Raw genomic sequence first — 57671 nt, 5'->3', positions numbered from 1 at the left:
AATGCTGCCTCGCGCGCGTTTTTTCCGCAATACAATACTTGATAAATTTCCTCGGTTATTGGCATTTCAACACCAAAACGGTGCGCCAATTCACGAACTTCTTTCGTATTGCGATAGCCTTCGACCACCTGGCCAATCTTATCCTGCGCGCCTTTAACGTCCATGCCCTGGCCAAGCATCATGCCAAAACGACGGTTGCGCGACTGGTTGTCGGTACAGGTCAGCACCAGATCGCCTAAGCCCGCCATCCCCATAAAGGTGGCGGGATCGGCGCCAAGCGCTGCGCCAAGCCGCGACATTTCGGTCAGTCCACGCGTGATTAGCGCCGTGCGGGCGTTCGCGCCGAAGCCGATGCCGTCAGACATCCCCGCGCCAATCGCAATCACGTTTTTCACCGCGCCGCCAAGCTGCACGCCGATAAAATCCGCATTGATATAGACGCGAAAACTTTTTCCGCAGTGCAACAGTTGCTGGAGATCGTCGGCAAAGGTCTCATCGGTTGAGGCCAGCGAGATTGCCGTCGGCAAACCCGCCGCCAGCTCTTTAGCGAACGTCGGACCGGAAATCACCGCCAGCGGGATTTGATCGCCTAACGCCTCGCGAGCGACATCCTGCAACAGGCGCCCCGTTTCCGCTTCCAGGCCTTTGGTCGCCCATACCAGACGCGCATCCGGACGCATCAGCGGTTTAATCTGCCGCAGCACGTCGCTGAAAACATGGCTTGGCACCACCACCAGAATGTTACGACTGGCCGCCAGCGCAGTTGCTAAGTCGCTTTCCAGGTGTAACGTATCGGGAAAAGGCACATCGGGAAGGAACGCGACGTTGCAGCGATCGTGCTCCAGGGTCGCGATATGTTTTGGGTCGTGGCCCCACAGGACAACCTGGTGGCCGTTTCTCGCCAGAGTGATAGCAAGAGCGGTGCCGTACGAGCCGGCACCGATGACTGTCATTGACGCATTACTTTGGTTCATCAGGCATCCTGATGTTCTTCAGTACCTTCGCCAGCCTGCTGCTGCAAATAGTTCATGAACAGCGCATCAAAATTGACCGGCGCAAGGTTCAGTTGCGGGAACGTACCGCGTGAAACCAGGCTGGTGATGCACTCGCGAGCATACGGGAACAGAATGTTCGGGCAGTATGCGCCCAGGCAATGCGCCATCTGAGTACCTTCAATACCGCTGATGGAGAAAATACCGGCCTGCTGAACTTCGCACAGGAACGCGGTTTCTTCCCCCAGGGAAGCCGTTACGGTAACACGCAGCACAACTTCATAAACGTCATCCGCCAGTTGGGAAGATGCCGTATCAAGATCCAGTTTAACCTCTGGCTGCCAATCTTTCTGGAAAACATGCGGTGCGTTTGGCGCTTCGAAAGAAACATCCTTGGTATAGATACGTTGGATCTGGAAAGCCATTTCAGTGTTATTTTGTTCTGACATGTGTAAAACCCTTTAGTGTTGTCCTTAAATACTTGAGTACGCCTTAACGCAACAGCGGATCCAGTCCACCACGCGCATCCAGCGCATACAAGTCGTCACAACCGCCAATGTGCTGTGCATCAATAAAAATTTGCGGAACCGTCGTTCGGCCACTACGTTTGATCATCTCTTCACGCTTCACGGCGTCGCCGTCAATCGCAATTTCCTGGAAACTCACGCCCTTGCTGTTTAACAGCGCCTTTGCACGATGGCAAAACGGGCAGGTTGCTTTGGTGTAGATTTCAATATTGGCCATGACTTCGCTCCTGTTTTTTACCCGATGGATTTCATGTCGACGCAAGGGCAAGTCATTCCCCTTACGTCATGAAAACGACGGGTAATCACTTACCGCGCACCAGAGGCAGATTCTCGCCGCTCCAGCCTGCTACGCCTTCTTTCAACACAAAGACCTTTTCAAAGCCGGCTTTTGTCAGCGCGTTAGCGGATTCCTGGCACTGCATACCAGAACCGTCGACCACGATAATCGGCTTGTCTTTGTGCTTTTCCAGTTCGCCAACATTGTTGGCTTTGATTTCGCTCGGCAGCAAATTGGTCGCGCCAGCGATATGGCCTTTACGGAAATCGTCACGTTGACGTAAATCCACAACAACGGCGTCCTCTTTGTTGATAAGGCGCGTGGCTTCGCCGCGTGTAATCACCTTAACTTTTGAAGTCAGACCTTTGAACGTGGTAAATAAAACCGCCACCAGTAACGCAATCCAGGCGATACTCAGTATGGGATGACGGCCAACAAATTGCATAATTTCTTGCATGGGGGGTAACAACTCCCGACGTAGTGATTAAAAAACCAGGAAAGGAGTATACCTGCGCAGTGGCGCAAATACAGCCAGAGCGTGCACTGGAATGCATTTTTGCGGGGCACTACGAAAAAAAATCACGCTATTGCTTGCCTTCTCACACCAGCGCGATCCCTTTCTTTGATCTTCTGAGGCTATTTTATCGATTCAGCTGTAGTAAAATTACGCAATTATTTTGTCTATTGAGTATGAGGTTGTCGCAATGTCGGTTTCTAAAAAACCTATGGTACTGGTGATTCTGGATGGCTACGGCTACCGTGAAGAACAGCAGGATAACGCTATCTTAAACGCCAAAACCCCGGTGATGGATGCTCTGTGGGCAAAACGTCCGCATACCCTGATCGACGCATCCGGTCTGGAAGTGGGTCTGCCTGACCGCCAGATGGGCAACTCCGAAGTGGGCCACGTTAACCTGGGCGCAGGTCGCATCGTTTATCAGGACCTGACGCGTCTGGACGTTGAAATTAAAGAACGTACTTTCTTTGCTAACCCAGTCCTGACCAATGCGGTAGACCAGGCGAAAAACGCCGGTAAAGCGGTTCATATTATGGGTCTGCTGTCCGCGGGCGGCGTCCACAGCCACGAAGATCACATTATGGCGATGGTAGAACTGGCCGCAGAGCGCGGCGCAGAAAAAATCTATCTGCACGCCTTCCTCGACGGTCGCGATACGCCGCCGCGCAGCGCTGAAGCCTCGCTGAAAAAATTCGAAGACAAATTCGCCGCGCTGGGCAAAGGCCGCGTGGCGTCTATCGTCGGTCGTTACTACGCTATGGACCGCGACAACCGTTGGGATCGCGTGGAAAAAGCGTATGATCTGATGACCCTGGCGCAGGGCGAATTCCAGGCGGATACCGCTGTGTCTGGCCTGCAGGCCGCTTACGCTCGTGATGAAAACGATGAGTTTGTCAAAGCGACCGTTATCCGCGCCGAGGGCCAGGCTGATGCGGCGATGGAAGACGGCGACACGCTGATTTTCATGAACTTCCGCGCTGACCGCGCGCGCGAAATCACCCGCGCTTTCGTTAACGCTGATTTCGACGGCTTTGCGCGTAAGAAAGTGGTTAATCTGAACTTTGTGATGCTGACCGAATACGCCGCCGACATCAAAACTGCCGTTGCCTACCCACCAGCGTCGCTGGCGAATACCTTTGGCGAATGGATGGCGAAAAACGATAAAACCCAACTGCGTATTTCCGAAACGGAAAAATATGCGCACGTAACCTTTTTCTTTAACGGCGGCGTAGAAGAACCGTTTGCTGGCGAAGAGCGCATTCTGATCAACTCCCCGAAAGTGGCCACTTATGACCTGCAACCGGAAATGAGCTCTGCAGAATTGACTGAAAAATTGGTCGCGGCGATCGAAAGCGGTAAGTACGACACCATCATTTGTAACTATCCAAACGGCGATATGGTCGGTCATACCGGCGTGATGGAAGCCGCCATCAAAGCGGTGGAAGCGTTGGATAACTGCATTGAACAGGTAACAAAAGCGGTTGAGTCCGTTGGTGGACAACTGTTGATTACCGCGGACCACGGCAACGCGGAGCAGATGCGCGATCCGGCGACCGGTCAGGCGCATACCGCCCACACCAACCTGCCGGTGCCGCTGATTTATGTCGGCGAGAAAAACGTGAAGGCGGTCGAAGGCGGCAAACTTTCAGACATTGCGCCTACCATGCTGTCGCTGATGGGGATGGAAATCCCGCAAGAGATGACTGGTAAGCCGCTGTTCATCGTGGAATAATCCCTCCCCATGAGGGGAAAGGCGATTAACACCATTCAACAGGCCGTGAAACCAAGAACGTTTTCAGTCAGGCCTTTGTTCTACGCCAGCGTACTTAGCGCTGGCGTATTGTTGTGCGCCTTTTCCGCCCACGCGGATGACCGTGATCAACTCAAATCTATTCAGGCCGATATCGCCGCGAAAGAACGCGACGTACGCCAGCAGCAGCAACAGCGCGCCAGCCTCCTGGCACAACTTAAAGCCCAGGAAGAGGCCATCTCGGCCGCAGCGCGTAAGCTGCGCGAAACGCAAAGCACTCTGGATCAGTTAAACGCGCAAATTGATGAGATGAACGCCTCAATTGCCAGACTGGAGCAGCAAAAAGCCAGCCAGGAGCGTAATCTCGCCGCGCAGTTGGACGCCGCTTTCCGCCAGGGCGAACACACCGGCATTCAGCTTATTCTTAGCGGAGAAGAAAGTCAGCGTGGGCAACGCCTGCAGGCCTACTTCGGCTATCTGAACCAGGCGCGCCAGGAGACTATCGCCGAACTGAAACAGACTCGCGAACAGGTCGCCACGCAAAAAGCCGAGCTGGAAGAAAAGCAAAGCCAACAACAAACGTTGCTGTATGAGCAGCGCGCCCAGCAGGCGAAGCTGGAGCAGGCGCGTAATGAACGTAAGAAAACGCTTGCCGGACTGGAGTCGTCTATTCAGCAAGGCCAGCAACAGTTAAGCGAACTACGCGCCAACGAATCACGCCTGCGCAACAGTATCGCGCGGGCGGAAGCGGCGGCCAAAGCGCGAGCGGAGCGTGAAGCCCGCGAAGCGCAGGCGGTACGCGACAAGCAGCAGGAAGCCTCGCGTAAAGGCAGCACCTATAAGCCGACGGAAAGCGAGCGCTCGCTAATGTCCCGCACCGGCGGTCTGGGCGCGCCTCGCGGTCAGGCATACTGGCCGGTACGCGGCCCGATATTGCATCGCTATGGCGAACGGCTGCAGGGTGAGCTACGTTGGAAGGGGATGGTGATCGGCGCGTCGGAAGGCACCGAGGTCAAAGCCATCGCCGACGGCAGGGTGATTCTGGCGGACTGGTTGCAAGGCTATGGCCTGGTGGTGGTCGTGGAGCATGGTAAAGGCGATATGAGCCTTTACGGCTATAACCAGAGCGCGCTGGTCAGCGTAGGCGCGCAGGTGCGCGCCGGACAACCTATCGCCCTTGTGGGCAGTAGCGGCGGTCAGGGCAGACCCTCGCTTTATTTCGAAATTCGTCGCCAGGGTCAGGCCGTCAATCCACAGCCGTGGTTGGGAAGATAAGTTTTGCCTCAGTATCGTCGCTCCATTCTCACGCTGGCCACTTTGCTGGCGTTTGCACATCCCGTTTTCGCTGGCAAGCTCGCCATCGTGATTGATGATTTTGGCTATCGCCCGCACACGGAAAACCAGGTTCTGGCGCTGCCGCCAAACATCTCCGTCGCCGTACTGCCCAACGCGCCGCACGCGCGCGAAATGGCAACTAAAGCGCACAATAGCGGGCATGAGGTGTTAATCCATCTGCCGATGGCGCCGCTAAGCAAACAGCCGCTGGAGAAGGATACGCTGCGACCAGATATGAGCAGCGATGAGATCGAGCGCATTATCCGCGAGGCGGTAAACAACGTGCCGTATGCCGTCGGGCTTAATAACCACATGGGCAGCGCAATGACTTCCAGCCTGTTCGGTATGCAAAAAGTTATGCAGGCGCTGGAACATTACAATCTCTATTTTCTCGACAGCATGACGATTGGCAATAGCCAGGCGATGCGCGCGGCATCCGGTACGGGTGTGAAAGTGATCAAGCGCAAAGTGTTCCTCGACGATACGCAAAACGAGGCGGATATCCGCCGTCAGTTTAATCGCGCTATCGAACTGGCCCGTCGCAACGGTTCCGCTATCGCGATTGGTCATCCGCATCCCGCAACGGTTCGCGTGCTGCAACAGATGGTTTATCGCCTGCCGGCGGATATCACCCTGGTACGCCCAGGCAGCCTGCTCAACGAACCGCAGGTAGATACGTCCCGACCGGGTGTGACGCCGCAGAAAATTGACGCACCGCGCAACCCCTTTCGCGGCGTGAAGATGTGCAAGCCGAAAAAACCGCTGCAACCGGTCTACGCTACGCGCTTTTTCAGCGTCATCGGCGAGAGCATTACGCAAAGTTCCGTGGTTGTCTGGTTTCAGCACCAGTGGCAAGGCTGGGGGAAAATCGCCGCGCCTAAAAACGTGAGCGCTAAGACAGATTGAGCGCCTTACGGGCCATACGACGGTGCGACAAGGTTTTGTCGCGCCATTGCCACAGCCGGAAAGACCAGAGTAGCGTCTGATAAGCCGCTTTCGCGCTGCGGACGTTAGCCATCATCCGTCTATACATGCCAGAAGTAAAAATTTCGGCAATCATACGCTGGCGGGTCAAAATATCAGGTTCTTTACGCACCGCATGACAAACGCGTAACGCTTCCCAGGTAATTTGCTGGCGAAATTCCGGGTAAATCGGAATACGATGGGCATAATCACGATTGAGCTTTTCTAATAATCGCGTAATTTTAATATAATGCCGCTGATAATTAAGATTTTTATTGCCTTGTCTTTGCAAACGGCTTACCGAATTATCATGCAGGAAATATTTATATAATGATTGTTCGGTATAACGTACGCGCGTGGCATTAAACATAACTTCCGTCGACCATAATATGTCCTGATGATGTAGTCCGGGAACGAAAGTAATATTGTTATCGATAATTATCGCACGTCGATAAACGCCCATCCAGACAACATGCGTCCAGCGCCGCGAGGCCAGCGCCATACGCAACCAATCCGGTCCGCTTAATACCCCGGTGGAGCGCAGACGATCGGTCGGAATAGATTGCCAGGCGTGCCCGGTTTTTCGGGCGCACCAGTCCGCATTACACTGCGCAATGTCCAGATCATCGTTAAGCGCCATGGTCATCAGCGTTTCATACATCTTCGGGTAGACCAGGTCATCCGCATCGACAAAGGCGACGTAATCGCCGGTCGCCGCTTGCAGGCCAAGATTACGGGCGACAGATGCGCCAGCATTGGCCTGATGAAGCAGTCGAACATGCGGGTAATGTTCCGCGTAATGTTTTGCTATCTCAACGGAATGATCTGTCGATCCATCATTCACAATAATAATTTCCAGCGCCGACCACGTTTGCGCGATTAACGACGCCATGCAAGCATTAAAATCCGCTCCCGCATTATATAACGGGACAATGATACTCACTTTGGTTTTACTATTTTTCATAACGATTACCAGAAAAACCTTAATTTACCCTGCCTTTATACTGTGGCTCTATTAAGAAACTATTAAGCCGCCATAATTAATTTTTACAGTAAAAAGCAAGCACAAAACTCAGAGTAGAGCGTGACATTAGCGAGTAAAATAAGAGTAAAGCGCAATTACGAATGCTTGATGTCTATGACAATTCTTTACGGCTTTCCAGATTTTCCCTAACAAAAAAGGTTGGCGAATGACACCAACCTTTTACGATGAAACGTATATCAGACCCGATAAATATCATCGGGTCTCTATACCCTTCATACTTCAAGTTGCTTATGTGTTGGCTACGCTCGTTCACCCCAGTCACATAGTTATCTATGCTCCTGGGGACTCACTCCCTTGCCGCCTTTAAGCAACTCGAATTATTTTGGGTATATACATATTAATCCCAGCTCAGAATGACTTTTCCTGACTGGCCTGAACGCATGGCGTCAAAACCTTTCTGGAAATCATCAATAGAGAAACGATGGGTGATAATCGGTGACAGATCCAGACCGGACTGGATCAGCGCCGCCATTTTGTACCACGTTTCGAACATCTCACGACCATAAATACCTTTAATGAACAGGCCCTTAAAGATGACTTTTGTCCAGTCGATAGACATATCTGATGGCGGAATCCCCAGCATCGCAATACGACCGCCGTGATTCATGGTGTCCAGCATGGTACGAAACGCCGGCGGCGCGCCGGACATCTCCAGACCCACATCGAACCCTTCGGTCATTCCCAGCTCCGCCATGACGTCGTTCAGGCTCTCTTTCGCGACGTTGACCGCGCGGGTGACGCCCATTTTACGCGCCAGCTCCAGACGGTATTCATTGACGTCAGTAATCACCACATGACGCGCGCCGACATGTTTCGCCACCGCGGCGGCCATTACGCCGATTGGCCCCGCCCCCGATACCAGTACATCTTCGCCGACCAGATCGAAAGACAGCGCCGTATGCACCGCATTACCAAACGGGTCGAAAATAGAGGCTAAATCATCAGAAATGTTATCCGGGATTTTAAACGCATTGAACGCCGGGATGACCAGGTATTCCGCAAAGCAGCCGGGACGGTTGACGCCCACGCCGGTGGTGTTGCGACACAGGTGAGTACGACCGCCGCGGCAGTTGCGGCAATGACCGCAGGTGATATGACCTTCGCCGGAGACGCGATCGCCGATTTTAAAGCCTTTCACTTCCTGACCGATGCCGACCACTTCGCCGACATATTCATGCCCCACGACCATCGGAACCGGGATGGTTTTTTGCGACCAGTCATCCCAGTTATAGATGTGAACGTCAGTGCCGCAGATGGCTGTTTTACGGATTTTAATCAGCAAATCGTTATGGCCGACTTCCGGTTCCGGAACATCGGTCATCCAGATGCCCTCTTCCGCTTTCAGTTTGGATAACGCTTTCATCTTACATCCTCAGGCAATCACGCCCAGTTGTTTACCAATACGCGTGAACGCGTCTACCGCACGCGTAATTTGCTCAGGCGTATGCGCCGCAGACATCTGGGTACGAATACGCGCCTGACCTTTTGGTACGACCGGATAGAAGAAACCGGTAACGTAAATGCCCTCTTTTTGCAGTTCGCGGGCAAATTTCTGCGCGACAACCGCATCTCCCAGCATTACCGGGATGATGGCGTGATCCGCGCCTGCCAGCGTAAATCCCGCGGCAGACATCTGCTCACGGAACTGCCGGGCGTTCGCCCACAAGCGATCGCGCAGTTCTGCGCCCGCTTCCACCATCTCTAACACTTTAATAGAAGCCGCCACGATCGCCGGCGCCAGGGAGTTGGAGAACAGATATGGGCGGGAACGCTGACGCAACCACTCAACGACCTCTTTGCGCGCCGCGGTATAGCCGCCGGATGCGCCGCCTAACGCTTTGCCCAGCGTACCGGTAATAATATCTACGCGGCCCATTACGTCGCAGTATTCATGGGAACCACGACCGTTTTCGCCGACAAAGCCTACCGCGTGAGAATCATCAACCATCACCAGCGCATCGTATTTATCGGCCAGATCACAGACGCCTTTCAGATTGGCGATGACGCCATCCATTGAGAACACGCCGTCGGTGGCGATCAGGACATGACGCGCGCCGGCTTCACGCGCCTCTTTCAGCCGCGCTTCCAGCTCAGCCATATCGTTGTTGGCATAGCGATAGCGCTTCGCTTTACACAAACGCACGCCGTCAATGATAGACGCGTGGTTCAGCGCGTCGGAAATAATGGCGTCTTCCGCGCCCAGCAACGTCTCAAACAAGCCGCCGTTAGCATCGAAACAGGAGGAATACAGAATCGCATCTTCCATGCCGAGGAAGCTTGCCAGCTTTTGCTCCAGCGCTTTGTGGCTGTCCTGGGTGCCGCAGATAAAACGCACGGACGCCATACCGAAACCGTGGCTGTCCATTCCCGCTTTTGCGGCATTAATCAGCTCAGGGTGATTCGCCAGCCCGAGATAGTTATTGGCGCAAAAGTTAATAACGTGGCTTCCATCCGCCACGGTGATATCCGCCTGCTGCGCAGATGTAATAATGCGCTCTTCTTTAAACAATCCTTCCGCCCGGGCGGTTTCCAGATCGTTGGTTAACTGTTTGTAAAAATCCCCACGCATTGCGATTCTCCAGACTGGGCAAATTTCAGCACATATTACCCAAAGCGATACGTTGATACGAGATGACGCGTCATCACTTCTTTAAAATGCAGCATAAATCACGCGTATCCTCACGGGTTATCAGTGAATGGATGAATAGTGTTATGATAAGAGCATTCATGTCTGAGACAGTCTCTGACACCATAATTCAAAGGTTACAGTTATGATCATCGTTACCGGCGGCGCGGGCTTTATCGGCAGCAATATCGTTAAGGCCCTGAATGATAAAGGTATCACCGATATTCTGGTGGTGGATAACCTGAAAGACGGCACCAAGTTTGTAAACCTGGTGGATCTGAACATTGCTGACTATATGGATAAGGAAGATTTCCTGATCCAGATTATGTCCGGAGAAGAGCTCGGCGATATCGAAGCTATTTTCCATGAAGGCGCCTGCTCTTCCACCACCGAGTGGGACGGCAAGTATATGATGGATAATAACTATCAATACTCCAAAGAGCTGCTGCACTATTGTCTTGAGCGCGAAATCCCGTTCCTCTACGCCTCTTCTGCCGCCACCTATGGCGGTCGCACGTCTGATTTCATCGAATCGCGCGAATACGAAAAACCGCTTAACGTTTACGGCTATTCTAAATTCCTGTTTGATGAATATGTGCGCCAGATCCTGCCAGAAGCGAACTCGCAGATTGTCGGTTTCCGCTATTTCAACGTCTATGGACCACGTGAAGGCCATAAAGGCAGCATGGCAAGCGTGGCATTTCATTTGAATACACAGTTAAACAACGGCGAAAGCCCGAAACTGTTTGAAGGCAGCGAAAACTTCAAGCGCGACTTCGTTTACGTGGGCGATGTGGCCGCCGTTAACCTGTGGTTCCTGGAAAGCGGCAAGTCCGGCATCTTTAACCTGGGCACAGGCCGTGCGGAATCTTTCCAGGCTGTCGCCGACGCGACGCTGGCATACCATAAAAAAGGCAGCATTGAATACATTCCGTTCCCGGATAAACTGAAAGGTCGCTATCAGGCGTTTACGCAGGCGGATTTAACCAATCTGCGCAACGCGGGCTACGACAAACCCTTTAAGACCGTCGCCGAAGGCGTCACGGAGTATATGGCCTGGCTGAACCGCGACGCGTAAGTATGAAAATTTTGGTCATTGGCCCGTCCTGGGTGGGCGACATGATGATGTCGCAAAGTCTCTATCGCACGCTTAAAGCGCGCTATCCCCAGGCGATAATCGACGTGATGGCGCCAGCCTGGTGCCGTCCGTTGTTATCGCGTATGCCGGAAGTTAACGAGGCGATACCCATGCCGCTGGGCCACGGCGCGCTGGAAATCGGCGAGCGCCGCAGATTGGGCCATAGCCTGCGAGAGAAGCGCTACGATCGCGCCTGGGTGCTGCCAAATTCGTTTAAATCGGCGCTGATTCCTTTCTTTGCCAATATCCCGCACCGTACCGGCTGGCGCGGCGAAATGCGCTATGGCCTGCTGAACGATGCGCGCGTCCTTGATAAAGACGCCTGGCCGCTGATGGTGGAGCGCTACGTGGCGCTGGCCTATGACAAGGGCGTGATGCGCACGGCGAAAGATCTGCCGCAGCCGCTGCTCTGGCCGCAGCTCCAGGTTAGCGAGGGTGAAAAGTCGTTGATGTGCAGCGACTTTTCACTATCTTCTGAACGTCCTCTGATCGGCTTTTGCCCCGGCGCGGAATTTGGCCCGGCAAAACGTTGGCCGCACTATCACTACGCCGAACTGGCAAAGCAACTCATTAACGAAGGGTATCAGGTCGTGCTGTTTGGCTCGGCAAAAGACCATGAAGCCGGAAATGAGATCCTGGCGGCGCTGAATAGCGAGCAGCAGGCATGGTGTCGCAACCTGGCGGGGGAAACCCAGCTGGAACAGGCCGTCATTCTGATAGCCGCCTGTAAAGCCATCGTCACTAACGATTCCGGGCTGATGCACGTCGCGGCGGCGCTCGACCGTCCGCTGGTCGCCTTGTATGGCCCAAGTAGCCCGGATTTCACGCCGCCGCTGTCTCATAAGGCCCGGGTGATTCGTCTCATTACGGGTTATCACAAAGTGCGTAAAGGCGATACGGCGCAAGGCTATCACCAGAGCCTGATCGATATCACGCCGCAGCGGGTTAAGGAAGAGCTTCATTCGCTGTTGTCGGAAGAGGGCGTTTAATGCGGGTTTTGATCGTTAAAACATCATCAATGGGCGACGTATTACATACCCTGCCTGCGCTTACCGACGCGCAACAGGCGATTCCGGGGATTCAATTTGATTGGGTTGTCGAAGAAGGGTTTGCGCAAATTCCGTCCTGGCACAGTGCTGTCGATCGCGTGATTCCCGTCGCTATTCGCCGTTGGCGCAAGGCCTGGTTTTCCGCGCCCATCAAAGCGGAACGCACAGCCTTTCGTCGGGCGGTATGCGCAAACCAATACGACGCTGTGATTGATGCGCAGGGGCTGGTAAAAAGCGCGGCGCTGGTGACGCGTCTGGCGCATGGGATAAAGCACGGTATGGACTGGAGTACCGCCCGCGAACCGCTGGCCAGCCTGTTTTATAACCGTAAACACCATATCGCAAAGCAACAACATGCGGTTGAACGGACGCGCGAGCTGTTCGCCAAAAGCCTGGGATACGATAAACCGCAGTCGCAGGGCGATTATGCCATCGCAAAACATTTTCTGTATTGCCAGCAGGCGGTCAGCGATCCGTATGCGGTGTTTTTACATGCCACGACCCGCGATGATAAACACTGGCCGGAAGCAAACTGGCGCGAGCTTATCGGCCTGGTGGGCAACACAGGATTACGGATAAAACTTCCCTGGGGCGCGCCTCATGAGGAGGCCCGGGCTAAACGACTGGCCGAAGGCTTTGACTATGTGGATGTATTACCGCGCATGAGCCTGGAGGAGGTCGCCAGAGTGCTGGCTGGCGCAAAATTTGTCGTATCGGTTGATACCGGCCTGAGCCATCTCACCGCCGCGCTCGACAGACCGAATATTACGCTATATGGCCCAACGGACCCTGGGTTAATTGGAGGTTATGGGAAGAACCAAATGGCATGCTGCTCACCAGAACAAAACCTGGCGAATTTAGATGCCACAAGCGTATTTGGAAAGATTCATTAAAGAGACTCTGTCTCATCCCAAACCTATTGTGGAGAAAAGATGCTAACCACATCATTAACGTTAAATAAAGAGAAATGGAAGCCAATCTGGAATAAAGCGCTGGTTTTTCTTTTTGTTGCTACGTATTTTCTGGATGGTATTACGCGTTATAAACATTTGATAATCATACTTATGATTATCACCGCGATTTATCAGGTCTCACGCTCACCGAAAAGTTTCCCTCCTCTTTTCAAAAATAGCGTATTTTATAGCGTAGCAGTATTATCATTAATCCTTGTTTATTCCATACTCATATCGCCAGATATGAAAGAAAGTTTCAAGGAATTTGAAAATACGGTACTAGAGGGTTTCTTATTATATACTTTATTAATTCCCGTACTATTAAAAGATGAAACAAAAGGAACGGTTGCGAAAATAGTACTTTTCTCCTTTTTAACAAGTTTAGGATTACGTTCGCTGGTTGAAATTGTCTTTTATATTCAGGACTATTCCAGGGGGGTAATGCCATTTACAAACTATGACCATCGACATATATCTGATTCAATGGTTTTTCTGTTCCCGGCATTGTTGAATATCTGGCTATTCAGAAAAACATCGCTCAAACTCGCTTTCTTTGCGCTGAGCGCCGTCTACTTGTTCTTAATGTTAGGCACCTTGTCGCGGGGAGCATGGCTGGCAGTTTTAGTGGTGGGCGTTTTATGGGCGGTTTTGAACCGTCAGTGGAAACTAATGGGAATTGGCGCTGCTATCCTGGTTATTGCTGGCGTTTTAGTTATCACTCAGCAAAGCCATAAACCGGATCAGGAGCGACTACTGTATAAATTACAGCAGACAGATAGCTCATATCGTTATACTAACGGAACCCAGGGCACCGCGTGGATACTGATTCAGGAAAACCCGCTCAAGGGCTACGGCTATGGTAATGATGTTTATGATAGTGTTTATAATAAACGCGTTGTCGATTATCCAACGTGGACCTTTAAAGAATCTATCGGTCCGCATAATACCATTCTGTACATCTGGTTTAGTGCTGGCATATTGGGTCTGGCGAGCCTGGCCTATTTATATGGCGCTATCATCAGGGAAACAGCCAGCTCTACCTTCAGGAAAGTAGAGATAAGCCCCTACAATGCTCATCTCATACTATTTTTATCTTTCGTCGGTTTTTATATCGTTCGTGGTAATTTTGAACAGGTCGATATTGCTCAAATTGGTATCATTACCGGTTTTCTGCTGGCGCTAAGAAATAGATAAAGAAACGCGCTGATACTTATTACGGTATCAGCACGTTTTCCATCGTCAGGACTCAATCACTTGTCAAACCAGCTTTTCATTTGTTCCTCGAAACGCTGCGCTACATTTTCCCAACTGTATTTTGAAAACACCAGGGATTTTGCTTTTTCGGCAATCTGGTGGCGTTCCTTATCAGCAAGCGCACGGTTAATATCATTAATTATACTGTCGCTCGACATAGGTTCTGCGAGGTGATAGCCTGTTATGCCATCTAACACAAATTCGCTAATCCCCCCTTTTTTGCTGGCAAGAACCGCTTTTCCTGCTGCCATCGCTTCTACAGCCACCATGCAAAATGCTTCTTCAACCTGAGACGGCACAATAACCAGATCGGCTATATGATAGAAGTTATGCATCTGGTCAGGAGATTGCCCCCCAGCCATAATACAATCAGTTCCAATCTCTTTTGCGGCGTCCAGTACTTTCTTTTGATACTCTGCTTTTTCACCCTTGCGGCTTGCATAAGGATCGCCAACAACGACAAGTTTAATATTACTTCTTAACGTACGTAATTGTTTGAACGCCTGCAAAAGCAACAGGATGCCTTTATCAGGCGAAATTCTCCCGGCATATAAGAGAACGGTGGCATCTTCCGCAATATTTAATTGCTGACGAAGATTATCTTGTGGGTTTCTTTTATAAGTCTCAGCACAAAAACCATTAGGCACAATACTAACAGCAGCAGCGGGCAATCTTTCTTCATAAAACGCTTTAAGAAACTGACTGGGCACGATAATTTTTGCATCATTATCAGGAAGTTCTGGTTCAAATGCGTTATGCATGTGCATAACCAGTTTTGCATTCGGATTACGCTCTCTGATCTGCCGATACAGTTTCATACTATTATGAATAACAATGACGCTATCTTCCTGGGTAGTCACTTTATCTCTAATATTAAGGATGCGCTGGGAATAGGGTAGTGGGTCGAGACGAGTCCATTTCTGAAAAAGACGCTTATAAACTTTACTAAACCCAATGTAATGAATATCACAGTTATCGTTTATTTTATTATATTCAGGATAGCCAGCATTCTTTATACAAGCAATAGCATTCGGTATTGATAGTCGTTTTGCAACCTGGTAAATCCAGGTTTCTACCGCAGCCGCGCCACGTGGAGGAATTGAAAATATAGGAGTAACAGTAAATATGATTTTTTTAATCATAATAGCTATAATCCAGAATAGTTAACTTTATAGAAAAAATGCGTGTCGAAGCAGCGCAAAATAATGATTTTTTTAGTATCTAGACAATTTTATCGTAATATATTTCACCCTCAAGTTCCGAGGCTGTAATATATGGAATAATATCGTAATGAATTGCAGTATCATCTGATAAATTAAAGATATTTAAATCACTCACATTTTTTCTCATAAAAGTAAAAAATGGCAGTATTTTAAACAGGTCTTTACTAAGCTCAGATGGCATAGGGCTGGTAGATTCGTCATAAAAACGTGGGCAACTCCCTGTTAAGTCAAGCCCAGAACATATAATACGGCCATACTTGAGGGAATAGGCAACCTGAATAGCGGTATAAGCAATAGTATGGCAAGAGCAATAACCGATGCTGATATCCTTGCAAAATCCAGCCAGTCGCCCTCTTTTCGAAAGGGGAACTGAAATAAGTAATGCTTTATGAACCCGCTTGAGGATATTAAATTTAATTTTCTTTAAAAAGCCCCCTTTTTCTCGGCGATAAAAGGAGCGAATAATTAAACAGTTTTCTTCAATATATTTTTGATCATCCACTGAAGCCTGTTCATACACATCAAGATTGACGATAGTAAACTGACTGTTACGGCTAAAGTTATAAAAATCTTCGCGCCGGCGATGGAGGAAGCGAACATCCGTCAGAAGGTACAAAAATGGCTTGACGTTATTGTTTAGCAAATATTGAACAGAACCATTGACTGCAATGACATCTTTCATTCGTAACAAGGACAGCGGCGTCTTTCTGGACGTAGGACCAGAAAGAAAAATAATACAATCTTCAGCCGTTCTTTTCGCAATAAGTTGCAGAACATCGGCGTGAGTTATGAAGTTAACGCTGCCCATAAAAAACTCGTATGTTTATCATGCAACCTATAAATAAATGTTATATTCAATAACTAATATTACATCTCAAATTCTCTCAAGTATGTCATAACGCTACAGCAAATAAAAGTCAGTCAGCCCCTTAAATTAAACCAAACGTGCTACATTGATCAGCGCTTTTCCTTACCCTTAATACGACGAAGGAAATTTCGAAGTTTTTTCTTATAAATCAATAAGTAAAATCCGATATCTCTCACATTATTTTTGATACCATAATGTCTTTCTAAATCAATACGATCCTTTGCTTTTCGTTGTCTGGAAGGTCTTTTTCCGGACAAATCGATAATTCTGATCTCATTGCCTTGCAGGATAAAGTTACCTTTATGGGGATCGCCCGAAACCATACCATACTGATGCAGAGAATATATCGACTGTTTGATTTTTTCTCTCACCTCGCCAGAAATTTCTGGCATATCAACAAGTTCAATACCTTCAATATACTCAATTAGCATCACGTATGTTCTTACATAGCGTAATGTTTTAATTTCCGCCAGCAGGTAAAAATCATTAAGCGCCGCAAACCCTTCACGCCGCACACGATCTGTCTGACGAAAAAGCTTTTCGTAGTAATCTCCTTTTACTAACGATTTGAAAAAGCGTTCAGTATTTTTTACTTTTGGACTAAATACTTTGAGAATATATTTTCCGTAGTCTGTATTAATCAATACAACTTTTGTATCTTCTATATTACGGAAGACTTTAATAACCTGATGATTATAAGATAGAAAATCTTTGAATATCTCAATGTATTTTTCACCGTCTTTTTTGACAAAGACGGTATAGTTTTTAACCTTTTTTTCAATAATCATAATGAAGATTTAGGGAAGGAAATTATTTGTGGAAAAGTTTACGATAAAGATATGCGCTTCCAGCCAGAAGGCCTTTAAAGTAATGACCTTGCACGAGAAGATGTTTATATCGCTTCTTAAATTCAACTATGGTACGCGCATCTTTTGCGGGAAAATCTTTCCAGGGCGAATTCAACCGTGCATTTTTATAATAGATAACTGAAGGATAATTTGCCCAGGCATGCCATGGTTTTGTAGCACCCGTATAATGAATTAAAATAGTATTATCATTAATTATATTGCTATATTTTTTATGTGACCTATCTTTTAACTCACTTTTGATAGTATAAATAGTATTATACGGTCGCGGTAGAAAAATAACTTTGTCCTGTAGAAGAATATTCAAAACATCCTGATCGGGATATTTAAAAGAGTCAGCCTCTTTACCTGCCAGAAGTAAAAATGCCTTTTCAGTTAAGGCATTCTCTTTCCATAATTTCAGGTTAACAAAAACCACGCCGGAGTTAAAATAACCACCTTGTAAATTAAATGCTCTTAATCTCTCATTTACCTTATTCTGGATGGAATCAACATCTTTTACGACCGCAGCGATCTTCTCTGTCAAATCAAGCTGTAGAAGACCTTGCAAAGATCCTTTGCATACAACATCGGCATCCAAATAAAGTAAGGTGTTTACCTTCTTACTGAGATAATCGAAAGCAAATAAACGAAAATACATTGCTCTCGACCATACTTTAGTTTGAGGCAATACCTCAAGGCTTTCTACTTTAATAAGATAAAGAGAAATTTTAATGTGATGCTGTACGGCTAAACGCTCTATATATTTTACAAAACACGGGGAGTATGAATCACAAATAATGTGAAAAGCGAGCGGGATATTATTGTTTAATACAACTGAAGCGATTGATACCCCCACACCATCAAGATAGTTTTCATCAACGCCATAAGAAATGTTTAATACGTTATCATCATTATTATTACTTTCATCAAAAACTTTATATTCGGCTATTTCTATCTCAGGAAATGAATCCATTACATCACCTATGGGTTTTATTCAAGAAGTTTACGTTTAAAGTAGGCTATATAATAATTTATACCCGAAGTATAATGCTTCTGATTAAACATATGCTTTGCCGCATAACGTAACTGATGGCTAGTGACTGGATTTAAAAGTGTACAATGAGACCATGGTGAGTTGCTCTTAGCCTGTAAAAAATATTGTGACACAGGGTACCCCCCCCAACTATGCCAGGGCTTCGTTGGTCCGATATAATGAACAAATACAGTCTCAGCATCAACTGGATTAATAACTGAATCTTTTAATTCATAGTTAAGACTAAATTGTGTATTAAATTTTTTATCAACAAAACGCGCTTTATTCACTAACAATATATTTAATACATCCTGATCAAGGTGCGTTATGCGCTGTACTACCTCCGGATCTTTTAGCATTTCAATCGCTTTCTTAGAGATATTTTCTGCGGTCCAAAGAGGTATGTTAATTAAAATAAAACCGGCATTAAAATAGCCAGAAACCAGCCCTGGCGTTGCCAGGCTAACCGAGCGCTTAGTCCACCATTCCAACTCGCCTTCAGCAACGACAGCCGCAATCTCATTTTCAGCGAAATTAAGATCAATAAGTTCCTGAATACTCCCCTTACATGCAATATCTGCATCCAGATAAAGTACTCTATCTGTTTTATCTGAAAAATAATCGGCGATAATGAATCTAAAGTATGTTGCATAGGTCCAGTTTTTGGTACTGGGTAGCGATTTTAAGCGCTCACAGTCGATTAGGTAAACAACAATCTGCGTAGCGTACTGTTTTGCTAATGCCTCAAATCGCTGCTGGTCTTCAGACCCAAAGAAATCGGTAAAAACATGGAAAGCTAACGCCTTCTCTGGGTTAGCGAGGAGAACCGATGCAATAGAGACACCACAGCCAAAAAGAAAATTTTTATCAATCCCATAAGCTATATTAAATTTATCAGCATCACTATGTTGTGCATAGTTATAATCTAAAGTCTGTTGAATGACTTCTTCTTCAAAATATTTTCTGCTCATAGTGATCACTTTTGTAATTTCGAGAATATCGCATTATTAAAATTTTTAAAATATAGCACATCATAAAATCTCTCAATCGTGCCGGGAATAATATCATGCTGATATTTTACTTCACCAGAAATAACTCGATTAAGGTGCCCTACAAAATCATCTATAGCCCTCGGAGTGTAAAGCTCACCATTCAAACCGGGTTTAATCATATCACGCGGACCAGACATACAATCAGAACTAATACATGGAATTCCATATGACATTGCTTCCAGCAGGGTCATAGGAAATCCCTCAAACGCAGAGGTAAGTAGTAGCGCAGTGACATTTTTTATTTTTTGCTGTACGACTTGCCACGGCGCGCTTTGCCAACCATACCAGATCACACGCCGCTCAATACCAAGCTCCCGACTATAGGCCTGGCACTTTTCAAAATCTGAGCCATCACCAATAATATGTAGCTGCCATTCCCCTGTCGTACGAGCTAAGCCATCAAATAAATCTTTAACTCTTTTCTGCCCTTCAAATTTAAGACGCCCTACATAAAGAAATACAGCGGGTTTATCGCGCTCAGGCGGCGGCACAATGATTGTTTTAATAGAGACAGGATTATAAACGACGCTAATATCTTGCGCTGAGATACCCCGTGCCATCATCTGTTCTTTAATACCACTGCTGATGGCCAGATGATAATCCGCGTATGTTATACACTCTGCATGTTTTTTATGGTCGAGCGAAAAATGCGGCCATGAGAAAATAGTAAACTGTTTACCGCTTTTCTTTCGTGCTTTATTGGCATAAAGACATGAGATGACATCAATACATATCACAATATCCGGTGACGTTTCTCTCAGCCACTGACTAAAATTATAAACATGCTTAGCTCGACGAAGAAAGCTTAATTTTATATTTGAGAATGATTGCGCATATTTAATCTCTTTTAGCCATGCTTTATCCATTTTGTCATTACGACAAAAGAAAAACATTTCACAGTTAATTTTCGGAGAGCTATTTTCAAACGTATGGATAACGTTGCTAATAACGGTTTCCATCCCTCCGAAGCCAGATACCGCTTCACCAATAAACGCTATTTTCAATGAACCCACCATTTTTTTGTCACTGATGTCATCTGGTCATCGTTGTTTTTATATTTTGTAAGAATAAAACCAATCAACACTATATTTATACTAAGATATGATTAAAATCAAGCTCCAGCCCATAATTAAAAGCATCGGTTAATAAGGGGCTCATTATTTTATAACTTTCAATCGCTGAAATATTATTTAAATTATACTGCGCTGTACTATTAAAGCCATATAACTTTAATGCCAGCCCTTGCTCAAGATATTCTAAAATAATATCCTCAGCTATCATTTCAGATTTAATATTTAATACACCATCGAATTCATGAGAATCATATCGAGGGTGAGGTATATATATATCGATGTCTTCTTTCTTAATAAAAATCTGAAGTTGTTGAAGAAAAAGATTCTCATCTTCTTTATTTTTTAATGCATCAACATATACAGTCCCTAATAATATTTTTTTTAGCCCCCTATTTTCATCGGGAGTAGTTGTATAATGCACTAATATAATTTCTTCTGTGTTTTTAATGATGTTAGCTCTATCAGGGAATAATGTATAATGTTTTTTGTCTAACTGTAATACCTCCTCTTTATGGTATTTTCGCCCCATCGTTTTTCTTATAAATTTCGATGCAGCGCTTATATACTTATCTTTGTACATTATACTTTTTCGATTAATATTATTTGTACCGTCATCAAAGGTTTTTATTTCAGAAAAAGAGATACACGATAAAATATGGTGTACAAGCGGGACGTGAAAATTCGCGAAGAAAACGGTATGATATTCTCTGGCATACTTTCCCATGATTTTTTTAGCATACCGTGTTCTTTGAATCGTTTTAAATGTCGAAAATTTTGCTACCTGCGGAACAATGTCTGAGTGCCGACATAACGGCTGAATTTTTTTTAAATAGTACTGATTTTTTACGTTATCTACATCGCCAATAAATAAAACATCAACTTTTCTCAACTGCTCTTTTTCTATAATTGACCGTGCAATCAATAATTGCAAATTAGTCATGCATATGAATAGAAACATATAGCCTCTAAGCTATTTTAAAATATAACTTTTATATTAAAGATTTTTTCTTATTGTTCTTTCTTTAATTCGAGCAGCTTTAACATCCGCCTGATGAATCAACCCCGACTCTTTTTGTAAAATCTCTCGCAGGGGGAGAGAGAAATACTCACGCATAAACCGGAATATATCTCGCTGAGTCAGACCAATATTCATTGAAGAAAAATAAAGCCCAATTAAATCTTTGTCACGCCAGCGAAGGGGAACGTGCTGACGTATCTGCGCGCGATGCAGGTCGATTACGGAGATTTTGAAATCCTCTTCGCGACCAGTGAAAGGTAAATGCAGAAGAAAGTGGCAAATATAACAGTCGCGATGGTTAATTCCCCCGGCGTGCATTTTACGTACCATAGTCGCAACACGCTTAATGATCATCCACTTCACCTGCGCGTCCGGTGGATTAACAGCCCAGTCAGCACAGTAGTCTTCAAGGCTAATGGTAGGCGTTAAATCTTCGGTGATAATAAATGATGTTCTGGTTAGCGGGTTTACGCCTTTTTCACCAAAACCAACGCCGTGCATCGTATCAACGCCCAGCTCATATAGACGATGAATGGCGTGCCATTCTCTGTCAGCGCCCAGAACAGGCATACGTAACGAAATCAGGTTCTTCACAATTTCTTTCAGCGAAGTGCCTTTATGCCACTTCAGGAAGTAGCTTTTGCCGTCCAGCTCAAACCGCAATGTTCGACGCGTCTCCAGCTCTCTGAACACTTCGCCCTGTAACGTTTTCACTTCCTCAAAAGCATCTTTACCGCGCCATAGTGTAGTTAACGGCGCTTTCAGCTCAACCATCTAAATCACCTGTAATAATATCTGCGGCCTTCTCCGGTAAACTGTATAAATCCTGAGTATCAGCATAATACCGCGCATTTTCAGCCCAGGCGCTGCGTAAGGAAGGCTGTGTCAGCGCTTTGAGTAAAACCTCATTTAGCGCATCCTGACGGAATGGTTCAGTCATCGCTTCGCCACAGTTTGCATCCACAATATAATGAGCATAACCGCACACCGCAGTTGTCAACACCGGCAAACCAGCAGTAATGGCTTCCAGCAAAACAATACCAGCAGCTTCCTGATAGGCTGGATGCAGTAAAAGGTCGGCTGCCGCCATTAACTCCGCGATATCATTACGTCCGGAGAAAAAATGCACATTCGTGCCAACGCCGCTTCTTTCAGCCAGCGCTGCAAACTTCTTCGGCTTATCCTGCCCGACAACATAGAGCACCGTATTTTGCCGTAAAGATTCGGGTAACGATGCCAGCGCTTCAATAGAGCGATCCACACCTTTACGGGTAAAGTCAGACCCTACTTGCAACAGTAATTTTTGCTGTTCTGAGATACCATTTTTCTGACGATAAATTTGACGACTGTTTGGGATCTGTTGGCTATATTTTCTGTCCGGGTAAATCCCCGGAGGAAGAATATGGAAACGCTCCGCTTCAGTCTGATAATGTTTTTGGAAGTCAGCAATCTGCTTATTCGTCAGCATTAATAGTTGCGTCGACTTGCCGTGTTCAAACGTGGCGCGTTCAAAAGCAGCATAATGCCGATAGCGTGATGTCAGGCGATAGAAAAAACCTTTTTCCTGTGCGACTTTTTCGGCATAACACACGTCTGCGGCATAATACACATCAAGGCCAGGCATCTTATTGAATCCAACCACCCGATCGACAGGGTGGTCGCGTAAATGGTGTTGCACCCAGGCATAATATTCTGCGTTACGACCGTGGTTCGTCCGGGATTTAACCGGCACGCAGATTAATTCAAAGTTATCCGGGCATTCCCCTTCCCATGACTGAGTATAAACACGAACCTGATGCCCTCGCGCCGCCACGGTTTGGGCAATGCGCATAAAATCACGCTGTAGGCCGCCAAAAGGAAAATATTTATATAAGCAAAAGGCAACTCTCATAGCAGGCTGTCCAAATCTATGGGGCGTGCCTCATGCGGCAGCATTTTTTCCGTCGCGGCGATAACATCTTCAGCCGGAATCACAGAAAGGTATTTTTTATTACGATCAAGCTCATGCCGTTCAGGCATCGGCTGATAATTGCCTGCCCAAAACTGAATGATGTCGTCGGTCCAGGGACGCCAGAACACATGATCCGTCGCGCCGAAAAGGCAAATGACCGGCGTTTTGACTGCTGCGGCAATATGACCAGGGGCCGAATCAACGCCGATAAAGAGAGCCGCATGGTCAATCAACGCGCCCAATTCAGGAAAGCGAGTTTTACCCGCCAGACCAGTAACCGGTTTTGTCTCACAGCCGCGTGCAATAGCATCCACACAGGCCATCTCGTCTGCGGCCGGGCCTGACGTCAGTACAACCTGATAACCGCGGTGCTGCACGGCATCAATAACCTGAGAGAATTTATCATTATCCCAGCACTTAAATAGCTGCCGTGCCGTAGGCTGAATAACAACATATTGTCGGATCACACCAAGTTGTTTGAGCTGTTGTCGCATGTTTTCCCAATGTTCCGGGCGATAGCTCATGGTGGTTTCCGTGACATACTGTTTTAGCGCTAACGGCTTTAGCGCGGATAATGTGCGCTCAACAGCATGTTCTCCCGCATAAGGTACTAAATGCGTAAAGCTCTTTTTCCATAAAGCAGACTGGCGATTACCGAAATCCTGCGAGATTTTTATTTTTGCGTTTAAAAAACGCACAATAAGCGCCACGCTCCACTGATCGGTGAGATTGACGACCAGATCATACGAGTTAGCACGCAATTTTTTGATTAGCGATAGCGCGTTTTTGATCTTCTCTTTTGTTCCTGCGCCTTTGTTACTGATGCCGTAGAGTGCATTAATCTCCGGATTTTCCGACAATATCGGTATGGTGTTCTGGTAAAGAAGCACATCGATTTTTGCATCGGGATAATTCTGCTTCAGCGTGCTGATGACAGGAGTGGTAAGTAACATGTCTCCATGAAAACGCATTTTTATAATCAGAATTCTTCGAAATGGCTTTTCCACAAGCGACTCTTTGGTTGAAATTGTCCGGATAAATAAGCAGAAAAAAGCACGCTACCGCCCCAGGCTTCACAGCAACCCGATGGCTAATACCGCACTCATTTTAGATGCGCTAGTGTAACACTTCTTTCGCAGCAATCCGATACGAATAATTTTTATACACAATCATTTTTTTAATCATAAATTCAAAGAGATATTAATTTATCCCTCTCTTGTGAATGGTCATTCCCATTGTCCGGGGCGACAAGGGCGGCAAATTTCAATGGATTGCGTAAAAATGCAAAAATAATGGGGTTCAGCGCCTGGAATCCTCGCTTCTGAGCCAATTTGGCGCAAAAATGGGAAAAGTAATGGTAAAGCCCAGGCTAAATACATAGAATCCCCAGCACATCCATAAGTCAGCTATTTACTATGCTCGAATTGCTTTACACCGCTCTTCTCTACCTTATTCAGCCTCTGATCTGGATACGGCTTTGGGTGCGTGGACGTAAAGCGCCGGCCTATCGTAAACGTTGGGGTGAACGCTACGGATTCTACCGCCGTCCGTTGAAACCGGGCGGAATCATGCTGCATTCCGTCTCGGTGGGCGAAACTCTGGCGGCCATCCCATTGGTCCGCGCTCTACGTCATCGCTATCCCGATCTGCCTATTACCGTAACGACCATGACGCCGACCGGCTCGGAGCGCGTCCAGTCCGCCTTTGGCAACGATGTTCAGCACGTTTACTTGCCTTATGATTTGCCCGATGCGCTCAATCGTTTCCTCAATGAGATTGATCCTAAGCTGGTATTGATCATGGAGACTGAGCTCTGGCCAAATCTGATTGCTGCGCTGCACAAACGTCATATTCCGCTGGTTATCGCTAATGCACGGCTTTCCGCCCGCTCCGCCGCGGGTTATGCGAAGCTTGGCAAGTTTGTCCGTACGCTCCTGCGCCGTATCACCCTGATTGCCGCGCAAAACGAAGAAGATGGCGAACGCTTTGTGGCATTGGGCGCGAAGAACAATCAGGTCACGGTCACCGGCAGTCTGAAATTTGATATTTCAGTTACGCCGCAGTTGGCGGCTAAAGCCGTTACGCTACGCCGCCAGTGGGCGCCGCACCGTCCGGTCTGGATTGCCACCAGCACCCACGATGGCGAAGAGAGTATCGTTATCGCCGCTCACCAGGCGTTATTACATCAATTCCCGAATTTATTACTGATTCTGGTGCCCCGCCATCCGGAGCGTTTCCCGGATGCTATCAATCTTGTGCGTCAGGCAGGGTTAAGCTACATCACTCGCTCTTCGGGCGAAGTGCCGTCCGCCAGCACCCAGGTCGTGGTAGGCGATACCATGGGCGAATTAATGTTGCTCTATGGCATTGCCGATCTCGCCTTTGTTGGTGGTTCGCTGGTTGAACGCGGCGGTCACAACCCGCTGGAGGCCGCCGCTCATGCGATTCCGGTACTGATGGGTCCGCATACCTTTAACTTTAAAGATATTTGCGCCCGTCTGGATCAGGCGAGCGGACTTATCACGATTACCGATGCGGCTACGCTGGCAAAAGAAGTTTCCTCTTTACTGACCGACGCTGATTATCGTAATTTCTACGGACGTCACGCAGTTGAAGTGCTGTATCAAAATCAGGGCGCGCTCCAGCGTCTGCTGCAACTGCTGGAACCTTATCTGCCACCGAAAACGCATTGAGGACTGTCATGCAAAAACGGGCGATTTATCCAGGCACGTTTGATCCGATTACTAACGGTCATCTCGATATTGTGACGCGCGCAACGCAGATGTTCGACCATGTCATTCTGGCCATCGCCGCCAGCCCCGGCAAGAAACCCATGTTCACCCTGGAGGAGCGTGTGGCGCTGGCGCAAAAAGCGACCGCACACCTGGGTAACGTAGAGGTGGTGGGCTTTAGCGACCTGATGGCCAATTTCGCCCGCGACAGACAGGCGAATATCCTGATTCGTGGTCTGCGCGCGGTGGCGGATTTTGAATATGAAATGCAGTTGGCGCATATGAATCGCCATCTGATGCCGCAACTGGAAAGCGTTTTCCTGATGCCGTCCAAAGAGTGGTCGTTTATTTCATCGTCGCTGGTCAAAGAAGTGGCACGCCATCAGGGCGATGTGACCCACTTTCTGCCGGACAATGTGCATCAGGCGCTAATGGATAAGTTGAAATAAGTTTCCTTGCCGGGCCTGGCGTTTTACTTCTGACAGTGACGGCAATAGAACGTCGCACGCTGTGCGTGTTTCGTTGCGACTATCGGCGTACCGCATACCCGACACGGCTCACCTTTGCGCCCGTACACCTGCAACTCCTGCGCAAAATAGCCCGGTTTCCCATCGCTTTGCAGAAAATCCTTCAGCGTTGTCCCGCCTTGTTCAATAGAGCGCAGCAAAACGGCTTTAATCACCCGCGCCAGCAGGTCGCACTCCTCTGTCGAGAGTGACGACGCCAGGCGGTCAGGGTGAATACCAGCGGCAAACAGCGACTCGCTGGCGTAGATATTCCCCACACCGACCACCAGCTTGTTATCCATCAGCCATGGTTTAATCGCCGTCTTCTTCTTCGCGCATTTCTGCTGCAAATATTCGCCATTAAACTCATCGCTTAGCGGCTCCGGTCCCAGATGCGCCAGTACGTTATGCCCTTCCAGCTCTTTGGTCCATAACCAGGCGCCAAAGCGGCGAGGATCGGTATAACGTAGAATTTTGCCATTGCTCATCACCAAATCGACATGGTCGTGCTTTTCCGCCGGCAGCGCTTCCGACAATATCCGCAGGCTTCCCGACATCCCCAGGTGAATAATTATCCAGCCGTCAGGCAGCTCCAGCAGTAAATATTTAGCACGACGCTGAACGCTAAGGACGGGAGTATCACTCAGACGATAAATTTCATCTGAAACCGGCCAGCGCAGACGGCCGTTACGGATATGGGCGTGCAGGATAGTAGCGCCAACTAAATGGGGTTCAATACCCCGGCGGCTGGTTTCAACTTCGGGTAATTCAGGCATAACGTCTCCGGCTGTGTGGCTGGTCTCATTAATATGGGGACGGCCAGAAAACAAAAAACCCCGCCGAAGCGAGGTTTTTGTTACATCAAAGCGAGAATTATTTGATTTTCGCTTCTTTGTAGATCACGTGCTGACGGACAACTGGATCGAATTTTTTCAGTTCCAGTTTTTCCGGTTTAGTACGTTTGTTCTTCGTAGTGGTATAAAAGTGACCAGTACCAGCAGAAGAAACCAGCTTGATTTTCTCACGAATACCTTTAGCCATGATTTATTTCCTCTTAGTACTTAGTACTTTTCGCCACGGGCACGCAGTTCAGACAGAACTGTTTCGATGCCTTTTTTATCGATGATACGCATACCTTTAGCAGATACACGCAGGGTGACAAAACGCTTCTCGCTCTCAACCCAGAAACGGTGAGAGTGCAGGTTAGGCAGGAAACGGCGTTTAGTCGCGTTCAGTGCGTGGGAACGGTTGTTACCGGTCACCGGACGCTTGCCAGTAACTTGGCAGACTCGGGACATGTCTATTCTCCAAAAATCAAATTAGCTCGAGCTTCGTATGGGGTATCGGCGCCTCGTCAGGCTTTACAGCCTGGTCATCGCGCAGTTCTATTGAACTCTCGATTGCCAGGCCCAAATGCCAAACCCGAGATTCTCAAAGGTGGCGTAGTATACGCTGACCCGGCGATATGCTCAAGTCCCGAACAGACAAAGATCCCGATGGATCGCGCAAAGAATCTTAAATCCAGCCGCGTTCGGCAAAAGAAACGTACTCTCCGCGCCCAATTATCAGGTGATCGAGCACCCGGATATCCATAAACTGGCAACACTTTATCACGCGCTCAGTGATAAGTTTATCTGCTTTACTTGGCTCTGCGCAGCCTGAAGGGTGGTTATGCGCCAGAATGACCGCTGAAGCATTGAGTTTAATCGCTTCCCGAACAATCTCACGCGGATGCACCTCTACGTGGTTAAGCGTGCCGGAAAACAGGCGGCTGTGCTGAAGCACCCGGTGCTGGGCATCGAGGAAGATCACCAGAAAGATCTCACGCTCTTCGCCCGTCAGTTGGCTTTGCAGAAATTCCCGCGTCATTTCCGGACTCAGCAACGCACTTTCCTCATTCATGCGCACGCTGTAATAGCGCCTTGCCAGCTCAGCAATGCCTTTCAACTGCGCGAATTTCGCCAGGCCGATGCCGTTTACGCCACGAAACTGCGCAAAGTCCGCCGACAGCAGGCCATACAGCGACCCAAAGTGCTGCAATATCTCTTTTGCCAACGTCATAACATCTTTTCCCGGCGTGCCGGTACGTAAAAAAAGCGCCAGCAACTCCACGTCGCTGAGGGAAGCAATGCCGGATCTGAGCATTTTTTCACGCGGCAATAATTCGTCCAACGTATCCATACGCGCACCTCCTTTTTTAAGGAAGCGGCATAGTGGCACAGCCTTTGGGAGAGATCGACGCCCCGATTTTGTTCTTGCGTAGCGCCTCGCAAAGTGGAGCGCAGGCAAAGACACGACGCCGTAGAGATTGTGATAAAATAGCCGCCTTTCAAAGTCACCCAACAGGAAAGACATGATGAGCCTGGCCGGTAAAAAAATTGTTCTCGGCGTTAGCGGCGGTATCGCTGCGTATAAAACGCCGGAGCTGGTGCGCCGTTTACGTGAGCGCGGCGCTGACGTGCGCGTGGCAATGACCGAGGCGGCAAAAGCCTTTATTACCCCCCTGAGCTTACAGGCAGTGTCGGGTTATCCCGTATCCGACAGTCTGCTTGACCCTGCCGCCGAAGCCGCGATGGGGCATATCGAGTTGGGGAAATGGGCCGACCTGGTGATTCTTGCCCCCGCGACCGCCGATCTGATCGCCCGTGTAGCATCGGGTATGGCTAATGATTTAGTCTCCACCATCTGCCTGGCGACGCCAGCCCCGGTGGCCGTTCTTCCGGCCATGAACCAACAGATGTACCGCGCTGCCGCCACGCAACATAATCTGGAGGTGCTCGCCTCTCGCGGCCTGTTCATTTGGGGGCCGGATAGCGGCAGTCAGGCGTGCGGCGATGTAGGCCCAGGCCGAATGCTGGACCCATTGGTTATCGTTGATAAGGCCGCCGCGCATTTCGCTGCCGTCAACGATCTGCAACATCTTAATATCATGATTACGGCAGGCCCGACGCGCGAACCGCTCGACCCGGTGCGTTATATTTCCAACCACAGTTCCGGTAAAATGGGCTTCGCTATTGCGGCAGCCGCAACGCATCGCGGCGCAAATGTTACGCTGGTCTCCGGTCCCGTTTCGTTACCGACGCCGCCTTTTGTCAAACGGGTTGATGTCATAACCGCGCTGGACATGGAAGCCGCTGTTCAGGCCGCCGTTCAACAGCAGCATATTTTCATTAGCTGCGCCGCCGTGGCTGACTATCGCGCAGAGACTATCGCCAGTGAAAAAATCAAAAAACAGGCGGCGCAAGGTGATGAATTACTAATAAAAATGGTCAAAAACCCGGACATTGTCGCCGGGGTGGCCGCACTCAGTGACAATCGACCCTACGTTGTTGGGTTTGCCGCGGAAACGAATAATGTGGAAGAATACGCCCGACAAAAACGTATCCGTAAGAACCTTGACCTGATTTGTGCAAATGATGTTTCTCTTTCAAATCAGGGATTTAATAGCGATAAAAACGCTTTACACCTTTTCTGGCAGGATGGAGATAAAGTCTTACCGCTTGAGCGGAAAGAACTCCTGGGCCAATTATTACTCGACGAGATCGTGACCCGTTATGATGAAAAAAATCGACGTTAAGATTCTGGACCCGCGTGTTGGTCAGCAGTTTCCGCTGCCGACTTATGCTACTTCTGGTTCTGCCGGGCTTGACCTGCGCGCCTGTCTCGACGACGCCGTAGAACTGGCGCCTGGCGCAACGACGTTGGTGCCTACCGGACTGGCCATTCATATCGCCGATCCATCACTGGCGGCAGTCATGTTGCCGCGTTCGGGCCTGGGCCATAAACATGGTATCGTGCTGGGCAACCTGGTCGGGCTGATTGATTCCGATTATCAGGGGCAACTGATGGTTTCGATCTGGAACCGTGGTCAGGACAGTTTTACCATTGAACCGGGCGAACGTATCGCGCAAATGGTGTTTGTTCCGGTCGTTCAGGCCGAATTTAATCTGGTGGAAGCATTTGACGCCACCGAACGTGGCGAGGGCGGCTTCGGTCATTCTGGCCGTAAGTAAATTTTACGCATCCCCATAACGTCATAATACTGCCGCAAGCGCTGAGTTTGCGGTTATAGCGTGGGTGCTCGCCTGGCAAGTGCTTATTTTCAGGGGTATTTTGTAACATGGCAGAAAAACAAACTGCGAAAAGGAATCGTCGCGAAGAAATACTTCAGTCACTGGCGCTGATGCTTGAATCCAGCGATGGAAGCCAACGCATCACGACGGCAAAACTGGCGGCCTCGGTCGGCGTTTCCGAAGCGGCGCTATACCGCCATTTTCCCAGCAAGACCCGCATGTTCGATAGCCTGATTGAGTTTATCGAAGATAGTCTGATTACCCGTATCAATCTGATTTTAAAAGATGAAAAAAACACCAGCACACGTTTGCGCCTGATTGTGTTGCTGATTCTGGGTTTTGGCGAACGCAACCCTGGCCTGACGCGCATTCTTACCGGGCACGCGCTGATGTTTGAACAGGATCGCCTGCAGGGGCGCATTAATCAGCTTTTTGAACGCATCGAAGCGCAGCTCCGCCAGGTGCTACGAGAAAAAAGAATGCGTGAAGGCGAAGGCTACACGACGGATGAAAATCTGCTGGCAAGCCAACTGTTAGCCTTCTGTGAAGGTATGCTTTCACGGTTCGTGCGTAGCGAATTTAAATACCGCCCAACGGACGATTTCGATGCCCGCTGGCCGCTCATTGCCGCTCAGCTACAGTAACGCTGACTGGATAGTGGCTCACGCCTTATCCAGGCGACAGAAACATAGGCCCGGTAAAGCGCCACCGGGCAATTCGCTTATACGCCAAATTCTTCCCGGTATGCTCGCACAGCCGCCAGATGCTCAGCCATATCAGGTTTTTCTTCCAGATAGGCAATCAGGTCTTTCAGCGTAATGATGGAGATAACCTTACAGCCATAGTCGCGCTCCACTTCCTGAATCGCGGAAATCTCGCCGCGGCCACGTTCCTGACGATCCAGCGAAATCAGTACGCCAGCCAGCGTAGCCCCGTGCGCCTGAATAATCTCCATCGACTCGCGAATCGCTGTACCTGCGGTAATCACGTCATCCACCAGCATCACGCGACCCTGTAGCGCGCTGCCCACCAGACTCCCGCCTTCGCCATGATCTTTTGCCTCTTTGCGGTTAAAGCAGTACGGCAGGTCTTTATCGTGATGTTCCGCCAGCGCAACCGCCGTCGTCGTCGCGATCGGAATACCTTTGTATGCGGGGCCAAACAGCAGATCAAATTCAATACCGGAATCCACCAGCGCTTCGGCATAAAAACGGCCTAACAACGCCAGGTCGCGCCCGGTATTAAACAGCCCGGCGTTGAAGAAATAGGGGCTTTTGCGCCCGGATTTCAGCGTAAACTCGCCAAACTTTAGTACCTGTTTGTTAAGCGCAAACTCAATAAACTGGCGCTGATACGGTTTCATGGATTCGCTCCTTTTCTTACTTTCATCATTTACGAAATTTACGGACAAAAAAAAGGCGACTTTTCAGTCGCCTTAAAATCAATTTTCTAACGCCGCCTTCTGCGTCGCCACAATGGATTCAATTCCCCCTCGGGCCAGCGCCAACAAAGTGAGAAGTTCTTCATGGCTGAACGGCTCGCCTTCCGCGGTACCCTGTACTTCAATAATGCGGCCGTCTTCAGTCATCACGACGTTCATGTCGGTTTCTGCGGCGGAATCTTCAACATATTCCAGATCGCAGATCGCTTCGCCGTTAACGATGCCTACGGAAACCGCCGCCACCATGCCTTTCATCGGGTTGGTTTTCAGCTTACCGTTGGCAACCAATTTATTCAGCGCATCCGCCAACGCCACGCAGGCACCGGTAATAGACGCTGTACGCGTACCGCCATCGGCCTGGATTACATCGCAGTCCAGCGTAATGGTAAATTCGCCGAGCGTTTTCAGATCGACCGCCGCACGCAGCGCACGCGCGATCAAACGCTGAATTTCCATAGTACGACCGCCCTGCTTACCCTTTGCTGCTTCACGCGCGTTACGGGTATGGGTAGCGCGAGGCAACATGCCATACTCTGCGGTGATCCACCCCTGGCCTTGCCCTTTCAGAAAACGTGGGACGCCTTCTTCAATGGAGGCGGTGCACAACACTTTGGTATCTCCAAATTCGACCAGTACCGAGCCTTCAGCGTGTTTTGTATAGTTACGGGTCAGGGTTACGGGACGCACCTGATTAGCGCTACGGCCTGCTGGACGCATATTGAGATCTCCGGCTTAAAACGAATGTGGCTGCGCATTATACGGACTTCCGATGGTTATTCCTATCCTGACAAGGCATGGATAGCTATAATCCCCTCATCTCTCCTTTAAAAACGGGAACATCTATGATCCGCAGTATGACCGCCTACGCCCGGCGTGAAATCAAGGGTGAATGGGGTAGCGCGACCTGGGAAATGCGCTCGGTAAACCAGCGTTATCTGGAAACTTACTTTCGTCTGCCGGAACAGTTCCGTAGTCTTGAACCCGTCGTGCGCGAACGCATTCGTACACGCCTGACGCGTGGCAAAGTCGAATGTATGCTGCGTTTTGAACCCGATGCCAGCGCGCAAGGCGAGCTTATTCTGAATGAAAAGCTCGCGAAACAATTAGTTAGCGCCGCAAACTGGGTCAAAATGCAGAGCGACGAAGGGGAAATCAATCCGGTTGATATTTTGCGCTGGCCAGGTGTCATGGCGGCGCAAGAGCAGGATCTGGACGCGATTGCCGCAGAAATTTTAGCCGCACTGGACGGTACGCTGGATGACTTTATCGTCGCGCGCGAAACGGAAGGCCAGGCGCTGAAAGCGCTGATTGAACAACGTCTGGAAGGCGTCAGCGCCGAAGTAGCGAAAGTCCGCGCGCATATGCCGGAAATCCTGCAATGGCAGCGTGAACGCCTGGTCGCGAAGCTGGAAGATGCTCAGGTTCAGTTGGAAAACAACCGTCTGGAGCAAGAGCTGGTGATGATGGCGCAGCGCATTGATGTGGCGGAAGAGCTGGATCGTCTGGAAGCGCACGTCAAAGAGACTTACAACATTCTGAAGAAAAAAGAGGCGGTAGGTCGCCGTCTGGACTTCATGATGCAAGAATTTAACCGTGAGTCGAACACCCTGGCCTCCAAATCCATCAACGCTGATGTAACTAACTCCGCTATTGAATTAAAAGTGTTGATCGAGCAAATGCGCGAGCAGATCCAGAATATTGAATAATTCTGGCGCTCAATATGTCACAGAGCCCGCCTTATGCGGGCTCTCGCGTTTATCGGTAGTACGTTTTTAATTTCCGGCGAATAGCGTCGATAAGGCGTCGCTTCCACTCTACCGTTGAAGCCCGATACTGCATAAAAATAGCGCCTTCCGCCTGCTCCCCGGCAAGCGGCAGGACAAAAAGACCGCGCTTATCGGATAAATTTTCATACCAGGGGCGCGGTACAATCGCCATTAGCGGCGCCGACTGGACAGCAGGCGCAAGTTGACTGTAATCATGACAAACAAACGCCAGCGGACGTTCAAACCCGGCACGAGCCTGCTGCCTGTCCAGTTCGTTGTTCTCTTTTGTCCACGGCAAACAGTAAATGTGTTGATAATGCTGTAGATCAGCAAAATTCAACGCTGTGGCATTCTCCAGACGTGAACGCAATGGCGCGCCATAAACCGCGATCAAACGCGTAGTCCCCACCCGCTCGTAATGCAGAGCGCTGACCTGCTTTTGATGGTCGCCAATTGCCAGCACCAAATCAACCGAGCTATCCAACAGTTCATCACGCCAGGGTCGGCGGGCAAAAGGAAGGCACTCGATCACCGCCTGATGAAGATGACCTTTCTCTGCGAGAACGGGCGTAAGCAGCGCGTTCAATGCGGGAGGAAGTACCACCCGGAAACAACGGGAGCCGTTCTCTTTATCGCCAAACAGCTCCTCATTAAGCGAAACAAATACAGGCGCCAATTTGTCACGCAGCGCCTGCGCATAAGGCGTAGCAATCTGGCGGTTCCCTTCCCGTCGAAACAACGGATCGTTTAGCGCATCGCGCAATCTCATTAACGCATGACTTACCGCAGAAGGCGACAAAGCCAGCTTTTGCGCCGTTTTCCCCGTAGAGCTCGTCTCCAGCAGCACATACAGTACTTTTAACAGGTTCATATCCATTTGCAGCAAGTTCATTAAACGTCTCTCTTATTGAACCTGGCTAAATTACTGCCAGGTATACTGCGGGCGCTTCAATCAGGAGAGCATTATGAATCGCTATGTATTATTCTTTGTATGTATATTTTCAACATCAGCACTTCCTGCCATGGCGGCATTAGATCCTTCACAACCGTTATCACCCGCGCCTCCGTTATCACTGTTTAAAGCGTGGGCTAAGCCTATAAAGCCGTTTCAAATCACAGAAGGCGTGTGGTATGTCGGCACGGAAAATCTCTCTTCTATTCTGCTGACCACTCCGGCAGGGCATATTCTTATTGATGCGGGGTTGGATGAAAGCGCACCGCAAATTAAAGCGAATATTGAAGCGGCAGGATTCCTCCTCACAGACGTGCGCTATCTGTTGAATAGCCATGCGCGGCTGGATCAAGCGGGGGGCATGGCACGTTTGAAAGCGTGGAGCGGCGCACAATTGGTCGCCAGTCAACCCAACGCCGATCAGATGGCGAGGGGTGGACGAGAGGATTTTGCGCTTGGCGATGCGCTCCCCTTCCCGCCCGTCACCACTGATAAAATTATCCACAACCAGGAAAGCATCAGCCTCGGAGGGATAACCGTGACAGCACTATTCACGCCTGGACATCTACCCGGCTCAACCTCCTGGCGCGTAACGCTCCGCAACAGCAAGACGCTAATTTACGCAGATAGTCTCGCTACGCCCGACTATCTGCTGATTAACAACAAAAATTACCCTGACCTGGTTACTGATATTCAGGGTAGCTTTAAGACACTGGCCGCCCAGCATGTTGATATCTTTATTGCCAACAAAGGTGACCGCTTCGGGCTACTGGAGAAACGACAGCAACTTCGTAACGGCGATACACAGGCATTCTTTGATTCCAATGGCTTGCAACAGTATGTGGAACGCTCGCGTCAGCGCTTCATCACACAACTTACCGCACAGCAGCCATAATGAAATAACTCACCGGCGGCGCATCCAGGGCGCCGTTCAGGTAATTTATCTAAGTCAAAACAGAAAAACCTCGCATACAATAAACCACAAAAATGACGTTCAATTTATTGATATTTATAATAAATAATTATTAATCATAAATTTAAAATCATTACTAAAATTTATTAATCGTGTAATGCCTTAGAAAATCTCAATCGTGATACAGCGCACAAATCGTTAATCTTCGCCCCCAGTAAATTAGGGGGAAATCATGCTGTTGCACGTTCTTTATTTAATTGGCATTACTGCCGAGGCCATGACGGGCGCACTCGCTGCGGGTCGTCGTCGCATGGATACATTCGGCGTAATTATTATTGCTACCGCCACCGCCATTGGTGGAGGCTCGGTTCGCGACATTCTGCTCGGTCACTATCCGCTGGGTTGGGTGAAGCATCCCGAATATGTCATTATTGTGGCGACTGCCGCTGTATTGACCACCATTGTTGCCCCCGTCATGCCCTATTTACGCAAGCTTTTCCTGGTACTTGACGCTCTGGGGTTGGTGGTTTTCTCTATTATTGGCGCTCAGATAGCCCTTGATATGGGCGAAGGGCCAATTATCGCCGTGGTGGCCGCCGTCACTACCGGCGTCTTTGGCGGCGTGCTCCGCGATATGTTCTGCAAACGCATTCCACTGGTGTTTCAAAAAGAGCTATATGCCGGCATTTCGTTCGCCTCGGCGGTACTCTATATTGCGCTACAACATTACGTCATGAATCCGGATGTCGTCGTTATCTCTACGTTACTGTTTGGCTTTACAGCAAGGTTATTAGCGCTACGTCTTAAACTTGGCCTGCCGGTATTTTATTACCGCCATGAAGGGCACTAAGACCCAAATCCGGGAATATGCTGAGCAGCCAGCCATCTGCTCAGCGTTTTGATCTGCGGATTATCCCGCCAGCCGATAACTCTCCCGGCACGACGCTCGCCCGTCGCTGGCAACTGCCGCCAGTGTTGCTCTGTTCGCATTAATAACTGCTCCCATGAACGATCGCCGCTGGCCTGTAATGCGGCCTGCGTTAAGGGGATATCCATCGCCATGATCCAGCGGGTAAACGACTGCCGGCGCGCCAGGTTAAATTGCCGCCATATCTGCTCGCTTTTTCCTTTAGCAAAGCCTGGCGTGTTGGCTATTTGCGCTGACGTCAGGGCAAGCCAGGAGAAGATATGCTCAAAACGATGCGTCTGATGCAAGGCCCGCCAGCTAGCTTCACCCATTCCGTCCAGACCCAACGCCGACCGTGACCCCAGCCATACCAGCCTGGAGATAAACTGTTCCTGACACGTTGCCGACGCGTAAAAGCAGGTCAGCGAGTTGAAATGGCTATCAGGCGGTACAGGTTTACTCCGCTCACGACTCCGCCAGACGACCTCATCAAGCCGGGGAATGCCTTGCCCCGCCAGACTCACCAGGATCTGATCGCCCGGCGCGATATCCCACGCCTCCCAACGTTTCACAGAACCGATATTGACCCGCTGAACCCGCTTATCATCCAATATAACGGGGACAAGCGACGCTACTACGGTAATTTTGCCGCTTTTCCCCACCGAGAACTGAATAGCGCTCACTTGCGCGACCTGCGCTACTGGCGGATATTTCCATGCTGCCAGCCAGTCGCCCTGCCCGGGTCGCCAGTATTGTGCCGCGGGCTCTTTAGCCATGCGTATCACTACGCCATCCGTTACAAAGGGCAACGCTGACGTCAGCCATGACTGGCGCGCCCGCTCGACCTCACTGGCATTTTTTACCGCCAGGGAATATTTCTTCGTCAGACTGAATCCAGCCTTAGCAAGTTGGCTTAACCTTTCGGGCATATTTGCCGGACCGTCTGGCCACGCCCAAATAAAAATACCCAACGAATTTAGCGCGGAGGCGTTATCCTGGCGCATTAACATTCCTGCGACTTTCGAGCGCGCATTCATCCCGCCCATCCGTTGCTGGATATGCCCCTCGCGCTGTAGAAAGATTTCGCCCTGCAACACCGCGTTAGCTAGCGCGCCTTGTGTTGTCTGCGGTATAGAGGGGATCCGGCGGATTTTTGGCGTCCAGTCCTCGCCTTGTAGTCCGTTACCCCGGCTAATGGCCCTGGTCAGTTTACCGTTTTGATAAACCAGCGTTACCGCTACGCCATCCACTTTTGGTTGTACCCAAAGCTCGCTGCGCCCGCGCATCCACTGTTCTACCGCCTGTCGGTCCGCGAGTTTGCGTACGCCCGTATGCGCAACAGGGTGCATTGTTGTACCGTTTAACGGCGGTGAAACCGGAGTAGATGATACATCCTGACCAACACAGCGTTGCCACTGAACCAGCCTTGCGCTGAGTTGGTCGTACACACTATCGTCAACCGCGCTAACACCTTGTTTCCAGTAGATGTCATTCCAGTCAGCGAGCTGTTGCTGTAAACGGGCGATTTCTTCAGCGGCCCTTGCTGGCGGCCAGGCCGGGCAAAGCGCCCCACTCTGCGAATGCCACAATAAAATTCCCCACGCCATACTTTTCCATAATCTCATCACGACCTCCTGCGCACATTGCCCGGCAGGTATAGCGCTTTAGTGAATAAAAACCGACAGGTAAAAATGCACCATCCGAGCCGCTTTCCAGATTTTTTGGTGGGTTGCTGCAACGACGCGATAAAAGCGGAAAAAGGGACGCAAAATGCAATAATCTGGCGCAAAAAGTGTGACAAAGACTACGTCGCATAACGGCGATGTGTATAATAAGCCCGTATCAAGGCTCTATTTCGATAATCACAGACGTAATATACTCATGGCTCAAGGTACGCTTTATATTGTTTCTGCCCCCAGTGGCGCGGGTAAATCCAGCCTGATTCAGGCTTTATTAAAAACCCAACCGTTGTATGACACTCAGGTTTCCGTTTCACATACCACGCGCGCGCCGCGTCCGGGTGAAGTGCACGGTGAGCACTATTTCTTTGTAAATCATGATGAGTTTAAAACCATGATTGGCAGGGAGGCGTTTCTGGAGCACGCGGAAGTGTTTGGCAATTACTACGGCACTTCGCGCGAAACCATTGAGCAAGTGCTGGCAACCGGCGTTGATGTTTTTCTGGATATCGACTGGCAGGGCGCCCAGCAAATTCGCGAAAAGATGCCGCAAGCACGCAGCATTTTTATTTTGCCGCCATCAAAGATCGAATTGGATCGCCGTTTACGCGGCCGCGGGCAAGATAGCGAAGAAGTCATTGCCAAACGAATGGCGCAAGCGGTTGCAGAAATGAGCCATTACGCCGAATATGATTATCTTATTGTGAATGACGACTTTGATACCGCGTTAAGCGACTTGAAAACCATCATTCGCGCTGAACGTCTGCGTATGAGCCGCCAAAAGCAGCGTCATGACGCTTTAATCAGCAAATTGTTGGCAGACTGAACCCACTTTCAGTATCATGCCCAGTCATTTCTTCACCTGTGGAGCATTTTAAGTATGGCACGCGTAACTGTTCAGGACGCTGTAGAGAAAATTGGTAACCGTTTTGACCTGGTACTGGTCGCCGCGCGTCGCGCTCGTCAGATGCAGGTAGGCGGAAAGGATCCGCTGGTACCGGAAGAAAACGATAAAACTACCGTTATCGCGCTGCGCGAAATCGAAGAAGGTCTGATTAACAACCAGATCCTTGACGTCCGCGAGCGCCAGGAACAGCAAGAGCAGGAAGCCGCTGAATTACAAGCCGTTACCGCTATTGCTGAAGGTCGTCGTTAATCACAAAGCGGGTCGCCCTTGTATCTGTTTGAAAGCCTGAATCAACTGATTCAAACCTACCTGCCGGAAGACCAGATTAAGCGTCTTCGGCAGGCGTATCTCGTTGCACGTGACGCTCACGAGGGCCAGACACGTTCAAGCGGTGAACCCTATATCACGCACCCGGTAGCGGTGGCCTGTATTCTGGCCGAGATGAAACTCGACTACGAAACGCTGATGGCCGCTCTGCTGCATGACGTGATTGAAGATACCCCCGCCACCTATCAGGACATGGAACAGCTTTTCGGTAAAAGCGTTGCCGAGCTGGTAGAGGGGGTGTCGAAACTTGATAAGCTCAAGTTCCGCGATAAGAAAGAGGCGCAGGCCGAAAACTTTCGCAAAATGATTATGGCGATGGTGCAGGATATCCGCGTCATCCTCATTAAGCTTGCTGACCGTACCCATAACATGCGCACGCTGGGCTCGTTACGCCCGGATAAACGTCGTCGTATTGCCCGTGAAACCCTCGAAATCTACAGTCCTCTGGCGCACCGTTTAGGTATTCATCACATTAAAACCGAGCTGGAAGAGCTGGGTTTTGAAGCGCTGTATCCCAATCGTTACCGCGTCATCAAAGAAGTGGTAAAAGCGGCGCGCGGCAACCGTAAGGAGATGATCCAAAAAATCCTCTCTGAAATCGAAGGACGCTTGCAAGAGGCGGGAATTCCGTGTCGCGTTAGCGGTCGCGAAAAACATCTTTACTCGATCTACTGTAAAATGGTGCTCAAAGAGCAGCGTTTTCACTCGATCATGGACATTTACGCTTTCCGCGTGATCGTTCATGACTCCGATACTTGCTATCGCGTACTCGGTCAGATGCACAGTCTCTATAAGCCGCGTCCGGGACGCGTGAAAGACTATATTGCCATTCCCAAAGCGAACGGCTATCAGTCTTTGCACACCTCGATGATCGGCCCGCACGGCGTTCCTGTTGAAGTCCAGATCCGTACCGAAGACATGGATCAGATGGCGGAAATGGGGGTCGCGGCGCACTGGGCGTATAAAGAACACGGTGAGACCAGCACCACGGCGCAGATCCGCGCCCAGCGCTGGATGCAGAGCCTGCTGGAGCTACAACAGAGCGCCGGTAGTTCGTTTGAATTTATCGAAAGCGTAAAATCCGATCTCTTCCCGGATGAGATTTACGTTTTCACCCCGGAAGGACGCATTGTCGAACTGCCCGCTGGCGCTACGCCGGTGGATTTTGCCTATGCAGTGCATACCGACATCGGCCACGCCTGCGTCGGCGCGCGTGTCGACCGGCAGCCTTATCCGCTGTCGCAGCCGCTTAGCAGCGGTCAGACCGTCGAAATTATTACCGCGCCGGGCGCGCGTCCCAACGCCGCCTGGCTGAACTTTGTCGTCAGCTCTAAAGCGCGCGCTAAAATTCGTCAGTTGCTGAAAAACCTCAAACGTGATGACTCCGTAAGCCTGGGCCGTCGTCTGCTTAACCATGCTTTAGGCGGTAGTCGTAAGCTGGCGGAAATTCCGCAGGAAAATATTCAGCGCGAGTTGGATCGTATGAAGCTGGCAACGCTTGACGATCTGCTGGCGGAAATCGGTCTCGGCAACGCGATGAGCGTAGTGGTCGCGAAAAATCTGCAGCAAGGCGAAGCCGTGGTGCCGACCGTTGCGCAATCGAATCACGGCCACCTGCCGATTAAAGGCGCGGATGGCGTGCTTATCACCTTTGCGAAGTGTTGTCGTCCGATCCCAGGCGACCCGATCATCGCTCACGTAAGCCCAGGTAAAGGACTGGTGATCCACCACGAATCCTGCCGTAATATCCGTGGATACCAGAAAGAGCCAGAGAAATTTATGGCGGTCGAATGGGACAAAGAGACGGAGCAGGAATTCATTACCGAAATCAAGGTGGAAATGTTTAACCATCAGGGCGCGCTGGCTAACCTGACGGCAGCGATTAATACCACCACCTCCAATATTCAAAGCCTGAATACTGAAGAGAAAGATGGTCGCGTCTATAGTACCTTTATTCGCCTTACCGCACGCGATCGCGTACATCTGGCGAATATCATGCGCAAAATCCGCGTGATGCCAGACGTTATTAAAGTCACCCGTAACCGAAACTAGCGCTATGAATCCAAAACGTTATGCGCGTATATGCGAAATGCTCGCCAGGCGTCAGCCTGATCTCACGGTCTGCATGGAGCAAGTCCACAAACCTCATAACGTTTCTGCAATCATTCGTACCGCAGATGCCGTTGGTGTCCATGAAGTCCATGCCATCTGGCCTGGTAGCCGGATGCGCACCATGGCTTCCGCGGCGGCGGGCAGCAACAGTTGGGTACAGGTGAAAACTCACCGTACCATTGGCGATGCGGTAGCCCATTTGAAAGGACGGGGAATGCAGATTCTGGCAACCCATCTTTCTGATAAGGCCGTAGACTTTCGCGAGATTGATTACACGCGCCCGACCTGTATTCTGATGGGTCAGGAGAAAACCGGTATTACTCAGGAAGCATTAGACCTGGCGGATCGGGACATCATCATTCCGATGATCGGCATGGTACAGTCGCTGAATGTTTCCGTCGCCTCCGCGCTCATTCTTTATGAAGCCCAGCGCCAGCGACAGAACGCGGGCATGTATCTGCGTGAAAATAGCATGTTGCCGGAAGATGAACAGCAGCGCCTGCTGTTTGAGGGTGGTTATCCGGTGCTGGCGAAAGTCGCTAAACGTAAAGGTTTGCCTTATCCTCGCGTCAATCAGCAGGGCGAAATAGACGCCGATGCTGACTGGTGGGCGACGATGCAGGCGGCAGGGTAATCACCATGTCAGGCCGCTTGTTAGACGCTGTTCCGCTCAATTCCCTGACAGGTGTCGGCGCAGCGCAAAGCAGTAAACTGGCGAAAATTGGCCTGCATACCGTCCAGGATTTGCTATTACATCTTCCTCTGCGTTACGAAGACCGTACCCAACTCTACCCCATTGGCGAACTGCTGCCTGGCATCTACGCCACCGTTGAAGGTGAAGTGCTGAACTGCAATATCACTTTCGGCGGTCGTCGGATGATGACCTGCCAGATTAGCGACGGTTCCGGCATTCTTACCATGCGCTTTTTCAATTTTAACGCGGCGATGAAAAACAGCCTGGCGACGGGGCGGCGTGTGCTGGCCTACGGGGAAGCGAAGCGCGGCAAGTATGGCGCAGAGATGATCCATCCGGAATATCGCCTGCAGGGCGATCTCAGCACGCCGGAACTTCAGGAAACGCTCACCCCCGTCTATCCGACCACCGAGGGCGTGAAGCAAGCGACACTGCGCAAGCTTACCGATCAGGCGCTGGAGTTGCTCGACACCTGCGCCATTGCCGAACTACTGCCGCCGGAACTGGCGCAGGGTATGATGAGCCTGCCGGAGGCGCTACGTACCTTGCATCGCCCGCCGCCAACGCTCCAGCTCGCCGATTTAGAAACCGGCAAACACCCGGCACAGCGGCGGCTTATTCTTGAAGAGCTACTGGCGCATAATCTCAGTATGCTGGCGCTTCGCGCAGGCGCGCAGCGCTATCACGCTCAGCCGCTAAGTACCAACAACATATTGAAAGACAAGCTGCTGGCGTCGTTGCCGTTTAAACCCACCAGCGCGCAGGCGCGGGTGGTGGCAGAGATCGAACGTGATATGGCGCTGGATGTGCCGATGATGCGTCTGGTTCAGGGCGACGTCGGTTCAGGGAAAACGCTGGTTGCCGCCCTGGCGGCGCTACGCGCCATCGCTCATGGTAAGCAGGTGGCGCTGATGGCACCGACCGAATTGCTGGCTGAACAGCACGCAAATAATTTCCGCAACTGGTTCGAACCGTTGGGCGTTGAAGTGGGTTGGCTGGCCGGTAAGCAAAAAGGTAAAGCACGCCAGGCGCAGCAAGAGGCTATTGCCAGCGGTCAGGTGCAGATGATTGTCGGCACCCACGCTATCTTTCAGGAACAGGTGCAGTTCAACGGCCTGGCGCTGGTCATTATCGATGAGCAGCACCGCTTTGGCGTCCACCAGCGGCTGGCATTGTGGGAAAAAGGCCAGCAGCAGGGCTTTCATCCGCATCAGTTGATTATGACCGCAACGCCCATTCCGCGCACCCTGGCGATGACTGCCTACGCCGATCTCGATACCTCGGTGATTGACGAGCTACCGCCGGGCCGTACCCCTGTCACTACCGTTGCGATTCCGGATACCCGTCGCCATGAAATCATTGATCGTGTGCGCAACGCCTGCACAACCGAAGGCCGTCAGGCCTACTGGGTCTGTACGCTGATTGAAGAATCTGACCTGCTGGAAGCGCAGGCGGCGGAAGCCACCTGGGAGGAGCTCAAGCTGGCGTTACCGGAGTTGAATATCGGCCTGGTACACGGCCGCATGAAGCCCGCCGAAAAACAGGCGGTGATGCAGGCCTTTAAGCAGGGTGAACTGCATCTGCTGGTCGCCACTACGGTGATTGAGGTGGGGGTCGATGTTCCTAACGCCAGCCTGATGATTATTGAAAACCCGGAGCGACTGGGCCTGGCGCAGTTACACCAGCTCAGAGGGCGCGTTGGCCGTGGCGCGGTCGCGTCGCACTGCGTGCTGCTCTATAAATCGCCGTTGTCGAAAACGGCGCAGAAGCGTTTACAGGTATTGCGCGACAGCAACGACGGCTTTGTGATTGCACAAAAAGATTTAGAGATTCGCGGCCCGGGGGAATTACTGGGCACCCGCCAGACGGGGAACGCCGAATTTAAAGTAGCTGATTTGCTGCGCGATCAAGCCATGATCCCCGAAGTTCAGCGTATTGCCCGTCATATTCACGAACGTTATCCGCAGCAGGCACAAGCGCTGATTGAGCGCTGGATGCCGGAAACCGAACGTTATTCCAACGCCTAATGAGCACGGCGGCTTTAATGCCGCCGTACAAACTATTATTGCGCGAAAATCGGCAGCATCAGGTACAGCTTGATCACCAACGCATTGACGATATCGATAAAGAACGCGCCGACCATCGGCACCACCAGGAACGCCATATGCGAGGGGCCAAAACGGTCGGTAATCGCCTGCATATTAGCAATGGCGGTCGGCGTTGCGCCCAGGCCAAAACCACAGTGACCCGCCGCCAGCACCGCCGCATCGTAGTTTTTCCCCATCATGCGCCAGGTGACAAAGATCGCGTACAGCGCCATGAAGATGGTCTGTACCACCAGAATCGCCAGCATCGGCAGCGCCAGCGACGCCAGTTCCCACAGCTTCAGGCTCATCAGCGCCATTGCCAGGAACAGTGACAGACTCACGTTCCCCAGCACCGAAACAGCACGCTCAAATACGCGATAAAAACCCACCAGCGCCAGGCCATTGCTGAGGATCACCCCAACAAATAGCACACAAACGAAGACCGGCAGTTCAAGCACCGTTCCCGCCAGTAGCTGCGCTACGATTTTGCCCACGGTCAGACAGATAGCAATCAGGGCGATAGTTTCGATTAGCACCAGAGAGGTGATCATACGGCCCACATCCGGCTTTTCAAAGGCTGTCGGCACGGCCTGATCGTCAGGCATTCCATCCGGCGTGGTGGAGTGTTTCACCAGATAACGCGCTACCGGGCCGCCAATCAACCCGCCCAGCACCAGGCCAAAGGTTGCACATGCCATCGCAACTTCGGTGGCATTGGCAAAACCATAACGTTCGACAAACAGTTTACTCCACGCCGCGCCGGTACCGTGTCCGCCGGACAGCGTAATTGACCCGGCAATCAGCCCCATTAACGGGTCCAGCCCCAGCAGACTCGCCATGCCGATACCGATGGCATTCTGCATCAGCAGTAATCCGACCACGACGACCAGGAAGACGCCAACAACGCGTCCCCCCTTGCGCAGGCTGGCCAGGTTAGCGTTAAGACCGATCGTCGCGAAAAACGCCAGCATCAACGGATCGCGCAGGGTCATATCAAAGTTGACCTCCCAACCGACGCTTTTTTTCAGCACCAGCAGCGCAACCGCGACCAGTAACCCCCCCGCCACCGGTTCCGGAATCGTATATTTCTTCAGTAAGGAGACAGACTGGACCAGCTTGCGACCCAGTAGCAGCACCAGCGTGGCGGCGACAAGGGTCGATAAGGTATCGAGTTCAAACATTTAAAGCTCCTGTAGTGCGCTGTGACATGTGCGCACAAATCATTTCCTGAGTCAGTTTTTTAGCTCTTTGCGAGTCTTCGGCATGGATTTTAAGCAGAAAAAGGCAAAAAGTTATATAAAAAGGTGCATTTATCTTTTTTAAATATTAAGAATATTCGCTCGCAATCGTTTGCTTTTACCACCTGGTCAGATAAAATCACCGCTTTTCCACCACGAGAATGTCCCTGATGTCCGTTAACGCCATCGAGCCGGCAGATGCGCAACCGGTTGCGCAGACGCAAAACAGCGAATTAATTTACCGTCTTGAAGATCGCCCGCCGCTCCCTCAAACCCTTTTTGCCGCTTGTCAGCATCTGCTGGCTATGTTTGTCGCGGTAATCACGCCAGCGCTGTTAATCTGCCAGGCGTTGGGTTTACCGGCGCAGGATACGCAGCACATTATCAGCATGTCGCTGTTCGCCTCCGGCGTAGCCTCTGTTATTCAAATCAAAGCGTGGGGGCCGGTAGGATCGGGGCTGTTATCCATCCAGGGAACCAGTTTTAACTTTGTCGCCCCGCTGATTATGGGCGGTACCGCGCTGAAAACCGGCGGCGCGGACGTCCCGACGATGATGGCGGCGCTGTTCGGCACGCTGATGCTGGCAAGCTGCACCGAGATGGTGCTTTCTCGCATTCTACATCTGGCGCGCCGGATTATCACGCCGTTAGTCTCCGGCGTCGTGGTGATGATTATTGGCCTGTCGCTGATTCAGGTGGGGCTAACCTCCATCGGCGGCGGCTATGCCGCCATGAGCGACAACACCTTTGGCGCACCGAAAAACCTGCTGCTGGCCGGCGTCGTCCTGGCCATTATTATCCTGCTGAATCGGCAGCGTAATCCCTACCTGCGCGTGGCTTCTTTGGTTATTGCCATGGCGGCTGGCTATCTTTTGGCCTGGTTTATGGGCATGTTGCCTGAGAATAACGCGCCGGTCTCACAGGACATCCTGATGGTGCCGACCCCGCTGTATTATGGTCTGGGCATTGACTGGAACCTGTTACTGCCGTTGATGCTGGTCTTTATGATTACGTCGCTGGAGACCATCGGCGACATCACCGCCACCTCTGATGTCTCCGAGCAGCCGGTATCCGGCCCCTTGTACATGAAACGGCTAAAGGGCGGCGTACTGGCTAACGGCCTGAACTCATTTGTTTCAGCGGTATTTAATACGTTCCCGAATTCCTGTTTCGGTCAGAACAACGGCGTAATTCAGTTGACCGGCGTCGCCAGTCGCTATGTGGGATTTGTCGTCGCGCTGATGCTGATTGTGCTCGGCCTGTTCCCGGCGGTAAGCGGTTTTGTGCAGCATATCCCGGAACCGGTGCTCGGCGGTGCTACGTTAGTGATGTTCGGCACCATTGCCGCCTCCGGGGTGCGTATTGTCTCGCGTGAGCCGCTGAACCGCCGCGCGATTCTGATTATCGCCCTGTCGCTGGCCGTGGGTCTTGGCGTCTCGCAACAGCCGCAGATCCTGCAGTTCGCGCCGGAATGGGTGAAAAATCTGCTCTCATCCGGAATTGCCGCTGGTGGCATCACGGCTATCGTGCTGAACCTGATTCTCCCGCCGGAAAAACCGTAAAAACCCTGCGGCGGCGACACGATTCGCCGCTGCTGTAACGCTCTTTCACCATTCCTGTCTTGAGGATTGCACGCAAATCGTGCATAAATCCCCTATGTGCATTTCACGGGATGGAAGACCATGAAATTGATTGGGAGGTTGCTTCTCTACGTGCTGATCGCCTGTTTAGTGGTGATTTTCGGCTTTTATTTTCTGCTGCAAACGCGCTGGGGCGCAGATCATGTCAGCAACTGGGTATCAGAGAACAGCGGTTATCACCTCACATTCGACGTGATGGATCATCGTTTTTCCGCCCCATCCCATCTTTTACTGGAGAATGTGACCTTTGGTCGTGATGGTCAGCCTGCTACCCTGGTCGCGAAAACCGTAGATATCGGTCTGAGCATTCGCCAGTTAACCGCGCCGCTGCATGTCGACACGATTCTGTTACAGGACGGCACGCTGAATATTTCAGTGCAAACCGCCCCTTTCCCGTTTGAGGCCGACCGCCTGCAACTTCGCAATATGGCGCTCAATAGTCCCGGTAGCGAATGGCGGTTGAGCGCCCAGCGCGTTAACGGCGGCGTTATGCCCTGGCGCCCCGAAGCCGGTCGGGTATTGGGCAATAAAGCCCAGATCCAACTGAGCGCCGGTTCGCTGACGTTAAACGACGTTCCCGCCACGAATGTGCTTATTGAAGGCAGTATCGACCATAATCAGGTGATGTTAAACACCGTCGGCGCCGATATGGCGCGCGGAGCGTTAACCGGCGTCGCCCGGCGTAACGCTGACGGTAGTTGGGTCGTTGAAAATCTGCGGCTGAATGATATTCGGTTACAAAGCGATAAATCCCTGAGCGAGTTTTTCGCGCCGCTTACTACGGTTCCATCTTTGCAGATTGGTCGTCTTGAAGTGACGGACTCCAGCCTGCAAGGGCCAGACTGGGCAGTCACCGATCTTGACCTGAGTTTGCGCAATCTGACTCTGCACAAAGAAGACTGGCAAAGTCAGGAAGGTAAATTATCGATGAACGCCAGCGAGTTTATTTACGGCTCGCTGCACTTGCTCGATCCAATCCTGAACGCCGAATTTTCACCACAGGGCGTTGCGCTACGCCAGTTCACCACCCGCTGGGAAGGCGGTATGGTCAGAACCTCCGGCGCCTGGTTACGCGAAGGCAAAGCGCTTATTCTGGACGATACCGCTATCGCCGGGCTGGAGTATACGCTGCCGGAAAACTGGAAGCAGTTATGGATGAAGCCGCTGCCCGACTGGTTGAACAGCCTGACGCTGAAAAAATTCAGCGCCAGCCGCAATCTGGTGATCGATATCGACCCAGCCTTCCCGTGGCAAATCACCGCTCTGGACGGCTACGGCGCAAACCTGGGGCTGGTACAACATCATCAATGGGGCGTCTGGAGCGGCAATGCGACCCTCAACGCCGCAGCGGCAACCTTTAACCGTGTGGACGTGCGCCGCCCGTCGCTGTCGTTGACGGCTAATGCCAGCACGGTCAACATCAGCGATCTGAGCGCGTTTACTGGAAAAGGGATACTGGAAGCCACTGCCAGCGTATCGCAACTGCCGGAGCGTCAGACGCAAATCAGCCTGAACGGACGCGGCGTACCAATGGATGTGCTACAACAGTGGGGCTGGCCGGCATTACCGATTGCTGGCGATGGCAATATTCAGCTCACGACCAGCGGCAATATTCAGGCCGATGCGCCGTTGAAACCGACGGTAAACGGGCAATTACACGCGGTCAACGCACAAAAGCAGCAGATAACACAGACGATGCAAGCGGGCGTGGTGTCCGGCGGGGAAGTTACGTCAACGGAGCCAGCGCTGTAATTGAGGGCTTGCCCGGTGGCGATGGCGCTTACCGGGCTTACGGTTCTTGCTCATCTGTAGGCCGGATAAGCGCAGCTCACGGCGCCATCCGGCGATTCAGATTTAAAGCGTAATCACCACTTCATGTCCCTGCGGGGTGACCACTACGCCCAGTTCACTTCCCGCATATGAACCGCATTTGGTACCGCTAATCTGCGTAATATTACGCAGACACAGCGTCCAGTTGCGCGCCTCGCCTTCGCCGCTCACCGTAATGGTATTGCCTGTGCGTTTCGCCTGCAGCGTAAAGATTGTCGAACCATCCGTAGCAGGGACTTCGCAGACCGCTTCGCAGCCGTCATCCAGATGGAATAACTGGAAGGCCGTACCCTCATGCCAGGCGTAATCGGGCTTCTGGCTATTGTTGCCCAGCGCCAGTAGTGTATTGTCACGCACGTACACTGGCAGGCTCAGGAAGCCATGCTGCTGTTTATGCCAGCGGCTGCCCTGCACTTCATCGTTGCGCCACAGGTGCGTCCAGCGACCTTCTGGCAGGTAGAACTCCACGTCGCCCGCTTCACTAAATACCGGCGCTACCATGACCGCATCTCCCAGCATGTACTGGCGATCAAGATAATCACACGCCGGATCGTCCGGGAATTCCAGCATCATCGCCCGCATCATTGGCGTACCGGCTTCGTTGGCGCGCGCCGCTTCCCGATACAGATACGGCATCATCCGGCACTTCTGTTCGGTGAAGAAGCGCACCACGTCACAGGACTCGTCGTCATAGGCCCACGGAACCCGGTAGGATTTGCTACCGTGCAGGCGGCTGTGGCTGGAGAGCAAGCCGAATGCGCACCAACGCTTGTAGACATGCGCCGGGGCGGTATTCTCGAATCCGCCAATATCATGGCTCCAGAAGCCAAACCCTGACAGGCCGATGGACAGCCCGCCGCGCAGGCTTTCCGCCATCGATTCGTAGTTGGCGTAGCAGTCGCCGCCCCAGTGCACCGGGAACTGTTGTGCGCCCACCGAGGCGGAACGGGCGAACAGCACCGCCTCTTCAACGCCCACGGTCTCTTTCAGCACGTTCCACACCAGTTCGTTGTAGATGTAGGCATAATGGTTGTGCATTTTCTGTGGATCTGAACCATCAAACCACTGCACATCCGTTGGAATGCGTTCGCCGAAGTCAGTTTTGAAGCAGTCCACTCCCATCTCCACCAGGCCCTTCAGCTTGTCGGCATACCATTCGCAGGCTTGCGGGTTGGTGAAGTCGTAAATCGCCAGTCCCGGCTGCCATTTATCCCACTGCCACAAGGAGCCGTCCGGGCGTTTAAGCAAATACCCTTTCTCTTTTAGCTCCTGGAAGACCGGGGATTTCTGGCCGATGTAGGGGTTAATCCACACGCAGACTTTCAGCCCTTTCGCTTTCAGGCGGCGAATCATCCCTTTCGGATCGGGGAAAGTCACCGGGTCCCATTCAAAATCGCACCACTGAAAAGCTTTCATCCAGAAACAGTCGAAGTGGAAGACGTGCAGCGGTAGATTACGCTCGGCCATACCGTCGATAAAGCTGTTAACGGTCGCTTCGTCGTAGTTGGTGGTAAATGAGGTGGTCAGCCACAGGCCAAACGACCAGGCGGGCGGCAGCGCCGGACGACCCGTAAATTGGGTATAGCGGTTCAGCACGTCTTTCGGGGTCGGGCCGTCGATGACGAAGTATTCCAGATACTCGCTCTTGACGCTGAACTGAACTTTGGAGACTTTCTCGGAGCCAATTTCAAACGACACGCACTGCGGATGGTTTACCAGCACACCGTAGCCACGGTTGGTGATATAGAACGGGATGTTCTTGTAAGACTGTTCGGTACTGGTGCCGCCGTCGCGGTTCCAGGTCTCCACCGTCTGACCGTTGCGCACCAGCGCGGTAAAGCGCTCGCCCAGCCCGTAGACGGTTTCGCCCACGCCGAGATCCAGACGCTCGAACATGTAGTTGCGCCCGCTATTGGTGTCCTGCACATAGCCGTTATTTTTCAACTGACTACCGGTGATACGTACACCGTTGCGCAGAAAATCCAGTGACCAAAGCTCACCTTTGGTGACGCGTACGCTCAGGCTGCCGCTCTTGAGTTCGGCAAATTCGGCGTTGTTCTGCATCTCTACGTTGATATCTTGCAAGACATTGAGCGGATAATGTGGGCCGTTATCCAAAGCGCCCTGGAAGTGTTCCATCCGTACACCTATCACGCCTTCCTGCGGCGAGAAAATACGCAGGGTAAACAACGGGGTATCCAGTTGCCAGGTTCGTTCGCGGACATCGCGCGGCGCGGCATAGACCACCATCTCATTCCCGTGCTGTTCAACGTCGAACACCTGAACCGGGTGAATCAAATTAAGGCCAGGCTGGATCAGCCAGTTTCCGTCGCTAATTTTCATAGTCTGTTCCTTTAGTTCTGCAATTCTTTATAGGTAAATTCTTGTTCGTTGCGGTGTGCGCCCTGCGCCAGTTGTTCCAGAATGGTTTTCAGGAACGGGCTTTTCAGGGTGTAGTAGCGTTTGGCGATCGCGGCGCTCAGCAGATAACAGATGGCCGGGACGATAGTGAACAGAGCGATGATGATGCTGATCGTGGCGCTGTTTTGCGTTTTCGCCGCCGCATCGTAACCGCCACCTGCCAGCATCCAGCCAATCAGCGCCCCGCCGAGGGCAAGACCCAGTTTCAGCACGAACAACGTGCCGGCAAAACTGATCCCCGTCAGGCGTTTGCCGTTACACCATTCGCCGTAGTCGACGGTGTCAGACATCATCACCCACTGGATAGGCGTGACTAACTGGTGCAACACGCCAATCACGAAGATAAAGACGAACATAGCGATCGTGGCGTGCATCGGTACGAAGAACATCGCCACGCTGATTACTGCGAGTAAGGCGTTGGTCCACCAGAAAATGCTCACTTTGCATTTCCAGTCGGTCAACGGTTTTGCCAGCGCCGAGCCAATCAGGTTGCCGACGCAATAGGTGGTGAGGAAGGCGACAAACACGCCCGGCTTGCCCAATATCCAGGTGACGTAATACATCATCGCTCCGCCGCGCACGCATACCGCCAGAATATTCAGGATGGTGAGCAGGCCGACTATGCGCCACTGGTCGTTGTGCCAGATATCACGCAGGTCTTCACGCATGGAGGTATGGGTGGCAGGCGCTTCAACGCGCTCTTTGGTGGTAAAGAAGCAGAACGCCAGCATCAGGAACGCCACCACTGAGAGCACCGCAATCCCCCCCTGGAAGCCCAGCGCCTTATTCTCGCCGCCAATCAGTTTCACCAGAGGCATCATCAGTACGGTAGAGAGCATTCCGCCCGCCGTTGCCAGCACAAAGCGCCAGGATTGCAGGGAGATACGCTGCGTTGGGTCATTAGTTATTACACCACCCAACGCGCAGTAAGGGATGTTGACCACAGTATACAGAAGGGTGAGCAACGTGTAGGTGAGGGCGGCATAAATCATTTTGCCGTTCAGACTGAGATCCGGCGTGCTATAAGCCAGCACACAAACGATACCAAACGGCAACGCGCCAAACAGCACCCAGGGTCGGAATTTGCCCCAGCGAGAGCGGGTACGGTCGGCCAGCAGGCCCATGCAAGGGTCGGAGATGGCATCAAGCGCACGTGCCAGTAAAAACATGGTGCCGACAAAACCAGCGGGAATACCGAAAATATCGGTATAGAAGAACATCATATATAACATGACGTTATCGAAGATGATGTGGCTGGCGGCATCGCCCATACCATAGCCAATCTTCTCCTTAACGGAGAGAATCTCACTTTTCATTACGCATCCTTAACGCTCACAACGCTCACTGATACCGGTTACAGTTTTTGTAAACCTTCCCTGCGAGCGTGAATATTCCGTTATTTGGTTATCAAATTACGATTCTTGTTTTCTGTGATCAGGGTAGCGTCAAAAAGTGTGATGAAATGTAACTAATGGATTTTATGGGGATTTATATGAAACCGATCATGGCAGAAGGAAAGGGAAGTTAAAAAAGCACGGGAGGGGATGTGGAAACGCCAGGAAGTAGCTATAATGCGCGCGCCTCCATGTAGCAATCGAGGCGCGGAAGATCGTCGTCTCCGGTGAGGCGGCTGGACTTCAAATCCAGTTGGGGCCGCCAGCGGTCCCGGGCAGGTTCGACTCCTGTGATCTTCCGCCAAAATCCTTCTCTCATGTCCACCATTCGTCCTCTATTTCGGGACAAAGTATGTGCTTATTATTAAGACCAGTTCTTGCATATAATACGAAAGGAAAGGTGGAGAGAGAAAGTGGAATATTATTTTATTAATCACCATTTACCGATTGCTAAAACCGAACGTCCATTTATTGTGGGATATCGTCCGCAAAGAAGGGATAAAAGTACGCCAGGCCAAAATTATGAGATCAACGTATAGAGCCATCCGGATAAAGATACATGCCTTCCTCCAGATACACGGGTTCTCCTTCTTCTACCGCTAAATTATGGTATAGCGATTGCATTTCATCATCTGCACTTTCTTCCTGTTGGTTTTCAACTCGATAATAGGTATCTACATCATAGTTCTGTTTACGGAGATCGTCGTCGCTGTATACGCCAAGCCGTTTTTTTAAGCCTGTTATATTAAATATCCATTTTAACCCATCTTTGATATAATAGGCATCACCATAAGCATTTTCATCGGGGCATTCTTTATAGCCCATCCGCAATGCAACATCACAGCCATGCTTACCAACATATTTATAACTCATATTCCCCCCAATATGTTGCTTTAATATCTCAGATAAAATTCATAACGAAAACCTATCCTGATAACCTATGCCACATGAAGGATAGAATTTAAACTAAAGTACGCGTTATATTATCCCCAAATTCCGTATCAAGTATGCGTATTCTGTAGTAGGTAGTAATATGTTCTAATTTATTAATGTGAGTTATATATGAAGAGATTATTTACAGCGGTGATTATCGCTTTTATTACCGTCACGGCATCATCCGGTGCGCTTGCCTGCCCAAAGGGTCAACATCCACATGGGGGTACGGGCTCACATCATAAGGGTGGATGGTGTTCATACGAGCAGTAACGTCGCAGCTTACTCATCTACTTGAACGGCACTATAGCCTTACGTTTATCAACGCAGGCGCTACGTTTGTCGATGCCGTAACTTTCTGAAGAAAAAACATGAGCGATTTCGTATCGATCGCAAAGAATATGGTTATCAGCAACAGTCACCTTATCTCCTGGCTGTCGATACTCTACGGACACGACAGGAAAGGATTTTATTAATTCCTTAAAAAACCATGTTAATCAACAGGATAAATAGTTAAAACGTGATAAAAGACGTAACCCATGCCCGTTTAAAGCGTGCAATAAATGTTATTATACTAAAACATAAAAACAGGTGGGGCTGGTGTAATGAGAATCGACAAACTTTCACTGCTTAACTTTCGTTGTTTCAGGCAGCTCGATATTACTTTTGATGAGCACATTACGATTCTGGTTGCACCGAACGGCGCGGGCAAGACGACAGTGCTGGATGCGGTACGCCTGGCGCTGTTCCCCTTCATTCGTGGTTTTGATGCCAGCCTCTACGTGAAAGATAAATCACTAGCGATCCGTACCGAAGATGTACGTCTGGTTTTCCGCCCCGAAGCGCTGAACATGGAAATGTCGTCTCCGGCCATGATTACAGCTACCGGAGAATGGGAAAGCGGAAAGACGGCAACCTGGATGCTCGACAAGCGAGGAGAACAGCCACCGCATGAAGATAAGACGGCGGCGCAGCTTACCCGCTGGGGTGAACGGCTTCAAAAGCATGTGCGCGACGAAAACAACAAACAATATGTTGATCTTCCGTTAATGCTTTATCTTGGCACGGCTCGATTGTGGTATCAGGAAAGACAATATGAGCCAACGGAGCCTGGCAAACTGGTATACGATATTGTCAGATCATATTCACGGTTAACGGGCTACGATAATTGCCTTTCAGCTACCTCAAATTATAAACAATTCGAGCAGTGGTATAACTGGTTATGACTTAGCTATCGTGAGTTCCAGATTAGGTTACTGGAAAACTCCGCAGTTGATATCGCCGAAGGGATTCGCGTTGATAAAATAAAAGAATCCATTGAGGTTATTCAGCAGGCAATTAACTGTCTGACAAAAGATGTAACGGGATGGCGCGATCTGGAATACAGTTTCAGCCATAACCAGCAACTGGTGATGAACCATCCACAGCACGGCAAAATCCCTTTATCCCAGCTCAGTGACGGCTTACGTAATGCGGTTGCGATGGTTGCGGATATCGCATTTCGCTGTGTCAAACTCAACCCACATTTACACGATGAAGCCGCCTTAAAAACTCAGGGGATAGTGCTGATTGATGAAGTTGACATGTTCCTGCACCCGGCCTGGCAGCAACAAATTATCCAGTCTTTGCGCAGCGCATTTCCACAGATCCAATTTATTGTCACGACCCATAGCCCGCAGGTGCTCAGTACGGTAAAACGCGAATCCATTCGTCTGCTTGAGCAGGATGAAAATGGCAACGGGAAAGCGTTGATGCCGCTCGGAGCGACCTACGGCGAGCCGAGTAACGACGTGCTGCAAAGTGTGATGGGTGTCGAGCCACAACCTCCGGTCAAGGAACGGGATGTTTTCGAACGTGGGATTATCAATGTATTTAAGGGGTTAAGCTAGGAGTACAAAACCAATAATCCTTGTTATTTCGGCAAGAAGATTATCGTCAACAATCTGGTGAAGCATGACCGATGGGGCTACAGCCTGAACTGGGGCTGGCGACGCGACCAGCTCGCCGATCTGGAACGGATGCTCTACCTGCTGGATGGTAAAACCATTCCCGATAACCGATACGATGTGACTATCCGACTGATGGACTTCATTCGTGATAACCCGCATCAGCAGGTTTTTGAGGATGATTTATTCTCTATCCACTACTTTCAGAAAGGCAGCGGGCATATTACGTTCAAGCGTCTGGATCTGGTAGAGAAGATGAACGATATCGTGGTGAAACACTATCCAGGGGCGCTACCCGCAAAATAAACGCTATCTGCGTAATGAGCTTCACCAGGAATTTCTGGCATACTAAGCGGATTACAGCATCGCGAGTCAGATATAAGCGGAGGCGGCATGGAAGATAAATACTTAACCCAATCCCCGGCAGGTGAATTCATTATGTTTGCCAGCGATGACGGTGAAGTACGCGTTGAATGCCGCTTTGAGCAAGAGACGCTATGGCTCCCTCAGGCAATCATCGCAAACCTTTATCAGATCACTCCCCAGGCCGTTACACAGCACATTAAAGCGATCTATGAAGAAGGCGAACTTGAGCAAAACGCAACCTGTAAGTCTTACTTACAAGTTCAACAGGAAGGTGGCCGTCAGGTAAGCCGCAACAGGCTTCACTACAGCCTGCCTGTCATCCTTGCTGTCGGCTACCGCGTTCGCTCCCCGCGCGGCACGCAGTTCCGCCAGTGGGCAACCCAGACGCTCCAGGAATACCTGATCAAAGGTTTTGTGATGGACGATGAGCGCCTGAAAAATCCGCCCGTGGGTTCATCGGCTGTACCCGACTATTTCGATGAGATGCTGGAGCGTATCCGCGATATCCGCGCCAGCGAACGTCGGGTTTATTTGCGGGTACGCGAGATCTTTGCTCTGGCCGCCGATTATCAACCGTCCCTCAAAGAAACCACGCAGTTTTTTCAAACCATCCAGAACAAGTTACATTTTGCCTGTACCGGGTATACCGCCGCTGAACTCATTCATCAGCGTGCTGACGCCTGCCAGCCGCATATGGGGCTGACCAGCTATAAAGGTGAAGAGGTGCGCAAATGTGACGTGACGGTGGCAAAAAATTATCTCACTCAGGATGAAGTCAGCGAGCTTAACCGCGTAGTTAACATGTGGCTGGATTTCGCCGAGGATCAGGCCCGTCGTCGTCAACAGGTCTTTTTACGCGACTGGCAGGATAAGCTGGATCAGTTCCTGCAATTTAATGACCGTGAGGTTTTGCAAGGCGCAGGTAAAGTCAGTAAGAAAATGGCCGATAAAAAAGCGCAGGCGGAATACAGTCAGTTTGCTGAACAACAACGGCGCTTAAAAGAAGCCGAAGGTGAGAAAGATATCGCCGCTTTGTTACAGTGGAAAACAGAGCCTAAAAAGTAGCTCAGGATGTCCCCAAACCCCACAAGCAAAATCATTTGGGGGCACAATAGGGAGCACCAACAAAAATCCAACACGATAAAAGTCAATAAATTCAACAGACCAAGATATCAAATACGACTCCTGTGATCGCCAAAATCCTTCTCTTATGCCCACCATTCGTCCTCTATTTCAAGATAAAGTATTTGCTTATTATTAAGACTAAATAGCTGCGCCAAATAGTAGATCACTTTGAGGGAACTCAGCCCGGATT

The 57671-nt window shown here is 50.5% G+C and carries 52 protein-coding genes, 1 tRNA gene and 3 pseudogenes (1 of these 56 running past the window's edge); 27 read left to right on the top strand and 29 right to left on the bottom strand.

All coding sequences use genetic code 11. The annotated features are described in order from the left end of the window. The 4 genes from gpsA to ACLD4K_RS15475 all read right to left on the bottom strand — a co-directional run. On the bottom strand, window positions 1–974 hold the 5' portion of the coding sequence (gene gpsA, locus ACLD4K_RS15490) for an NAD(P)H-dependent glycerol-3-phosphate dehydrogenase (protein WP_001076596.1). Its footprint begins 46 nt before the window's first position; the window shows 974 of its 1020 coding nt (coding positions 1–974); the start codon lies at window positions 972–974; its stop codon lies off the left edge, out of view. Continuing rightward, a complete protein-coding gene (secB, locus tag ACLD4K_RS15485; RefSeq protein ID WP_000003370.1) occupies window positions 974–1441 on the bottom strand; it encodes a protein-export chaperone SecB in 468 nt (155 codons plus the stop codon). The genes gpsA and secB overlap by 1 nt, the downstream gene beginning before the upstream one ends. A 43-nt stretch (window positions 1442–1484) precedes the next feature. Beyond that, entirely contained in the window at window positions 1485–1736 is a 252-nt protein-coding gene (gene grxC, locus ACLD4K_RS15480; protein ID WP_001273795.1) for a glutaredoxin 3, read from the bottom strand. An 85-nt stretch (window positions 1737–1821) separates the two neighbouring features. Then, window positions 1822–2253: a rhodanese-like domain-containing protein gene (locus ACLD4K_RS15475; protein WP_001156179.1), complete on the bottom strand. Its 432-nt coding sequence runs from the start codon at window positions 2251–2253 to the stop codon at window positions 1822–1824. A 247-nt stretch (window positions 2254–2500) separates the two neighbouring features. Between ACLD4K_RS15475 and gpmM the strand changes: the two genes are divergently transcribed. The 3 genes from gpmM to ACLD4K_RS15460 are packed head-to-tail and all read left to right on the top strand — an operon-like array spanning window position 2501 to window position 6304. Next, window positions 2501–4045 carry a 2,3-bisphosphoglycerate-independent phosphoglycerate mutase gene (gene gpmM, locus ACLD4K_RS15470; RefSeq protein ID WP_411012111.1) on the top strand — a complete coding sequence of 515 codons (1545 nt, stop codon included), beginning with the start codon at window positions 2501–2503 and terminating at the stop codon, window positions 4043–4045. 33 nt (window positions 4046–4078) lie between these two features. After that, window positions 4079–5338, top strand: a complete 1260-nt coding sequence (gene envC / locus ACLD4K_RS15465; protein ID WP_303071804.1) for a murein hydrolase activator EnvC — start codon at window positions 4079–4081, stop codon at window positions 5336–5338. Window positions 5339–5341: 3 nt separating this feature from the next. Then, a complete protein-coding gene (locus tag ACLD4K_RS15460) occupies window positions 5342–6304 on the top strand; it encodes a divergent polysaccharide deacetylase family protein (RefSeq protein WP_411012110.1) in 963 nt (320 codons plus the stop codon). Here ACLD4K_RS15460 and ACLD4K_RS15455 read toward each other — a convergent pair. From ACLD4K_RS15455 to kbl, 3 genes are all read right to left on the bottom strand, one after another. Next, on the bottom strand, window positions 6291–7325 hold the full coding sequence (locus tag ACLD4K_RS15455; protein ID WP_411012109.1) for a glycosyltransferase: 1035 nt from the start codon (window positions 7323–7325) through the stop codon (window positions 6291–6293). The two genes, ACLD4K_RS15460 and ACLD4K_RS15455, sit on opposite strands and share 14 nt — an antisense overlap. A 418-nt stretch (window positions 7326–7743) precedes the next feature. Beyond that, window positions 7744–8769: an L-threonine 3-dehydrogenase gene (gene tdh / locus ACLD4K_RS15450; RefSeq protein ID WP_000645990.1), complete on the bottom strand. Its 1026-nt coding sequence runs from the start codon at window positions 8767–8769 to the stop codon at window positions 7744–7746. Between the two features lie 9 nt (window positions 8770–8778). Beyond that, complete coding sequence (gene kbl, locus ACLD4K_RS15445) at window positions 8779–9975, bottom strand: glycine C-acetyltransferase (protein ID WP_001213790.1); 1197 nt, start codon at window positions 9973–9975, stop codon at window positions 8779–8781. Window positions 9976–10177: 202 nt separating this feature from the next. Here kbl and rfaD point away from each other — a divergent pair, with 202 nt between their 5' ends. From rfaD to rfaL, 4 genes are read left to right on the top strand one after another with little or no spacing between them, the layout of a single operon-like run. Then, entirely contained in the window at window positions 10178–11110 is a 933-nt protein-coding gene (gene rfaD, locus ACLD4K_RS15440; RefSeq protein WP_000587771.1) for an ADP-glyceromanno-heptose 6-epimerase, read from the top strand. A gap of 2 nt (window positions 11111–11112) precedes the next feature. Next, window positions 11113–12159, top strand: a complete 1047-nt coding sequence (rfaF, locus tag ACLD4K_RS15435) for an ADP-heptose--LPS heptosyltransferase RfaF (RefSeq protein ID WP_080095183.1) — start codon at window positions 11113–11115, stop codon at window positions 12157–12159. Then, the gene (gene rfaC / locus ACLD4K_RS15430; protein ID WP_411012108.1) at window positions 12159–13112 is read left to right on the top strand and encodes a lipopolysaccharide heptosyltransferase RfaC; all 954 of its coding nucleotides are present in this window, start codon (window positions 12159–12161) and stop codon (window positions 13110–13112) included. Before rfaF ends, rfaC begins: the two co-directional genes overlap by 1 nt. Before the next feature lie 39 nt (window positions 13113–13151). Then, on the top strand, window positions 13152–14366 hold the full coding sequence (gene rfaL, locus ACLD4K_RS15425) for an O-antigen ligase RfaL (protein ID WP_411012107.1): 1215 nt from the start codon (window positions 13152–13154) through the stop codon (window positions 14364–14366). A gap of 56 nt (window positions 14367–14422) precedes the next feature. On the opposite strand, the gene ACLD4K_RS15420 is transcribed toward rfaL, so the two are convergent. The 10 genes from ACLD4K_RS15420 to rfaQ form a co-directional block, all read right to left on the bottom strand. Beyond that, on the bottom strand, window positions 14423–15568 hold the full coding sequence (locus ACLD4K_RS15420; RefSeq protein WP_000591819.1) for a lipopolysaccharide N-acetylglucosaminyltransferase: 1146 nt from the start codon (window positions 15566–15568) through the stop codon (window positions 14423–14425). 79 nt (window positions 15569–15647) lie between these two features. Beyond that, entirely contained in the window at window positions 15648–16457 is an 810-nt protein-coding gene (waaZ, locus tag ACLD4K_RS15415; protein ID WP_015406237.1) for a 3-deoxy-D-manno-oct-2-ulosonate III transferase WaaZ, read from the bottom strand. Window positions 16458–16606: 149 nt separating this feature from the next. Further along, the gene (gene rfaY, locus ACLD4K_RS15410) at window positions 16607–17305 is read right to left on the bottom strand and encodes a lipopolysaccharide core heptose(II) kinase RfaY (RefSeq protein WP_411012106.1); all 699 of its coding nucleotides are present in this window, start codon (window positions 17303–17305) and stop codon (window positions 16607–16609) included. Window positions 17306–17327: 22 nt separating this feature from the next. After that, on the bottom strand, window positions 17328–18338 hold the full coding sequence (gene rfaJ / locus ACLD4K_RS15405) for a lipopolysaccharide 1,2-glucosyltransferase RfaJ (protein WP_411012105.1): 1011 nt from the start codon (window positions 18336–18338) through the stop codon (window positions 17328–17330). Window positions 18339–18355: 17 nt separating this feature from the next. Continuing rightward, window positions 18356–19369, bottom strand: coding sequence for a lipopolysaccharide 3-alpha-galactosyltransferase (gene waaO / locus ACLD4K_RS15400; RefSeq protein ID WP_411012104.1), 1014 nt, complete (start codon window positions 19367–19369; stop codon window positions 18356–18358). Window positions 19370–19374: 5 nt separating this feature from the next. Beyond that, window positions 19375–20454 carry a lipopolysaccharide 1,6-galactosyltransferase gene (gene waaB / locus ACLD4K_RS15395; protein ID WP_411012116.1) on the bottom strand — a complete coding sequence of 360 codons (1080 nt, stop codon included), beginning with the start codon at window positions 20452–20454 and terminating at the stop codon, window positions 19375–19377. A gap of 85 nt (window positions 20455–20539) precedes the next feature. Next, entirely contained in the window at window positions 20540–21463 is a 924-nt protein-coding gene (locus ACLD4K_RS15390; protein WP_411012103.1) for a glycosyltransferase family 52, read from the bottom strand. A gap of 54 nt (window positions 21464–21517) precedes the next feature. Continuing rightward, window positions 21518–22315, bottom strand: a complete 798-nt coding sequence (gene rfaP / locus ACLD4K_RS15385; protein ID WP_411012102.1) for a lipopolysaccharide core heptose(I) kinase RfaP — start codon at window positions 22313–22315, stop codon at window positions 21518–21520. Continuing rightward, the gene (locus ACLD4K_RS15380; protein ID WP_411012101.1) at window positions 22308–23432 is read right to left on the bottom strand and encodes a glycosyltransferase family 4 protein; all 1125 of its coding nucleotides are present in this window, start codon (window positions 23430–23432) and stop codon (window positions 22308–22310) included. Before ACLD4K_RS15380 ends, rfaP begins: the two co-directional genes overlap by 8 nt. Further along, entirely contained in the window at window positions 23429–24499 is a 1071-nt protein-coding gene (rfaQ, locus tag ACLD4K_RS15375; protein ID WP_411012100.1) for a lipopolysaccharide core heptosyltransferase RfaQ, read from the bottom strand. Before rfaQ ends, ACLD4K_RS15380 begins: the two co-directional genes overlap by 4 nt. A gap of 408 nt (window positions 24500–24907) precedes the next feature. Here rfaQ and waaA point away from each other — a divergent pair, with 408 nt between their 5' ends. Continuing rightward, the gene (gene waaA, locus ACLD4K_RS15370; RefSeq protein WP_000891580.1) at window positions 24908–26185 is read left to right on the top strand and encodes a lipid IV(A) 3-deoxy-D-manno-octulosonic acid transferase; all 1278 of its coding nucleotides are present in this window, start codon (window positions 24908–24910) and stop codon (window positions 26183–26185) included. 8 nt (window positions 26186–26193) lie between these two features. Beyond that, complete coding sequence (gene coaD / locus ACLD4K_RS15365) at window positions 26194–26673, top strand: pantetheine-phosphate adenylyltransferase (protein WP_001171887.1); 480 nt, start codon at window positions 26194–26196, stop codon at window positions 26671–26673. A gap of 23 nt (window positions 26674–26696) precedes the next feature. On the opposite strand, the gene mutM is transcribed toward coaD, so the two are convergent. From mutM to radC, 4 genes are all read right to left on the bottom strand, one after another. Then, the gene (mutM, locus tag ACLD4K_RS15360; RefSeq protein WP_001114515.1) at window positions 26697–27506 is read right to left on the bottom strand and encodes a bifunctional DNA-formamidopyrimidine glycosylase/DNA-(apurinic or apyrimidinic site) lyase; all 810 of its coding nucleotides are present in this window, start codon (window positions 27504–27506) and stop codon (window positions 26697–26699) included. Between the two features lie 97 nt (window positions 27507–27603). Continuing rightward, window positions 27604–27771, bottom strand: a complete 168-nt coding sequence (rpmG, locus tag ACLD4K_RS15355) for a 50S ribosomal protein L33 (RefSeq protein ID WP_001051798.1) — start codon at window positions 27769–27771, stop codon at window positions 27604–27606. Between the two features lie 20 nt (window positions 27772–27791). After that, window positions 27792–28028 carry a 50S ribosomal protein L28 gene (gene rpmB / locus ACLD4K_RS15350; RefSeq protein WP_001519051.1) on the bottom strand — a complete coding sequence of 79 codons (237 nt, stop codon included), beginning with the start codon at window positions 28026–28028 and terminating at the stop codon, window positions 27792–27794. Window positions 28029–28245: 217 nt separating this feature from the next. Next, a complete protein-coding gene (gene radC / locus ACLD4K_RS15345) occupies window positions 28246–28911 on the bottom strand; it encodes a RadC family protein (RefSeq protein ID WP_000380129.1) in 666 nt (221 codons plus the stop codon). Window positions 28912–29086: 175 nt separating this feature from the next. Here radC and coaBC point away from each other — a divergent pair, with 175 nt between their 5' ends. The 3 genes from coaBC (at window position 29087) to slmA (ending at window position 31447) form a co-directional block, all read left to right on the top strand. Continuing rightward, a complete protein-coding gene (gene coaBC / locus ACLD4K_RS15340; protein WP_411012115.1) occupies window positions 29087–30307 on the top strand; it encodes a bifunctional phosphopantothenoylcysteine decarboxylase/phosphopantothenate--cysteine ligase CoaBC in 1221 nt (406 codons plus the stop codon). Next, a complete protein-coding gene (dut, locus tag ACLD4K_RS15335) occupies window positions 30285–30743 on the top strand; it encodes a dUTP diphosphatase (RefSeq protein ID WP_000976078.1) in 459 nt (152 codons plus the stop codon). The genes coaBC and dut overlap by 23 nt, the downstream gene beginning before the upstream one ends. Window positions 30744–30850: 107 nt before the next feature. After that, the gene (slmA, locus tag ACLD4K_RS15330; RefSeq protein ID WP_000818607.1) at window positions 30851–31447 is read left to right on the top strand and encodes a nucleoid occlusion factor SlmA; all 597 of its coding nucleotides are present in this window, start codon (window positions 30851–30853) and stop codon (window positions 31445–31447) included. A gap of 77 nt (window positions 31448–31524) precedes the next feature. Here the strand turns inward: slmA and pyrE are convergent, their stop codons facing one another. Continuing rightward, window positions 31525–32166 carry an orotate phosphoribosyltransferase gene (pyrE, locus tag ACLD4K_RS15325; RefSeq protein WP_000806167.1) on the bottom strand — a complete coding sequence of 214 codons (642 nt, stop codon included), beginning with the start codon at window positions 32164–32166 and terminating at the stop codon, window positions 31525–31527. A 78-nt stretch (window positions 32167–32244) separates the two neighbouring features. Continuing rightward, window positions 32245–32961 carry a ribonuclease PH gene (gene rph / locus ACLD4K_RS15320; RefSeq protein ID WP_001247078.1) on the bottom strand — a complete coding sequence of 239 codons (717 nt, stop codon included), beginning with the start codon at window positions 32959–32961 and terminating at the stop codon, window positions 32245–32247. 125 nt (window positions 32962–33086) lie between these two features. Between rph and ACLD4K_RS15315 the strand changes: the two genes are divergently transcribed. Further along, window positions 33087–33950 (top strand): YicC/YloC family endoribonuclease, encoded by an 864-nt coding sequence (locus ACLD4K_RS15315; RefSeq protein ID WP_000621352.1) that lies wholly within the window; start codon window positions 33087–33089, stop codon window positions 33948–33950. 49 nt (window positions 33951–33999) lie between these two features. Here the strand turns inward: ACLD4K_RS15315 and ACLD4K_RS15310 are convergent, their stop codons facing one another. Continuing rightward, window positions 34000–34902, bottom strand: coding sequence for a LysR family transcriptional regulator (locus tag ACLD4K_RS15310; RefSeq protein WP_001050866.1), 903 nt, complete (start codon window positions 34900–34902; stop codon window positions 34000–34002). A gap of 73 nt (window positions 34903–34975) precedes the next feature. Here ACLD4K_RS15310 and ACLD4K_RS15305 point away from each other — a divergent pair, with 73 nt between their 5' ends. Further along, window positions 34976–35857: an HARLDQ motif MBL-fold protein gene (locus ACLD4K_RS15305; protein ID WP_411012099.1), complete on the top strand. Its 882-nt coding sequence runs from the start codon at window positions 34976–34978 to the stop codon at window positions 35855–35857. Between the two features lie 250 nt (window positions 35858–36107). After that, window positions 36108–36725 (top strand): trimeric intracellular cation channel family protein, encoded by a 618-nt coding sequence (locus ACLD4K_RS15300; RefSeq protein WP_000924334.1) that lies wholly within the window; start codon window positions 36108–36110, stop codon window positions 36723–36725. Here ACLD4K_RS15300 and ligB read toward each other — a convergent pair. Next, window positions 36722–38407: an NAD-dependent DNA ligase LigB gene (gene ligB, locus ACLD4K_RS15295; RefSeq protein ID WP_411012098.1), complete on the bottom strand. Its 1686-nt coding sequence runs from the start codon at window positions 38405–38407 to the stop codon at window positions 36722–36724. The two genes, ACLD4K_RS15300 and ligB, sit on opposite strands and share 4 nt — an antisense overlap. A 256-nt stretch (window positions 38408–38663) precedes the next feature. Here ligB and gmk point away from each other — a divergent pair, with 256 nt between their 5' ends. The 5 genes from gmk to recG are packed head-to-tail and all read left to right on the top strand — an operon-like array spanning window position 38664 to window position 44528. After that, window positions 38664–39287, top strand: a complete 624-nt coding sequence (gmk, locus tag ACLD4K_RS15290; RefSeq protein WP_000046966.1) for a guanylate kinase — start codon at window positions 38664–38666, stop codon at window positions 39285–39287. Window positions 39288–39341: 54 nt separating this feature from the next. Next, a complete protein-coding gene (rpoZ, locus tag ACLD4K_RS15285; RefSeq protein WP_000135058.1) occupies window positions 39342–39617 on the top strand; it encodes a DNA-directed RNA polymerase subunit omega in 276 nt (91 codons plus the stop codon). Between the two features lie 18 nt (window positions 39618–39635). Further along, a complete protein-coding gene (gene spoT, locus ACLD4K_RS15280; protein WP_000280481.1) occupies window positions 39636–41747 on the top strand; it encodes a bifunctional GTP diphosphokinase/guanosine-3',5'-bis pyrophosphate 3'-pyrophosphohydrolase in 2112 nt (703 codons plus the stop codon). A gap of 4 nt (window positions 41748–41751) precedes the next feature. Continuing rightward, window positions 41752–42441 carry a tRNA (guanosine(18)-2'-O)-methyltransferase TrmH gene (trmH, locus tag ACLD4K_RS15275; RefSeq protein ID WP_001068436.1) on the top strand — a complete coding sequence of 230 codons (690 nt, stop codon included), beginning with the start codon at window positions 41752–41754 and terminating at the stop codon, window positions 42439–42441. Window positions 42442–42446: 5 nt separating this feature from the next. After that, complete coding sequence (recG, locus tag ACLD4K_RS15270; RefSeq protein WP_411012097.1) at window positions 42447–44528, top strand: ATP-dependent DNA helicase RecG; 2082 nt, start codon at window positions 42447–42449, stop codon at window positions 44526–44528. Window positions 44529–44563: 35 nt separating this feature from the next. On the opposite strand, the gene gltS is transcribed toward recG, so the two are convergent. Continuing rightward, entirely contained in the window at window positions 44564–45769 is a 1206-nt protein-coding gene (gene gltS, locus ACLD4K_RS15265; RefSeq protein WP_000462250.1) for a sodium/glutamate symporter, read from the bottom strand. A gap of 227 nt (window positions 45770–45996) precedes the next feature. Here gltS and xanP point away from each other — a divergent pair, with 227 nt between their 5' ends. Both xanP and ACLD4K_RS15255 read left to right on the top strand, forming a co-directional pair. Then, window positions 45997–47388 carry a xanthine/proton symporter XanP gene (xanP, locus tag ACLD4K_RS15260; protein WP_183059662.1) on the top strand — a complete coding sequence of 464 codons (1392 nt, stop codon included), beginning with the start codon at window positions 45997–45999 and terminating at the stop codon, window positions 47386–47388. 120 nt (window positions 47389–47508) lie between these two features. Continuing rightward, entirely contained in the window at window positions 47509–49218 is a 1710-nt protein-coding gene (locus ACLD4K_RS15255) for an AsmA family protein (protein WP_411012096.1), read from the top strand. Between the two features lie 102 nt (window positions 49219–49320). Here ACLD4K_RS15255 and yicI read toward each other — a convergent pair whose 3' ends face one another. Together yicI and ACLD4K_RS15245 are read right to left on the bottom strand one after the other, a co-directional pair. Then, complete coding sequence (gene yicI, locus ACLD4K_RS15250; RefSeq protein ID WP_411012095.1) at window positions 49321–51639, bottom strand: alpha-xylosidase; 2319 nt, start codon at window positions 51637–51639, stop codon at window positions 49321–49323. Window positions 51640–51650: 11 nt separating this feature from the next. After that, a complete protein-coding gene (locus tag ACLD4K_RS15245; protein ID WP_183059659.1) occupies window positions 51651–53033 on the bottom strand; it encodes a glycoside-pentoside-hexuronide family transporter in 1383 nt (460 codons plus the stop codon). 287 nt (window positions 53034–53320) lie between these two features. Here ACLD4K_RS15245 and ACLD4K_RS15240 point away from each other — a divergent pair. Further along, window positions 53321–53415: transfer RNA gene (locus ACLD4K_RS15240), tRNA-Sec, on the top strand. A 224-nt stretch (window positions 53416–53639) separates the two neighbouring features. On the opposite strand, the gene ACLD4K_RS15235 is transcribed toward ACLD4K_RS15240, so the two are convergent. Beyond that, window positions 53640–53984, bottom strand: coding sequence for a hypothetical protein (locus ACLD4K_RS15235; protein ID WP_411012094.1), 345 nt, complete (start codon window positions 53982–53984; stop codon window positions 53640–53642). Between the two features lie 412 nt (window positions 53985–54396). Between ACLD4K_RS15235 and ACLD4K_RS15230 the strand changes: the two are divergent. The 4 genes and pseudogenes from ACLD4K_RS15230 to rhuM form a co-directional block, all read left to right on the top strand. Then, a pseudogene (locus ACLD4K_RS15230) lies at window positions 54397–54528 on the top strand (TA system toxin CbtA family protein); the annotation flags it as partial. A 121-nt stretch (window positions 54529–54649) separates the two neighbouring features. After that, window positions 54650–55850: pseudogene (locus tag ACLD4K_RS15225) on the top strand (AAA family ATPase). 29 nt (window positions 55851–55879) lie between these two features. Beyond that, a pseudogene (locus ACLD4K_RS15220) lies at window positions 55880–56296 on the top strand (DUF4942 domain-containing protein); the annotation flags it as partial. A gap of 87 nt (window positions 56297–56383) precedes the next feature. Next, the gene (gene rhuM, locus ACLD4K_RS15215) at window positions 56384–57421 is read left to right on the top strand and encodes a virulence protein RhuM (protein ID WP_411012093.1); all 1038 of its coding nucleotides are present in this window, start codon (window positions 56384–56386) and stop codon (window positions 57419–57421) included. Window positions 57422–57671: the final 250 nt, after the last annotated feature.

Source organism: Salmonella sp. 741265055_HSA (genome assembly GCF_046569525.1).
Lineage (GTDB): Bacteria > Pseudomonadota > Gammaproteobacteria > Enterobacterales > Enterobacteriaceae > Salmonella > Salmonella enterica.
The sequence above is the reverse complement of the archived record's forward strand: the minus strand, read 5'-3'. Positions and strand labels throughout refer to the sequence as shown.

Bases quoted from the DNA above. Each gene is read 5' to 3' on its own strand.
- secB (WP_000003370.1), bottom strand. From the start codon at position 1,441: ATGTCAGAACAAAATAACACTGAAATGGCTTTCCAGATCCAACGTATC.
- grxC (WP_001273795.1), bottom strand. From the start codon at position 1,736: ATGGCCAATATTGAAATCTACACCAAAGCAACCTGCCCGTTTTGCCAT.
- ACLD4K_RS15475 (WP_001156179.1), bottom strand. From the start codon at position 2,253: ATGCAAGAAATTATGCAATTTGTTGGCCGTCATCCCATACTGAGTATC.
- gpmM (WP_411012111.1), top strand. From the start codon at position 2,501: ATGTCGGTTTCTAAAAAACCTATGGTACTGGTGATTCTGGATGGCTAC.
- ACLD4K_RS15455 (WP_411012109.1), bottom strand. From the start codon at position 7,325: ATGAAAAATAGTAAAACCAAAGTGAGTATCATTGTCCCGTTATATAAT.
- tdh (WP_000645990.1), bottom strand. From the start codon at position 8,769: ATGAAAGCGTTATCCAAACTGAAAGCGGAAGAGGGCATCTGGATGACC.
- kbl (WP_001213790.1), bottom strand. From the start codon at position 9,975: ATGCGTGGGGATTTTTACAAACAGTTAACCAACGATCTGGAAACCGCC.
- rfaD (WP_000587771.1), top strand. From the start codon at position 10,178: ATGATCATCGTTACCGGCGGCGCGGGCTTTATCGGCAGCAATATCGTT.
- rfaF (WP_080095183.1), top strand. From the start codon at position 11,113: ATGAAAATTTTGGTCATTGGCCCGTCCTGGGTGGGCGACATGATGATG.
- rfaC (WP_411012108.1), top strand. From the start codon at position 12,159: ATGCGGGTTTTGATCGTTAAAACATCATCAATGGGCGACGTATTACAT.
- rfaL (WP_411012107.1), top strand. From the start codon at position 13,152: ATGCTAACCACATCATTAACGTTAAATAAAGAGAAATGGAAGCCAATC.
- ACLD4K_RS15420 (WP_000591819.1), bottom strand. From the start codon at position 15,568: ATGATTAAAAAAATCATATTTACTGTTACTCCTATATTTTCAATTCCT.
- waaZ (WP_015406237.1), bottom strand. From the start codon at position 16,457: ATGGGCAGCGTTAACTTCATAACTCACGCCGATGTTCTGCAACTTATT.
- rfaY (WP_411012106.1), bottom strand. From the start codon at position 17,305: ATGATTATTGAAAAAAAGGTTAAAAACTATACCGTCTTTGTCAAAAAA.
- rfaJ (WP_411012105.1), bottom strand. From the start codon at position 18,338: ATGGATTCATTTCCTGAGATAGAAATAGCCGAATATAAAGTTTTTGAT.
- waaO (WP_411012104.1), bottom strand. From the start codon at position 19,369: ATGAGCAGAAAATATTTTGAAGAAGAAGTCATTCAACAGACTTTAGAT.
- ACLD4K_RS15390 (WP_411012103.1), bottom strand. From the start codon at position 21,463: ATGACTAATTTGCAATTATTGATTGCACGGTCAATTATAGAAAAAGAG.
- rfaP (WP_411012102.1), bottom strand. From the start codon at position 22,315: ATGGTTGAGCTGAAAGCGCCGTTAACTACACTATGGCGCGGTAAAGAT.
- ACLD4K_RS15380 (WP_411012101.1), bottom strand. From the start codon at position 23,432: ATGAGAGTTGCCTTTTGCTTATATAAATATTTTCCTTTTGGCGGCCTA.
- waaA (WP_000891580.1), top strand. From the start codon at position 24,908: ATGCTCGAATTGCTTTACACCGCTCTTCTCTACCTTATTCAGCCTCTG.
- coaD (WP_001171887.1), top strand. From the start codon at position 26,194: ATGCAAAAACGGGCGATTTATCCAGGCACGTTTGATCCGATTACTAAC.
- mutM (WP_001114515.1), bottom strand. From the start codon at position 27,506: ATGCCTGAATTACCCGAAGTTGAAACCAGCCGCCGGGGTATTGAACCC.
- rpmG (WP_001051798.1), bottom strand. From the start codon at position 27,771: ATGGCTAAAGGTATTCGTGAGAAAATCAAGCTGGTTTCTTCTGCTGGT.
- rpmB (WP_001519051.1), bottom strand. From the start codon at position 28,028: ATGTCCCGAGTCTGCCAAGTTACTGGCAAGCGTCCGGTGACCGGTAAC.
- radC (WP_000380129.1), bottom strand. From the start codon at position 28,911: ATGGATACGTTGGACGAATTATTGCCGCGTGAAAAAATGCTCAGATCC.
- coaBC (WP_411012115.1), top strand. From the start codon at position 29,087: ATGAGCCTGGCCGGTAAAAAAATTGTTCTCGGCGTTAGCGGCGGTATC.
- dut (WP_000976078.1), top strand. From the start codon at position 30,285: ATGATGAAAAAAATCGACGTTAAGATTCTGGACCCGCGTGTTGGTCAG.
- slmA (WP_000818607.1), top strand. From the start codon at position 30,851: ATGGCAGAAAAACAAACTGCGAAAAGGAATCGTCGCGAAGAAATACTT.
- pyrE (WP_000806167.1), bottom strand. From the start codon at position 32,166: ATGAAACCGTATCAGCGCCAGTTTATTGAGTTTGCGCTTAACAAACAG.
- rph (WP_001247078.1), bottom strand. From the start codon at position 32,961: ATGCGTCCAGCAGGCCGTAGCGCTAATCAGGTGCGTCCCGTAACCCTG.
- ACLD4K_RS15315 (WP_000621352.1), top strand. From the start codon at position 33,087: ATGATCCGCAGTATGACCGCCTACGCCCGGCGTGAAATCAAGGGTGAA.
- ACLD4K_RS15310 (WP_001050866.1), bottom strand. From the start codon at position 34,902: ATGAACTTGCTGCAAATGGATATGAACCTGTTAAAAGTACTGTATGTG.
- ACLD4K_RS15305 (WP_411012099.1), top strand. From the start codon at position 34,976: ATGAATCGCTATGTATTATTCTTTGTATGTATATTTTCAACATCAGCA.
- ACLD4K_RS15300 (WP_000924334.1), top strand. From the start codon at position 36,108: ATGCTGTTGCACGTTCTTTATTTAATTGGCATTACTGCCGAGGCCATG.
- ligB (WP_411012098.1), bottom strand. From the start codon at position 38,407: ATGAGATTATGGAAAAGTATGGCGTGGGGAATTTTATTGTGGCATTCG.
- gmk (WP_000046966.1), top strand. From the start codon at position 38,664: ATGGCTCAAGGTACGCTTTATATTGTTTCTGCCCCCAGTGGCGCGGGT.
- rpoZ (WP_000135058.1), top strand. From the start codon at position 39,342: ATGGCACGCGTAACTGTTCAGGACGCTGTAGAGAAAATTGGTAACCGT.
- trmH (WP_001068436.1), top strand. From the start codon at position 41,752: ATGAATCCAAAACGTTATGCGCGTATATGCGAAATGCTCGCCAGGCGT.
- recG (WP_411012097.1), top strand. From the start codon at position 42,447: ATGTCAGGCCGCTTGTTAGACGCTGTTCCGCTCAATTCCCTGACAGGT.
- gltS (WP_000462250.1), bottom strand. From the start codon at position 45,769: ATGTTTGAACTCGATACCTTATCGACCCTTGTCGCCGCCACGCTGGTG.
- xanP (WP_183059662.1), top strand. From the start codon at position 45,997: ATGTCCGTTAACGCCATCGAGCCGGCAGATGCGCAACCGGTTGCGCAG.
- ACLD4K_RS15255 (WP_411012096.1), top strand. From the start codon at position 47,509: ATGAAATTGATTGGGAGGTTGCTTCTCTACGTGCTGATCGCCTGTTTA.
- yicI (WP_411012095.1), bottom strand. From the start codon at position 51,639: ATGAAAATTAGCGACGGAAACTGGCTGATCCAGCCTGGCCTTAATTTG.
- ACLD4K_RS15245 (WP_183059659.1), bottom strand. From the start codon at position 53,033: ATGAAAAGTGAGATTCTCTCCGTTAAGGAGAAGATTGGCTATGGTATG.
- ACLD4K_RS15235 (WP_411012094.1), bottom strand. From the start codon at position 53,984: ATGAGTTATAAATATGTTGGTAAGCATGGCTGTGATGTTGCATTGCGG.
- rhuM (WP_411012093.1), top strand. From the start codon at position 56,384: ATGGAAGATAAATACTTAACCCAATCCCCGGCAGGTGAATTCATTATG.